This is a genomic window from Streptomyces sp. NBC_01288 (assembly GCF_035982055.1).
Classification (GTDB): domain Bacteria; phylum Actinomycetota; class Actinomycetes; order Streptomycetales; family Streptomycetaceae; genus Streptomyces.
In genome coordinates this window covers 7,257,477-7,312,861 of sequence record NZ_CP108427.1, presented here as the reverse complement: position 1 = coordinate 7,312,861, position 55,385 = coordinate 7,257,477, and the positions used below count along the sequence as shown (strand labels likewise).

The window sequence follows — 55,385 nt, the reverse complement described above, 5'->3', positions numbered from 1 at the left end:
ACTGAATACCAGTTCCGGTCGATGGAGTCCACGTATAGTGGCCGGAAGGCGGCGATTGGGGAGTCCATGACGTCCATGGGGCAGGTCCACGACCACGGCGGCGGCGTTCGCTCCATCGAAGTCCCCATCCCCGACAACCCGTTGGGGACCACCCTCGTCTACGTCGTCGACACCGACCGCGGACCGGTCCTGGTCGACACGGGCTGGGACGACCCGGCCTCGTGGGACACCCTGGTCGCGGGCCTGGCGGCCTGCGGGACGTCCGTCGACGAGGTCCACGGCGTGGTCATCACCCACCACCACCCCGACCACCACGGCCTGTCCGGGCAGGTGCGCGAGGCGTCCGGGGCGTGGCTCGCGATGCACGCGGCGGACACGGCGATCGTACGGCGGGCCCGTTCGACCCAACCGGGGCGCTGGCTGGCGTACATGACGGCGAAGCTCACGGCGGCCGGTGCCCCCGAGGAGCACCTCGCACCCCTGCGTGCCGCACGCCCGCGCAGTGTGCCGGGACTCGCGCCCGCCCTCCCCGACCGGGAGATCGTCCCCGGCGAACTCCTCGACCTGGCCGGGCGACGGCTGCGCGCGATCTGGACCCCGGGCCACACCCCAGGCCACGTCTGCCTGCACCTGGAGGAGGACCACCCGGCCCAACTCCCGGGCCACGGACGCCTGTTCTCCGGCGATCATCTGCTCCCGGAGATCACCCCGCACATCGGCCTGTACGAGGACCCGAACGACGACACACTCCCCGATCCGCTCGGCGACTACCTCGACTCGCTGGAGCGGATCGGCCGGCTGGCCCCGGCGGAGGTGCTTCCGGCCCACCAGCACACGTTCACCGACGCGGCCGGTCGCGTAAGGGAGTTGCTCGCCCACCACGAGGACCGCCTGGCCGACCTCCTCTCCCTCCTCTCCGAACCGCTCACGCCCTGGCAGGTCGCCGAGCGGATGGAGTGGAACCGGCCCTGGGCCCAAATCCCGTACCAGTCACGGAACATCGCGGTCTCGGAGGCCGAGGCGCACCTCCGCCGACTGGTCAAACTGGGCCAGGCGGAGGAGCGGACGGGGAGCGAACCGGTGACGTACGTGGCGGTGTAGTCCGGTCACGGACGCCATTCCGGCGCGGGCATAAATCGGTCGTGGGGCGAGGGGTGCGGCTGGTACCAACGACCGCATGGACCTTGACCCTTTGCAACGCCTTCTCGCCGAACGTGCCTGTGAGCGCGTCATCCTGGACTTCGTCCGCCGCCTCGATCTCGGTGACCCGGCCTCCGTCGCCGGGCTGTTCACGGAGGACGGCCGCTGGGAGTGGCCGGAGGGGGACAGAGCGGTCGAGGGGCGGGAGGCGCTGCGGAAGTACTTCGGCGCACGCCCCGCCGGTCGGCTGTCGCGCCGCCTGATGTCGAACGTCCTGGTCACCCTCACCTCCCCCGGCACGGCGATCTCGACCGCGTACTTCACGACGTACCGCGTCGACGGCCATCACGGCGGCATGGTCCCCGCCGGCCCCCCGGTCCAGGTCGGGCACTACGAGGACAACTTCCGCCAGGTGGACGGGACTTGGCTGATCGACACCCGGACCCTGTTCCTGCCGTTCGGCGGCCCCACCCCACGTCACTGACCAGCTGAACGACTGCTCGCGTACGCGATCCCCTCGTCGTACGACATCGCCAGGCCCTCCCGGTATCCCGTCCCGTAGGCGTCGTCGCCGAGGTGTTCGCGGACGCGGAGTTCGCAGGTGCGGCGGGTGGCGATGAGGTCCGGGGAGTCCATCTGGGCGCGGCCGGTCAGTTCCCAGAGCCGGGTGCCGATGCCGAGGAGGCGGGCGGCGCGGTGGGCGGCGCCGGTCGCGACGACGGCGGCGGCCAGGAGGTCGAGGGACATGGCCGCGCCGGCCGTGTTGTGCAGCAGGGCGTGGCCCGCGATCGAGGTGCGGGCGCCGTGCACCGCGGCCGGTATGTCACCGCGCCCCAGGTCCGCCTGGGCGATCAGGTAGTCGGCGTAGGCCCCGCACCAGTACTCGCCCTGCTTCCGGCTGGCCGTGCGCACCTCGTCGGCGACCTCGCGGCCCCGCCCGTACTCGCCGCGCAGGACGAGCGCGAGGGAGAGCGCGAGCCGGACCTGGAGCTGGGCGGCTCCGAACGCGTCGTCCTGGATCGGGAGTTGGGGTGCGGCGGCGAGGACGTCGATCGCCTCGGCGAGGCGGCTGGTGAGGGCCAGTTGACCGCCCCGCACGTACACGGCGGCGACCATCGCGACCCGGGAACCCTGTTCGCGGGCCGCGTCGGCGCAGCGGACCGCCCAGTTGGCCGCCGCCTCCTGGTCGCCCTGGAGGATGGCGACGGCGCCGCGCGACCACAGGGCGAGGGTGCGGCCGTGGCCGGGCGGCGGGTCGGCGGCGAGGGCCTGGTCCAGGCAGGCCTGGGCCTCGCGGAGGTAGCCGCAGTGTCGCCACAGGAACCCGACATGGCCCGCCATCTCCACGGCCGCCGTACGGTCCGGTTCGGCGAGCGCGCTCTCGACCGCCGCCCGGAAGTCGGCGTGTTCGCTCAGCACCCGCTCGCACCAGGCGACCTGCCGCCCGGTGTTCCACTCGGCGCAGCCCTGATGGGCGAGGCGGGCGTAGTGCTCGCGGTGGCGTCGCCGTACGGCACGTTCCTCACCCAGCGCGTACAGCCAGTCGGTGCCGTACTCGCGGACGGTGTCGAGCATCCGGTAGCGGGCCGAGATGACGGGGTCGGGCAGCACGATGGACTGCGCGACGAGCCGGGCGAGCAGCCCGGGAATCCGCTCCGGGGCCAACGGCCCGCCCGCGCACACCTGTTGGGCGGTCTCCGCGCAGAACCCGCCGGTGAAGACGGAGAGCCGGGCCCACAGCAGGCGTTCGAGCGGGGCGCAGAGTTCGTGGCTCCAGCCGATGGCGGTGCGCAACGTCTGGTGGCGGGGCGGGCGTTCACCGGGGGCGGAGGTCAACAGGTCCAGGGTCGACGGCAGATCGGAGGGCGAGGGCAGGCGTTCGCCGAGCCGGGCGTGGAGTTGGTCGAGGGTGAGGTCGGCGAGGCGGGCGGCGGCGAGTTCGAGGGCGAGGGGGATGCCGTCGAGGCGACGGCAGACGGCGGCGGCGATGGCACGGCCGGCCACGTCGTCCTCGCTCAACGGCCGCCCGGCGTCGGCGGCGCGCTCGGCGAACAGGGCCACGGCGTCACCGGCGGCGGCACTCTCGCCGGTACCGTCACCGATGCCGCCGTCCACGGGGAGCGGTTCGAGGTAGAGGACCTCCTCGCCGGGCAGGGCGAGCCGTTCGCGGCTGGTGACGAGGATGCGCAGCTCGGGCGCGCGGGCCAGCAGCGCGGCGGCGACCTTGGCGCAGTCGGCGAGGAGGTGCTCGCAGGAGTCGAGGACGAGCAACAGCCTTTTGCCGTGCGCCCATTCGGCGATGACGTCGATCACCGGACGGGTGGACTGGTCGGCGAGCCGGAGGGTCTCCATGACCGCGAGGTCGACGAGTCCGGGGGTGTGCAGGGGGGACAGCTCGGTCAGCCACACACCGTCGGGGTAGGCGTCCTTGACCCCCGCCGCCGCGCGCAGGGCGAGCCGGGTCTTGCCGACCCCGCCCACCCCGACCACACTCACCAACCGGCCCGCCTGCCCGGAGCCCGGGTCCAACAAGGCCTGAAGCAGGGCGAGTTCGTCGCGCCGCCCGACGAAACTATGGGTCTCGGGCGGCAGATTCCCGAGGTTCCCGGGGTTCGGGTGAGTCGTGTCCGGCACGAGGCCCAGTGTGTCCGTACGCCACCGACTCCACGCGCGTGTCCCGGAACGCGGTCCACGGCTGCCCGAAACAGGCGCAACACCGCCAAAACGGCCGTACTTTATGACCGCTTGCAGCCCCATTTGGACGCGAGGTGATCGAAGGCTGATCAACTCCCGGTTGGCGCAGCGCCCCCTCGTCCGGTTCAGCCCAACTTGAGAAGCAGCTCGGCGAGTTCGGTCGGCTTGGTGATCATGCAGTCGTGGCCGGTCTCCAGTTCCCACACCTGGGCCGGGGTGCCGTTGGGCTGGGTCGCGGGGACGGGTCGCCGCTCGAAGCCTTCCGGTTCGCTGCCCACGCAGTGGATGTGGGTGCGGGGGATCGCGTTCGCGGCGGGGTTGTCCAGCCGTACGGGTTGCTGGAGGCACAGCGCCGGCTGGTCCGAGATGATCGTGCGCAGCCAGGCCACGTCCGCCGGATCGGTGACCCCGAACAGGCCACCGGGCGGCGGGAGTTCGGGCAGCGGCGGAATCCGCCAGGGGGTGTCGGACTGCGCGGCCAGGTCGATCAGGACCTGGGTCACGGGCAGCAGGTCGGTCGCGCGCTCGCCGTCCACCGGGACCATCGCGTCGAGGTAGACGAGTTGGGCGATCCGGTCCGGGAGCGTGTTGGCCACGCCGGAGACGACCAGCCCGGCGTAGCTGTGCCCCACGAGGACCACGTCCGTGAGGTCCTCCTCGGTGATCAGCCCGACGACGTCGTCGACGTGGGTGTCGAGGCCGACCTCGGGGCCGAGCAGGTGCGCCTTGTCGCCGTACCCGGTGAGGGACGGGGCGAGCACCCGGTGTCCGGCAGCCGTCAGCAGCGGGACCACCCGGTCCCAGGCCTGCCCGCTGTGCCAGGCGCCGTGTACCAGCAGATAGGTAGACATGACTGTGCTCCTTGGTGAGGTGACGGGGGTTACCGAGCCGGGGCGGCCGGCGCGCCGATCGGCACGCACTCGGCCGACTGCGCACTGATCAGCACGCACCCGACCGGCCATCCAGCGGCCATTGGCGTGGCCACCGAGCGGCCACCGACCGGCCGACGCCAACGCTGCCGCCCACCCCACCCCCCAACCAGTGCCCCGCCGACCCTGGGGGTGACAGGACCAGGCACGCGTCCCGCCTGCCGCTTTACAGTGAGGAGATGGCCGACGAACCGAACCCGCTGGGCGAGTACGTCCGCGCCCGCCGCGAACTCGTCACCCCCGAACAGGCGGGCATCCCCGCCTTCGGGGTCCGCCGCGTGCCCGGCCTGCGCCGCGAAGAGGTCGCGATGCTCGCCGGCATCAGCGCCGACTACTACCTGCGCCTGGAACAGGGCCGCGACCGCAACCCCTCCGTACAGGTCCTGGAGTCCATAGCCCGCGTGCTGCGACTCGACGACGACGCGACAGCCCACCTCCTGCGCCTCGGCGCCGCCAAGCCCCGCCGACACCGCACCAGGCCCCGCCCCCGCAAGGAAACCGTCCCCCCGGGCATCACCAAGCTCATCGCCACGCTCCCCCTCCCCGCACTCGTGGAGGGCCGCTACTTCGACGTCCTGGCCGCCAACTCCCTCGCGACCGCGCTCTCCCCGCGCTTCGCCGCAGGGGCCAATCGGCTACGGTCGCTGTTCCTCGACCCCGCCGAGCAGGCCCTGTACCCGTACTGGGAGAGCGCCGCCGGAGGCATGGTCGCCGGTTTCCGCGAGTCCGTCGGTACTGACACCGACGACCCCCGTTTCATCGAGTTGGTCGGTGAACTCTCCCTGGCCAGCCCCCTGTTCAGCCATCTCTGGGCCCGCCACGACGTCCTGGCCTGCGAAGCCGCCCCCAAGCACCTCGCCCACCCCCAGGTCGGCGGCCTCCAACTCAACCGCGAACGCCTGAGCATCGACGGCGCCCCGGGCCAGACCCTCGTCGTCTACCACCCGGACCCCGGCACCGACGCGGCGGACAAGCTCGCCCTCCTGGCCTCCTCCATCGCTACGGCAGAAGCGCGACCGACCGCACCAACTCCTCCGCGACACCCAGCAGTTCGACCTCACGCGCAGTCATCGTCGGATTGACCGCCCGCCTCCTCCGCGCCTCGGCCAACCCCTCCCCCGTGAGCCCGGAGGGATCCGCGAGCAGCGAGACGAGCAACGCGCGCGCCGGTTCGGCGACCGGCTGGTCGTCGTCCACGGCGACCTGGGCGAGGATGATCGCGGAGAGCCCCCAGTCCAGCCCGGGGTCACCGTCCTCCGCCGTACCCCAGTCGATGACGCGGGGCCCGTCCGGGGTGAGGATCACGTTCTCCGGGTGCAGGTCGAGGTGCAGCACCCGGGTTCCGGGCCGCCGACCGGGGATCGCGTGCAACCGCCGCAGCAGGGAAGCGAGCACGGTCCCCGCCTCCACCGCGTCGATCGCGCCCGTGACGAGTGCCTCCACCATGGTGGGCCCGGTCAGCCGCTCCATCACGAGATCGGTACGCGAGGTGCGTGAGGCGCCCGAGCCCTCCGTGCGCACCCGGGGCACGGGATAGCCGTGGGCCCGCACGTGTTCCATCACCGCGCCCTCGGCCGCCACGTCCCCCCAGTCCTCCCGATTGCGGCGCAGCACCCACGCCTCGTCTATCTCGTACACGTCCGCGGTACGGCCGGAGCCGATCAGCTTCCCCGTCGCGTTCCCCCTGGCCGGCATGGCCAGAAATCTAACCCCTGCGTGAGGCGGCGCGCACCGGCCGTGACAGAGGTGGTGAAGCGGCCCACATGACCCATGTCACGAACTACTTGGATTAGTAGTGTTTAGGGGTGTCATGTACGCGTCCCAAACACCCTCTGACCTGGGGTTTGAGAGCCAGGTCACACAGTTCACCTTTCACCCACATGCGACCACAACTAGTAAAAGGGGTCTTTGCGGACACGGATCGAGAGTGTTTCTCTGGAGCAGTCGCACGGCGCCGACGAGTCCTCACGGGCCTCGGCGCCGACGCATTGCCCCCGCCGCGCACCGCGTGACACCGGCAGGCGTACGACGCCTCTGTCCCCGAAGAAACAGGTTCTCCGTGTCCGTCTCCCGCATCGTCGCTCGCATCGCCTCCCCGAAGAAGGCCCTGACCGCCGCCGCTCTGGCCGCCGCCACCACCGGTCTCGTGCTGACCTCGGCTCCCGCCCAGGCCGCGACGACCTCCGCCTCCTCCGCTCAGTCGGTCGCGCACAAGATGATCCCGAGCGCCGCGCAGTACAACGCGTTCAGCAAGATCGTCGAGCACGAGAGCGGCTGGAACGTCACCGCCACGAACTCCTCCTCCGGCGCCTACGGCCTGGTCCAGGCCCTCCCGGGCTCGAAGATGGCCTCGGCCGGCTCCGACTGGAAGACCAACGCCGCCACCCAGATCAAGTGGGGCCTGGACTACATGAACTCCCGCTACGGCAGCCCCACGGCCGCCTGGAGCTTCTGGCAGTCCAACGGCTGGTACTGATCACCGGCTCCACACACGCACCACACAGCGGCGGTCCCCGGCACACCGGGGGCCGCCGCTACATTGCGTTCATGGCCGAGAACACACCATCCAAGTCCTACGACCGTGAAGCGCGCGGAGTGCGGCTGGTGGCCGTGCTGCTGGGGCTGACCGTGGTCAGCGGGCTCATCGACGCCGTCAGCTATCTGGGCCTCGGGCATGTCTTCGTCGCGAACATGACCGGCAATGTGGTGGTCCTGGGCTTCGCCGCCGCCGGGGCGCCCGGGTTCTCGGTGCTCCACAACCTCACCTCCCTCGGCGCCTTCCTCGTGGGCGTGGTGGCCGGGGGCCGGATCTCGGTGCGGATGGACACCGGGTCGCGGCGCACCTGGGCCCGGGTGAGTCTCGGCGCGGAGGCGGTGCTGGTGGGTGTGGCGGCCGTCATCGCCTTCGCCGCGCCGGGGAACCATGCCACCACCTACCCCCTCATCGCCCTCACCGCCTTCGCGATGGGACTGCGCAACGCGGCGGTCCGCACGCTCAAGGTCGCCGACATCTCGACCACCACGGTCCTGACGTCGACCCTGACCGCGCTGGTCGCCGACTCGGTCGCGGGCAACGGCTGGGGCCCCGGTTCGCTCCGCCGCGGCCTGGCGGTCGTCGGCATGGTCGCGGGCGCGGTCCTCGGCGCCTGGCTCACGCTGCACCACGGCCTGCGCTACCCGCTCCTGCTCGCGGCCCTGGCCGCCGGGTTGTTCGCTATGACCGCATCCGGACGGGAGTAGCCCAAAGCCCGGTAAAGAAGGCAGAATTCGTGCGTCTGAGTCCCACGATCAAAAGGATCGATCACGCATGATCACGCTCACGAAGGAAGACGGTCCGGCGGATCTGGACGGAGTGACCCATCTGGAGATCGGGGCGTCCTGGGACCCGACCGTCGGCAGCAGCGGCGGCTTCATCGGGAAGCTGCGCCAGAAGGCAGGTACGGACCTCGATCTCATCGCCATCGCGATGCAGGGTCAGGACCCGGTGCGGCTCGCGGGGCTCGACTCCGTGGACCCGCTGGGCAACGGCTCGTTGGTGCACAGCGGCGACAACCAGACCGGCAAGGGCGAGGGCGACGACGAGACGGTGACCGTCGACCTCGCGCGGATACCCGGCAACATCACGTCGATCGTGTTCGTGGCCGCCGCCTACAAGAAGGGCAGTTCCTTCCAGAAGGCACGCAACATCGCCTTCAAGGTCTACGACGCCACGGGCGGCAGCACCCAGCAGGTCGCCGAGATCTGGCCCAACCTGCTCAGCGACCACAACAGCTGCGCGGTCGCCAAGGCGGTCCGGGAGGGCGGGAGTTGGAAGCTCCAGGTCATCAACGAGACCGGCAAGATCAAGCAGGGTGACGAGCGGGAGCTGATGAAGTTCGCCGTACGGAAGTAGGCGACAGCCTTGCGGACATGAGCAGGGGACGGGCCGGCGGCGCCGGGATGCCGCCGGCCCGAGCTGTGAGGTCGACCGGGGGTCACCTCAACCGGCGGTCACCTGAAGCTCTTTGACCCCGTTGATCCATGCCGAGCGCAGCCGGCGCGGGTCGCCCGTCAGCGTCAGGTCGGGCATCGCGTCCGCGATCGCGTTGAAGATCAGGTCGATCTCCAGGACCGCGAGGGACTTGCCGAGGCAGTAGTGCGGGCCCCCGCCGCCGAAGCCGAGGTGCGGGTTCGGGTCGCGCATGACGTCGAACTGGTCCGGGTTCTCGAAGACCTCGGGGTCGTGGTTGGCGGAGGCGTAGAAGATGCCGACGCGGTCGCCTTTTTTGATCAACTTGCCGCCGAGTTCGGTGTCTTGGGTCGCCGTGCGCTGGAAGGCGTTGACCGGGGTGGCCCAGCGGACGATCTCCTCGGCGGCGGTCGACGGGCGCTCCCGCTTGTACAGCTCCCACTGCTCGGGGTGGGTGAGGAACGCGTGCATGCCGTGGGTGATGGCGTTGCGGGTCGTCTCGTTCCCGGCGACCGAGAGCATCAGCACGAAGAAGCCGAACTCGTCGGAGTTCAGGTTGCCCTCGTCCTCGGCGGCGACCAGGGTGCTGACGATGTCGTGGGCCGGGCACCGCTTGCGCTCGGCGGCCATTCCCATGGCGTAGGCGATGAGTTCGGCGGCGGACTCGGCGCCGACCTCTTCCGTGATGGCGTACTCGGGATCGTCGTACGCGATCATCTTGTTGGACCACTCGAAGATCTTGACGCGGTCCTCCTGCGGGATGCCGATGAGTTCGGCGATGGCCTGGAGGGGCAGTTCGCAGGCGACCTCGGTGACGAAGTCGAAGGGGCCGGAGTGGGCGCGGGCGCCCGCCACGATCGAGTGGGCCCGGTCGCGCAGGCGTTCCTCCAGCGCGCGGATCGCCCTTGGTGTGAAGCCGCGTTGGACGATCTGGCGGACGCGGGTGTGCTCGGGCGGGTCCATGTTGAGCAGGATCAGCTGCTGGACGTCGAGCGCGTCGCGCGTCATGTGCTCGCCGAAGCGGATGATCGCCGTGTTGACGGTCGAGGAGTAGATCTCCGGGTGGGTGGAGACGTACCGGACGTCGGCGTGCCGGGTCACGGCCCAGTAGCCCTCGTCCTGGAACCCGGCGATGTTGAGGGGCTGCGGTATCCAGCGCACCGGCTCGGCCGCGCGCAGTTCGGCGAACTCCGGTAGCGGGACGCGGTGGTGGAGCAGGTCCGGGTCGGTGAAGTCGAACCCGTCGGGGAGAGCTGGACAGGGCATGAGTGACTCCGGCTGAGTACCGATGGCTTCTGACGGTCCATCAGGAACGTAGGACGCCCGTGAAGGTAATAACGGGTTCTACAAGTCGCAAGAGGCACGGCAAGTCGAATTCCCTGCACGACCCTTGCGGTTGTGGACGGCCTGTCAGCAGACTGCACACAGAACTAGAACGCGTACTAGTTTGCGTGGCGGGTGGCCGGGACGCCCGCGCCGCGCGGTGTACGAGGAGAGGACGTGTCCCATGGTCGCGGAACCCGTCATCGTGGAAGCCGTACGCACCCCCATCGGCAGGCGCGGCGGAGCGCTCGCCAACCTGCACCCCGCCTATCTCCTGGGCGAGACCTACCGTGAACTCCTCGGCCGCACCGGCATTCACGCCGACTGCGTCGAGCAGGTCGTCGGCGGCACGGTGACCCATGCCGGCGAACAGTCCATGAACCCCGCGCGCAACGCCTGGCTGGCCATGGGGCTGCCGTACGAGACGGCGGCCACGACGGTCGACTGTCAGTGCGGCTCCTCGCAGCAGGCCTCGCACATGACCGCCAACATGATCGCGGCGGGCGTCATCGACGTCGGGATCAGCTGTGGCGTCGAGGCGATGTCACGGGTGCCGCTGGGGTCGGGGTCGAAGCACGGACCCGGGAAGCCGTTCCCGGACGAGTGGAACGTGGACCTGCCCAACCAGTTCGAGGCCGCCGAACGCATCGCCCGCAACCGGCAGTTGACCCGCGAGAACGTCGACTCGCTCGGCCTGATCTCGCAGGAGCGGGCGGCCATCGCCTGGTCCGAGGAACGCTTCAAGAAGGAGACGTTCGCCGTCCAGGTGCCGACGACGGAGGACGAGCAGCGCGCCGGGCACGGCATGTGGCGGCTCGTCGACCGCGACGAGGGCCTGCGCGACACCTCGATGGAGGCGCTGGCGCGGCTGAAGCCGGTCATGCCAACTGCTGTGCACACGGCGGGCAATTCCTCGCAGATCAGCGACGGGGCGTCCGCGATCATGTGGGCGTCGAAGCGGATGGCGCGGGCGCTGAAGCTGCGGCCCCGGGCGCGGATAGTGGCTCAGGCGCTGGTTGGATCGGACCCGCACTACCACCTCGACGGGCCGATCGACGCGACGCGGGCCGTGCTCGGCAAGGCGGGCATGACGCTCAAGGACATCGACATCGTCGAGATCAACGAGGCGTTCGCGTCCGTGGTGTTGAGCTGGGCGCAGGTCTTCGGCCAGGACCTGGAGAAGGTCAACGTGAACGGCGGTGCGATCGCCCTCGGTCATCCGGTCGGGGCGACGGGCGCGCGGCTGATCACCACGGCTCTTCACGAACTGGAGCGCTCCGACAAGGAGTTCGCGCTGATCACGATGTGCGCGGGCGGGGCGCTGGCGACCGGAACGATCATTCAGCGGCTGTAGCAAGCCAGTTGTCGGGGTGCAGGTGCTCCTCGGCGCAGGCGCGGAAGGCCGCGAGGAGTGGGCGGCGCTCCTCGCCCGCACGGACGGCCAGCACGACCGGGACCGGGGCCACGCCGTCGATCGGGACCGTCGTCAGATCGAGCCGCAGGCCCTTTCTGACGGCGCCCGCCGGAACGATCGCCACCGCCTCGCCCGCCGCGATGACTTCGAGCTTGTCCTCCAGCTCCCGGACGAACGGCCCGTCCGGCGCGGGGCGGCCGTCCGGGCGGGGGTCGACGCGCCAGAACGCGTTGAACTCCTCGTCGGGGAACCGGGGTACGGGCTCGTCGGCGATGTCGTCGATGCTGACGCGCTCCTTGCCGGCCAGCCGGTGGCCGACCGGCATCAGCAGCATCCGGGGCTCCTCGCAGAGGACGCTGACGCTCAACCCCTCGGTGGCGAACGGGAGTCGGCCCACCACCACGTCGACCCGGTGCTCCAGCAGGGCGGACGGCAACTCGCCCCAGCCGAGGAAGCGGCTGTGCACGTCGGCCTCCGGGTGCCCGGCGCGCAGGGCACGCACCGCCGGGGTGATGATCAGCCCGGTCATGAACCCGACGACGCCCCGGCTGGGCTGCCCGACCTCCCGCACCACGGCCACCGCCTCCGCCGCCGACCGCAACAGCGCCTGGGCCCGGGGCAGGAACGCCCGCCCCGCTTCGGTGAGTTGAGTGCCCTGCGCGGTCCGGTCGAAGAGCCGCACGCCCAACTCGCTCTCCAGGCGCCGGACATGACGACTGAGGGACGGCTGCGCGAGGTGGAGCACGGCCGCCGCCCGCCCGAAGTGCAGTTCCTCGGCGACGACGGTGAAGCAGCGCACGAGGCGCAGATCCAGGTCACTCATACCTCGACTGTACGACGCCGCAACCGCGCGAGCTGCGCTGATACCGGAAATGAATCACGTCTTCCGGAGTCGGTCTTGGACGGGCGGGGTGCGGCGGGCGCAGGCTGAAGGCACACCGAATGTTCCGACCCGACTGTGATCAGGGTGATTTCGTCATGCGTGTTTTCGTCACCGGAGCGACCGGATTCGTGGGCAGCGCGGTCGTCCGCGAACTGCTCGACAACGGCCACCAAGTGCTGGGCCTGGCGCGTTCCGACGCGTCGGCCGAACGTCTCGCGGCGACCGGGGCGGAGGTGCACCGGGGTTCGCTGGAGGACCTCGACGCCCTGCGCGCGGGCGCGTCGGCGTCCGACGGTGTGATCCACACCGGTTTCATCCACGACTTCTCGAACTACGCCGCCTGCGTCGCGATCGACCTGAGCGCGGTGCGGGCGCTCACGGAGACCCTCGCGGGTTCGGACCGCCCCCTCGTCGTCAGCTCCGTGATGAGCCACGGCCGGACCGAGGACGACGTACCCGACCCCGCCGCCCGCCCCGACCTGGTCCGCCTCCCCGCCGAGGTCACGGCCCTGACGGCGGCGGCACGAGGCGTCCGTTCGTCGGTGATACGGCTGCCGCAGGTGCACGGCGAGGGGGATCACGCCTTCGTCCCCGGCGTGATCGAGATCGCCCGCGCCAAGGGCGTCTCCGCGTACCCCGGAGACGGCACGAACAGCTGGGCCGCCGTCCATCGCGACGACGCCGCGGTGCTGTTCCGGCTGGCCCTGGAGAACGCCTCGGCGGGCACGGTCCTGCACGCGGTCGACGACGAGGGCGTCCCCGTACGGGAGATCGCCGAGGTCATCGGCAAGCGGCTGGACCTACCGGTGAAGAGCGTGCCGGTCGAGGAGGCCGGGGCCCACTTCGGCTGGCTGGGCCACTTCTACGCGTCCGACCTGGTGGGCACGAGCACGGTCACCCGGGAACGGTTCGGCTGGACCCCGACCCGGATCGGCCTGCTTGCCGACCTCGACCACGACTACTACTTCGAGGTCAACCAGCCGTCGTAGCCGACCAGTTGACGAAGCTCGTGAACGCGGCGGGGCCGAGGGTGAGGATCGGTCCCGCCGGGGTCTTGGAGTCGCGGATGGCGAGAGTGGTGGGGGTGGTGGTGTTCAGGGTGGTGATGCAGGGGGTTTCGGCGATCTCTATGCAGTTGCCGCCCTCGTCACCGCTGTAGCTGGACTTCCGCCACTGAGTCCCCGTCGGCATCGCGTTGTTCCCCATAACGTTCCTCCATTACGCGCCGCATCAGCTTCGCCGAGTCTTTGATGGAGAGAGCGGCAGCCTGGAGATGATCGTAACGGAGCGAGCACTTCTTGACGGTGGCTGGGTTGGCGGTTGGATACCCGCTGCCGCCATAGCCCTCCGTGTAGACGATCGGCGGGTCGCTCTCGAACCGATAGAGGTCGAAGGAACCTTGCAGCCCCGCGTGAGCTCCCACCGCGAACGGCAGGATCTGGATGTTGACTCGGGGGTTGTCCTCATATGCCAACAGGCGCGCGAGTTGCCCCCTCATCGCCTCGGGTCCACCGATCTGTTGGTACAGAGCGGACTCGCTGAGGATCGCCCAGAAGATGGGCGGCTCCTCCTTCTCGAAGATGTTCTGCCGAGCCAGCCGCACTGCGGTGCGGTCGTCGAGGTTGCCCTGGTCCAGCGCACCGAGCACGGCACGCGCGTACGCCTCGGTCTGGAGGAGACCGTGGATCATGTGCGTCTCGAAGCTGAGGATCTCGACAGCCCGCGCCTGCAACTCGGCCACCTGCCGGAACCAGGAAGGGAGTTGACTGCGCAGCACCAGATCGAGCAACCGGGTCAGCAGCCCACCGGTGTTGAGTGCGGCGTCGATCTGCCTGCTGAACTCCAGCGTGGGGAGCTTCTTGGCCGTCTCGATCTGGCCGATCAATGACCCGGTGTAGTTGATGATGACGCCGAGCTGGCGTTGGGTGAGACCGGCCGCTTCCCGATAGCGGCGCAACTCGTAGCCGTAGTAGTCCAGCGGCGACGCCCCTGGATCAAGCGTAGCGATGTGCACGCGAAGCCCCCTGTCTCCGTCTCCCGACAATGCGCACCCGTAAACGGGTTGTATTCATGCCATTGCCGAGGGTAGCGACGGGGCGCCAGTCTCGTAGTGTGAACGAACCAATTCCCCCCGCCATGCTGGCCGTTCCCCACCGCCGGCAGTACGTCATGCACCTCACCGTGGGTGAACACTCGGCCCGGCACATCCGCCGTATCGTCCGCTCGTTCCTCCTGGAGTGGGGCATGCCGGAGCTGTCCGACACCGTCGAACTCGCCATGACGGAGCTGGTCGCCAATGTCGTACGGCATGTTCCGGACCGGCGCTGCGGACTGCTGTTGCTGTGCCAGACGGCCGGCGTACGCGTCGAGGTGAGCGACAGCTCCTCCCAACTCCCGGACCTGCACACCGACTTCGACGCCGAGTCGGAGAACGGGCGCGGGCTCGTGATCCTGGACGCGGTGACGGACAAGTGGGGGGTGACCCGGGCGGCCGGAGGCGGGAAGACGGTGTGGTTCGAGTGCTCCTGAACTCGGGCCGTCAGCCGGAGAGTTCGGCGGTGTCCGTGGTGTCCTCGGCGGGCGGGGTCTTGACGCTCACGGACGGATTGAGGTCGAGGAAGGTGACAGTCAGGTCGAGTGTCCCGCCGTCGGTGTCGTACCGCGCGGGGATGGTCCTGCCCCGCACCCGGAAGCGCTTGGCGTGGTCGTCGCCGTCGACCCACAGGTCCATGGTGAGGGCGCCGTCGACACCCTGATTCACGAACTGGTCGACCCGCTCCATGCGGAGGTCCCGGGTCGCCTTGTCCTTGGCGGCGCTCTGGGCCGCGCGCAGGTCGCGGCTGGTGACCGTGCCCCGGTAGTGCATGGCCTTGGTGCCGTCGACGGTCTCGGTACCGATCCTCCGCACGTCCTTGGAACCGGCCAGGAACGTGGACTGCACGACCGGGCTCACCTCCATCGAACGGGGCAGCACGCGATAGGAGTTGTTGTTCGACGCGCCACGCCCCCACACGGCCGGCTCGGCCCTGACCCAGTTCTTGCCGCCCGACATCGCCGGGTCGAGGTCGCTGCCGCCGAGGTAGATCGCCTTGTCGACGAACCGGATGTCCAGCCCGCCCTTCGCACGCGCGCCGGTCACGGTCATCTTCATGGTCATGGCCGTCGCTTTCGTCTTCTCCGTCTTCATGGACGCCTCGGCCGTCAGGCGCCCCCGCTCGGGCACGGTCCCGGTGACCCGGTAGCGGAGCGAGGTGATGTCCTCGGAGTTCTCCGCGACCTTCGCCACGGCCGCTGCAGGCGCCAACTTGGCGGAGTCCTCCTCCGCGGAGTCATCTCCGCAGCCGACCGCTCCCCCGCCGAGCAGTACGGCGGCGAACGCCACGCCCGTAGCTCTGCGCGGCACGGAGTCACGCATCAGAATCCCCACAAGTCCCCCCGGAATCAGGTGTGTTCACCTCGGTCAAGGCCGTGATCTTACGCAGGGACGTCACGTCGACGCCAAGCTGATTACCAGTGGCACGGGCGAGACCTTTGTCTACCGGCAGGCGTGCGGAGTCACTCGTCCCGGTGACTCCGGCCGCCCCCGATGAACGTTTCCCAGGTGTTTCGCGTCTCCGTTCACATGCTCCCCGCCGAACACCACAACCTGGTCCGGCCGGTGAACACGGCCCCGCAGCGGAACCAACTCCTCCGTAACTTCCGTGCCCGCCACCGCTTACCCCTCCTCGCCACGCTCCCCACGCTCCCCCTGTATGCCGTGTGGTGGGCGTTCCTCGCCACCGGCGGGGGCGATCTCGCCGCGCAGGACGCGTGGGCCGACTTCGCTTCGCAGCACGGGAGATCGGCGTACAACCTGTTCTGGTACGGCGGGATGCACACCGCCAACTACAGCCTGATCTCCCCGTACTTGATGGCCGCGGTGGGTGTGCGGACGGTGACCGTCCTCTCGGGGCTCGCCGCCTCCTGGCTGGCGGCGGTCCTCGTCACCCGTACCGGTATCCGCCGGCCGCTCGGTCCCGCTCTCCTCTGCTCACTCGCCCTGTGGTGCAACGTCGCCTCCGGCCGCACGACCTTCGCGCTCGGTATCGCCCTCGCGCTCGCCGCGTGCGTGCAGCTCACGCGGGAGCGGCGGCTTGTCCTCACGGCGATTTACGCCGCCCTTGCCACCATGGCCAGCCCTGTCGCGGGGCTGTTCCTGGCCGTCGTAGGGGCCGCGTTTCTTGTTGTGCGGGACTGGCGGCGGGCGGGCGGGTTGATGGTGCCGCCCGCGCTTGTCGTCGGCGTGACGACCGTCTTCTTTCCGTTCACCGGTGAGCAGTTGATGCCGCCTGGTCGGATCTGGCCGCCGGTGGTGTTAGGGCTTGCGGTGGCCGCGCTGGCTCCGCGGGCTTGGCGGGTGGCTCGGTGGAGCGGTGCGGTGTACGCGGCGGGGACTGTTGTGACGTATCTCGTGCCGTCGCCGGTCGGTACGAATGTGGAACGGTTCGCGGAGTTGTTCGCGCCGGCCGTGTTGCTGGCGGTGCTTTTGGGTGCACCGCGTATGCGTTCCGCGAGAGAGGTGGTTTCTTCGGCGCGGGCCGGTGGGGGCTGGGCGCGCAGTTCCCCGCGCCCCTTTGGGGCGCTCTCCTGCTCGGGGCGCAATCTGGTGATCCTCGCCCTCGTCTTCTCCGTCTCCTGGGTGGGGAAGAAGACCGTCGACGATCTCCAGGTCTCGACCGTCGTGCCGGCCTGGGCCAGTGACACGCAGCCCGTCGTGCACGAACTGGAAGGGCTCGGGTCCGGTCGTACGCGGGTCGAGGCCGTGCCGGCCCGTGACCATCGCGAGGCCTCCGAACTCGCGCCGCACATCAATCTCGCCCGGGGCTGGAACCGGCAGCTCGACATGGAACGCGCCCGGCTCTTCTACGACGGGACCTTCTCCGCGGCCACCTACCGGGCCTGGCTGGACCACTGGGCCGTCGGGTTCGTCGTCCTGCCCGAGGCGACCCCGGACGGCTATGCGAAGGACGAGGCGGCTCTGGTCCGTTACCGGCGCCCCGCCTGGCTGGAGCCGGTGTGGCACGACGCCCACTGGCGGGTCTACCGGGTGCGGGACGCCGTACCCCTGGTGTCGGAGCCGGGGACGGTCGTGCGGACGACCAGTGCCGATCTCGTCGTCCGCGTCTCCCGGCCGGGGCCGGTCACCGTCCGCGTCGCGTACTCGCCGTGGCTGCGTGCCGACGGCGCCTGCCTCACCAAGGCCGGCGACTTCACCCGGCTGACGGTGCCCGCGGCGGGCGAGTACCGCATCAGCTCCGAATACGGTCGCCCGTCTCCGGCTCCGACTCGGTGTTGATCAGCGGACCGGTTCTCAGCCGATGGATTTCAGCTCGCGCGAGAGGAAATCATTCTCGATGAGATCGAAATGGCCGAGTCCGGTAATAGCGAGCTCGACATTGGCCAAATTCAGACCATGGCGCCGCACCGCGTTCCGCATACCGTCCAGATGTTCTTCGTAGTCGGCCGAGAGTACGACTTTGACCACGTCCGCGACTTCAGCCACCCTGGTGACGCGAGCGCCGAACTGATCGTATCCCGCGGGGTCCCAGTAATGGATCATGTCCGTGGCAAGTTGATGCACCTGACCGAAATCTTTCGACGTAATCTTGAGCGCATAACTGCACAGCGACCGGAACACCGCCTGATCATTCGCCAGGCCCACGAGTTCTTTCAGCGCGGAGGTGGGATCACGGCGGTCGGCGGATGCGAAGAGCCGCGAGATCGTCATGGTCGACTGGTTCACATTGGGGTCGAGCAGGAGAACACCGGCGACCGGGGGGCACCTGCGAACGGGGGCGGCCGTCCAGTGTTCCGCGAGCTGTAGTACCAGGTCAGCGCCCAGGGAGAACCCGATCAAGATGATCCGCTTGTGCGGATTCTCGCGGCCGATCCACTCGACGAAGTCCGCGACCATCTCGACATGCCTACTGGCCGGCACCGGAGGAAGAGGGTCCGCATGCCCCGGCGCATAACCGGCCAGGCTGACGGCGATCCCATGGGTGTCGTGTGTCTCCAGATACTCCTGATAGTCAGTGGCATCAAGCCCCAGACCGTGAAAAAACATACTGATCGCAGGAGAATCGGCCACACGTTCCAAATAGGTCAGCTGCCCGAATTTTTCATGAGCCAGACGGTCGGGAAGCGGAACGGTCGTCATGAAATCGGTCACTCTCTCGAAGGTCTGGATGATGAATCCACTGCCAGAGACCCCAGACCCTAGCCCAATACCCGACCCACACGTGCGGGAATCGGGATTTTTAGGCCAGGCTGTGTCGGCATGCTTCAGGCACCCCTGGACGTGGGTAAAGAGCACCCGCACCCAATACATTCCTGTGACTTACCTGAATGATCCAACGGTCCGGGGGGAGCGTGCTTCATTGGAAAGTGCGTTGAGTGAGTTGGACGCCAGAAGGCTGATCTTCAATCACTCGCTGTCGCGAGAGCGCGTGGGTCGTATAGGCGTGGAGCTGGAATGGTTCGTCCTGCCGGTGGACGATCCTGGACGGCGGGCGAGCGCGGCGGAACTCACCGGTATCGCCCGGCTGGCCGGGAAACCGCTCCCGGAAGGGAGCCGGATCTCCTGGGAGCCCGGTGGACAGCTGGAGTTGAGCGGCCCGCCCCGCAATTCGCTGCAGAGCTGTATCGACGCCGTAGCCGCTGATCTGGCCGTACTCCGGAGCCGGGCCCAGTTGTCGGGGATGCGGCTCCTGGGCGCCGGCCTCGACCGCCGTCCCCCTCGGTTCACCGTCGCGCTGCCCCGCTATCGGGCGCTGAAGGACTATTACGCGCAGCGCGGCGGCGTCGGCGACGCCCTGCTGTGCAACACCGCGTCCGTGCAGGTCAACGTGGACGCCGGGGACGGCTCGGACGGATGGCGGGGACGCTCACGACGCTGGTTGATCGCCAACGCCCTGGGGCCCGTGCTGATGGCGGTCTTCGCCAACTCCCCCGTCCTGGAGGTGTGCGGCCCACGGGAGACCTCCGCCGTCTCCGGGCGGCAGTTGCTGCGGTTCCGGGCCGACCGCTTCCGCAGCGGACCGCTGCCTCCGGGCAGTGATCCGCGCAGCGTGTGGACCCGGTACGCGTTCGACGCACAAGTGGTGTCCATACGCCGGCCGGGCCCCGCTCACGTGCTGTCCTCCCCTTACGGGGCACAGGAGTTGGACGACTACGCGGCGACCTGGGAGTCCGCGCCCGCCGGGCTGTCCCTCGGGCACTGGCTGCGCGGCATGGGCCCGCGCGCGGTACGCGCCGAGGACGTCTTCCACCATCTCAAGTCGCTGGTGCCGCCCGTCCGCGCCTGCGGGCACCTGGAGTTGCGCATGATCGACGCTCAGGCGGCCGACGACTGGGTGGTGCCCGTAGCCGTGGTGGCGGCGCTCATGGACGACAGGACCAACTCCGACGCGCTCTCCTCGCTCATCCGGGCCGCGTCCCTGGTTCCCTCGCGTCACGACTGGATCAACGCCGCGCGGAACGGCCTGGCCGACCCCGAACTGCGTACGCTCGCCCGGACGCTGATCCCCATGGCCCTGGCCGGGGTACGGCGGCTGGGGGTGTCACCGGAGGTGTCCGACGCGGTGGAGCGTTTCGCGGAGAACTACACGCTGAGGGGGCGTTCTCCCGCTCAGTCGCGGCTGCCGAACCGCATGGCGGTCGCGTGAGCCGCGCCTCTCGTCTCTGAAGGAGTGACAGGACCGTGCTCTCCACACGCAAGGAGTCACTGCTCAAGACCCTGACCGACATGGGGCGGCACCAACAGGGGAACCACGGCTGGTCCCTGTTCCACGAGTGTCTGAGCGAGGTGGCCGCGTCCGAACGGACCGGCGGGCTCGACGAGTTGCTGGCCGCGCTCTGGTCGCGGCGGCCCGACATCAGCGACACCCACGCCATCACCCTGATCGGCATCGCCGTACGTCAACTCGCCCTCCAGGACACGGCGTTCGCGGATGTGTTCCGCGCGGAGCTGTCCCCGCCACGGCGTACTCCCGTCCTCGCACGCGCTCTTGCGGAACGGGCGGACGACATCACCCGCCTGATGGAAAGCCGCTCCAACTCGTACACCGGAGCACGCAGGTTCCTGGTGCCGCAGCTCGTCGTCGGAGCCTTCGCCGAGTTCCGGCGCCTTCGCCGGGTCCGGCTCCTCGACCTCGGCACCAGCATCGGGCTGCTGCCGCGCCAGCTGAACAACCGACGGATATTCGACCGCTTCGCCAAAGACCTGCGCTGGCAGCCCGCGGCGCCCGAATTCCGAAGGATTCCGCTGGCCTTCGTCGCCGGCGTCGACCGGCCGCCGCTGCCCACGCTCGACTGGGTCCGGGCCTGTCACGGCCCCTCCGACTACTACGAGCAGCGGTTCGAGGAGGTTCGCTGGTCACTGGAACAGGCCGAACCGGCGGACACCGAGCGGGTGTTGGAGCCACTCGACATCCTCGACCTGCCCGCGCTGGCCGGTTTCCTGGAAGCCCATCGCATCAACGTGGTGACCTGCAACTTCGTGTTCTACCAGTACACCGAGGACGTCACAAGGCGGATCATCGAGACCGTGGTGGGCGCGATGGAGAACCCGAGCCTGCTGTTGAGCATGGAACCCAGCCACGCGCTGACCCGGATGGGATGCGTCGTGCACGCCTATCCGGACGGGAGCCCGAAGCCACTGCATGTCGCGGATGTCTCCGACGGACATTTCGTGGGCACCGTGACGGTGCGCGACGGGTTCACCGAGCTCGCGGGACAGGGCTGGAGGCGATGATCCAGCACTGGCCGCTGGTCGAGCGCGCGGTCGCCTTCGCCGCCCGGCGCAAAGCGGCCGTCACCCTGGTCGGAGGCGCCCTGGGGGCTGCCATCGGGATCTACAGCGACGAGGCGCGTGCCGTGATCGGATGGACTTGGAGCCACGTGATCGCCGGCGGCACGCTGGTGATCCTGGCCGTCACCGGCATCGCCTCCCTCGCCTGGTGGGCGCGCGGCCTCGCCGAGCGCCGGCGCGAAATGCGACGCGAGGTCGTGAAGCGCTTCTTCGACATCCACGCGGACGACTTCGAGGAGGATCTCCCGTCGGACAACGCGGTCATAGGGCGACAGCTCTGGTATCTGGAGCGCCGTACCGAGTCGTCCGATCTCGTCGTCCTCTTGCACGGACTCGGCCTCGACGCGGACGACTTCCGGCCGTTCATGAATGTCGCCCGGCAGCACACGGCCGCCATCACGCTGTTCGGGCACAACGCGGAAGAAGCAAGAGACGGCCGATATCGCCCCATCGGGATAGTCGCCCACACCGATCTCATCAGCGGAGCCATCAACAACCTGCACCGGCAGTATCCGTACAAGCGCATCACCCTGGTGGGATTCTCCGTTGGCTGCGACATGCTCTTCCGCCTGGCCGAGTTGTGGCGGGACCATCCGGAGCGGCAGCCGAAGATCAAGTCGGTCCTGCTGCTCGACCCGAACATCAACCATTCCACGATGGTCATTTCGGGAAAGGTGGCCCACCTCAATCCGGATCAGCCGCTGGCCGAACTGAAGCGAATAGCGCAGATCCCGGAAGAACTCGTGGAGTTCCAGAACTTCTGCGAGTACCTCCACAAGATCAGCGGCAAGGACCTGGGGCAGGTGCAGCGCCATGCGGCGGACCTGTGGGACTACTGGGAGCCGGACGGCCAGTACGAGCTCTTCTTCCAGCGCGTCGAACGCATCAGGTCCATCAGCGACAGGACCAAGGTGTTCTTCTCGATCCATTTCGAGCATCGGTTCAACAACGTCGTCGCGCTGGCCCGGCAGCGTGGCATCAGGCAGGTCTTCGATCTGCGCCGCGTGGATCATTTCGAGTTCTGCCAGGACACACTCCTCAAGCGGGAGGTGGGAGCCCTGATCCGGGGCGGCTGACCGGAGCAACCGCCCCGTACCGCATCAGCTCCGAATACGGTCGCCCGTCTCCGGCTCCGACTCGGTGTTGATCTCAAGCGATTTGGGCCGTAGCGAGCGTGCCCTCGGGCCCTGGAAGACGTACGCCAGGCCGAAGCCCGCGGCGACTACCGCCGCGCCGCCGGCCGCGTCCAGGATCCAGTGGTTGCCGGTCGCGACGATCGCGGAGACGGTGAAGAAGGGGTGCAGGAGGCCCAGGGCCTTCATCCACCACTTGGGGGCGAGGGCGAAGATGACGACGCCGCACCACAGGGACCAGCCGAAGTGCAGCGAGGGCATCGCCGCGTACTGGTTGGTGAGGGCGGTGAGGGTGCCGTAGTCCGGCTTGGAGAAGTCCTGGACGCCGTGGACCGTGTCGATGATGCCGAGGCCGGGGAGCAGGCGGGGCGGGGCCAGCGGGTAGAGCCAGAAACCGACCAGGGCGAGGAGGGTGGCGAAGCCCAGGGCCGAGCGGGCCCAGCGGTAGTCGACCGGGCGGCGCCAGTACAGGACGGCCATGACCGTCAGGGGGACCACGAAGTGGAAGGACTCGTAGTAGAAGTTGAAGAAGTCCTTGAGGAAGTCGACCTTCACGACCCAGTGGTTGACCGCGTGCTCGATGTCGATGTGCAGGAAGCGCTCGATCGAGAGGATCTCGTGGCCGTGGTGTTCCGCCGTGGCCCGGCCGCCCGAGTTGGTGCCGCCGGTCGCCGCGAGGCGGACCTGCTGGTAGGCGGCGTAGGTGACGCGGATCAGGAGGAGTTCGAGGAGGAGGTTCGGGCGGGTCAGGACGCGGCGCAGGAACGGGAGCAGCGGGACGTGCTTCCAGCGCGTGGGGACCGGCTCGGCGTACTCCGTGGGGATCGGGCGGCGGTAGTACTCGGAGGTGCGGGACAGGAACGGGACCATGGTCGCGGCGGCGAGCGCCATGAGCAGGACGACGTTGTCACGCAGCGGGTAGAGGGCCGCCATGTTCGGCAGCATCATCTTCGCGGGCAGGGTGACCACGAGGATCACCGCGATCGGCCACACGAAGCGGTCCGAGGCCCGCTTGCCGACCCGGCCGACCACCGCGAGCAGCACCCACAGCAGCTGGTGCTGCCAGGTCGTCGGCGACACCGCGATCGCCGCGCAGCCCGTGATCGCGACCGCGAGCAGCAGCTGTCCGTCACGCGCGTACCGCACGGCCCGGCGCAGGCCCAGGTAGGTGACGGCCGCGCCGAGGGCCAGGAACAGGCCGATCTCCAGCGGGCCGGTGAGGCCGAGGCGCAGCAGCGCGCCGTGCAGCGACTGGTTGCCCAGGCCGTCGGCCGCGCCGCCGAGGCCGGCACCGGCCATGTGGTGCACCCAGTAGGTGTACGAGTCGTGCGGCATCGCGGCCCACGCGATCGCCACGCTCGCGGCGAACGTCAGCATGGAGGTGACGGCGGCCCGGCGCCGGCCGGTGAACCACAGCAGCGGCGCGAACAGCAGCACGGTCGGCTGGAGCGCGGCGGCGAGGCCGATCAGCACCCCGCTGGACCGCTCGCCGCGCACGGTGAAGCAGCCGAGCAGGACGAGCAGGACCGGGATGATGCTGGTCTGGCCGAGCCAGAGGGTGTTGCGCACCGGCAGCGACAGCATGAGCAGGCTGATCGCGACGGGCGCGGCGAGCAGCGAGGCACGGCGGGTGACGGGCTTGGGCAGGGCGCGGGAGACGACCAGGCCGAGCGCGACGACCAGCAGCAGCGTGCCGAAGGTCCAGCCCCAGCCGAGGGCCTGTTCCGCGGCCCGGGTGAGCGGTTTGAGGACGAGCCCGCCGAAGGGGGTGCCGGTGAACTGCGTCGAGTCGTACAGCGAGCCCTTCACATGAAGGACGCCGTTCGGTCCGACCCAGGTCTCCAGGTCGGTCAGCCGGTCCCCCTGCGGGGTGCTGAGGACCACGGCCACCTGCCGTACGGCGAGGACCGCGGCGACCAGCCACAGACCCAGGCGCGCCACACGCAGCCGTGCCCTGGCCGTCTGGGCGGCACTCGACCCGAATGCTCCCGCGGCTCCCGCCGGTCCCCCGCTGTGCTCCACGTTCGCCACGCCTCGTAGGCCTCCGCCCCGCTCGTCCCACGCGATCACGCGCGTGGTTGTTCCCTCTGGGAACCCTATGAGGTTCGCACCCCCTGCGGGAGAGACGCAGGCAACCCCCCCTTCACCTGACGTCCGCCCTCCTTTTGTCCGGATGACGATAGTCGGCCCCCGGTTGCCTGGACACGGCAAATAACTACGCGCTTCCGACCGGCCCGACGGCCCGATAGCTTGTGGACATGATCGGTTTACTGATCGTTTCGCCGCGGGGGTCACTACTGAAGTCCTTGCGGAGGCAGGGGCGGGGGCGGGCACGCGCGCGCGTGACGGCCGTCGTCCTGGCGCTGTTCGCCCTGCAACTCGGATCGCTGGTGTCCCCGGCCTGGGCATGCGGCTGCGGCGCCCTGGTGCCGGGCGGTTCGCAACAGGTGGCGGTGGGACGCGAGGCGTCCGTGGTGCGCTGGGACGGGCGCCAGGAGCAGATCGTGATGCGGCTCACTGTCTCCGGGGACGCGCGCCAGGCAGCGTGGATCATGCCGGTGCCGCACCGGGCGACGGCCACGCTCGCCGACCCCAAGCTCTTCGACGCGCTGAACACGCTCACCGCGCCCGTGCACCGCGCCCGCTCGCACTTCTGGCCCCAGGACGGCGACTGGCCGCTCGTCTCCGGCGGCGCCGGCGGCGGCCCCCCGCCCGGCGCCGTGACGGCTCCCGGAGTGGGCGTGGTCGGCCGTGAGCGGCTCGGCCCCTTCGACGTGGCCCGGCTGACGGCCACCGACCCGGACGCGCTCGGCGACTGGTTGCACACGAACGGGTTCGTTCTGCCGTCCCGCCTTGACCAGGCCCTTCAGCCGTACGTCGACCAGCGCTGGGAGTACGTGGCCATCCGCCTCGCCCCCGCGACCGCCGGCACGGCCCTGAACGGCGCCCTCGACCCCCTGCACCTCACCTTCGCCGCCGAGTCCCCCGTCTACCCGATGCGCCTGTCCCGCCTGGCCGGCACCCCGCAGTCGCTCGGCCTGTACATCTTCGCCGCGCACCGCATGAAACTCAGCAGCACGATCGGCGGCTCGCAGCCGCAGGTCGCCTACGCCGGCCGCGTCACCACCACCTCCGGCCCACTGGCCGCCCTCGCCAAGGGCACCCCGTTCCTGACCGCCGTGAACCAGGAGTTCCCCGACCCGTCCCGCATCACCGGCGACCACCTGCTGCGCCGCACGGCGACGGACGCGACGTTCCAGCAGGTGATCTACGAGGACCACCTGAGCAAGGTCGCGGGCGTCCCGGCATGGCTGCTGACGATCGGCGGGGGCCTGGCGGTCCTCACGACGACCGGCGTCCTGCTGGCCGTACGGCGATCCCGGCGGACGCGTCGGCCGGAGATCCCACCGCCCCCGGCGTTTCCACCTCCGCCGACGCGCGCGCCGGGTAGTTGACTCGGGGAGCCGGCACGGGTGGTCGGCCCCTGTCACTGAACACACTGCTGGACACACTGCTGGACATGACGAAAGGCACGAGCACATGAGCGAGTCACAGGTGTGGGACGACGTCGACGACTACTTCATCAGCCAACTCGCCCCGGACGACGAGGTGTTGGAGGCGACCCTGCGCGACAGCGAGGCCGGCGGCCTCCCTCAGATCGCGGTGTCCGCCGCCGAGGGCAAGCTGCTGCACCTCCTGGCCCAGATCCAGGGCGCCTCGCGCATCCTGGAGATCGGCACGCTCGGCGGCTACAGCACGATCTGGCTGGCCCGCGCGCTGCCCGCCGACGGCCGGCTGATCTCCCTGGAGTACAGCCCGAAGCACGCGGAGGTCGCCACCCGCAACCTCGCCCGCGCGGGCCTGGACAAGATCGTCGAGGTACGGGTGGGCCCGGCCCTGGAGTCCCTGGCCCAACTCGCCGACGAGACCGCCGAGAACCCAGCCCCCTTCGACCTGGTCTTCATCGACGCCGACAAGGTCAACAACCCGCACTACGTGGAGTGGGCCCTCAAACTCACCCGCCCCGGCAGCCTGATCATCATCGACAACGTGGTCCGCGGCGGCCGGGTGGCCGACCCGGACAACACGTCACCGGACGTCCAAGGCACGCGCACCGCGATCGAGTTGATCGGCTCGCACGCGCGCCTGTCGGGGACGGCGATCCAGACGGTGGGCAAGAAGGGCTACGACGGTTTCGCGCTGGCGCGCGTGCTGGCCTAGCACCCTTCCGGCCCTCCCGGCTCTCCGGGCCCTCCCGGGGTCTCAACCCTCGTGATAGAAGCCGACGTTGACGCTGCGCGGCCCGGTGCGGTCCTGGATGACGATCTCGCCGCTCCCGCCGCGCGGCAACGGCACGCTGCCGCCGTAGCCGACGGTCTGGGCGTACTCGCCGACGATCAGGCGTACTTCGGAGGACGGGTCGGGTTGGGAGCCTCTCAGCCAGCTCACCTGCCAGATGCCCTCGGGTCCGCACAGGAACTCCAGATGGACCCGCGAGATGAACAGCCAGTCGTCCGGTGTCACCAGCCGGCACACCGTCTCGTCGCGGCCCACCCGCAGCACCGCGCCCGGGTCACTGGGCGCGTCGGCCATCAGCATGCCGGCCGTGGCGCCCTCGTCCGTCCCGGAGACCGAGGCCATGGTGAGTTCGAGCACGTGCGCTCCCCTATGAAGTGTCCTTACAGCAGCGGGCGCATGATAAATCGCCCGGCGCCACCGCGTCCGGCACAATTGAAGTCATGACCGAGCGAAAGCCACCGGGTGTGTCCTTCGAGTCCTGGGTCGACAGGCAGATCCGGGAAGCCGAGCGGGCCGGAGAGTTCGCCCGACTACCGGGTGCGGGCAAGCCGTTGCCGTCCGGCGCCGACACGACGTACGACGAACTGTGGTGGATCAAGCAGAAGATGGCCCGCGAGGGCATCTCCGTGCTGCCGCCGACGCTGGCCCTGCGCAAAGAGGCCGAGGACGCCCTCGCTGCGGCGTACTCGGCCCCTTCGGAGCGGATCGCACGGCAGATCATCACCGAAGTCAACGTGAAGATCCGCGACATGATGTTCAAGCCGCCGCCCGGCCCCCCGCTGGGAATGAAGCCCTACGACGTCGAAGAGGTCGCGCGGGAGTGGCGGGAGCGCCGGGCGGTTGACGGAACAGGTGGATCTGACGGGTCAGATGTGTAGCAGCCGCTCGGTCAGCTCGCGGTAGTCCCGCAGGGCCAGGCGGAGTTGCTCGGTGTCGTCCGAGCCGTCGGTGCCCTTGGACTCCCAGGAGCCGTGCAGGGTGGCGCGGCGCTTGGTGACGGCCTCCGTGAAGCGGGCGGCGACCTCTTCCAGTACGTGGTCGGCCTCCTCCACGGCGGACCGGGGCTCGTCGACGAACCCGGTGACCGCGTGCTGGAGCCGCAGGCTGAACTTGTCGCTCTCGTCGTGCGCCAGCAGGCTGCCGTTCTCGGCGTCCTGCGGGACACGCCGTCCGTTGCCGGAGGCGGCACCGCTGGCGACGGCCGGGGCGGGCTCGGGGGCGTGCACGGGGCGGGCCGACGGCTCGGAGCGGTCGGTACGGTCCGAGCGCTCGGTGCCGGTCGTGTCGCCGGTGCGCGGGCTCGGGATCGCCCGGTCGGTCTCACGCGACGAGGTCGTCGATGTCGTCGTCGGGGTCGATGCGGTCGGCGTCCTCTCGGACGAGCCGAGCGGCGTCACCTTCTCGGAGCCTCGCGGTGCCGACTTGTCGTCGGTGGTCCTGCTGTCGCCGGTCCTGCCGTCGGTGGACTTGTCGTCGCCGGTCCTGCTGCCGAACGGCTTGGTGCCGGACCCGGTCGCGGTACCGGACTCACGCGACGCCTTCTCGGCATCCCGCTGCTCGGCGGTCTTGTCCATGGTCCTGTCGGCTTCCTTGCGGTCGGCGCGCTCCGCGTTCGTGCTCCTGCTCGCGTCCGTGTTGTCGCCGGTCGGCCGTATCGCGTCGGACATATAGCTCAACTCCCCTTCAGTGCCTGCTTGTTGGATGCGCCGATCGAGTGGCGGCCGCCGCGCCCGTGCGCGTTGCCGTTACGGCTGTCGTCGCTCACCAGGTCGTCGAAGAGGGCGCGGGCTTCGAGCATGGCCTCGCGCATCTCCTCGGTGCCGGCCTGGCTCTCCGGTGTGCCGTTCGTCCGCGCGGTGACGACGCGGTGCACGCGCCGGTAGCCGTGGACGTGGTGGGCGTGGTGCACGGACAGCGCGTCGAACTGCTTCTCGTACTCGTCTACGTCGGGGAAGCCGCGGGCCCCGGCCACCTCACCGAGCAGCTGGTCGACGTCGGACATGGCCTGGCGGGGCGAGTCAACGAACAGCTCCTGGGCGGAGGCCCAACGGGCCTGGTACTGCTCACGGGCCGCGGGCTCCAGCGGCTGCTCCTCCAGCGAACCGTGCTCCTGGACTCGGGCGCCGAGCTCCTGCTCGGCGGCCTTCGTGTCGCCGTCGTGCCGGGCCACGGTCCGCTCGTACTCCGGCCCGAAGCGGCGCTTCAGGCCCGAGCCGCCGGTCGCGCCTCGGGCACGCAGCGCCAGGGCGGCCGCGGCAGCGACCACGCCGACCACGATCACGATCAAAACGATGATCACGCCTGTGGACATGAGTGCCTTCCGGGTTCTTGGTCAACCGGCTCTCGTAGTCGGTCGGTTCATCTACCGGGTTGCCTCAAAGGCCCTCTTCAAACGACGGCCACACCTCGGCGGAATTCGTGGTGCGGGTGTGTCGATTCCGCCTCACCCCGTTCGACGCACGGGTAAGAACCGATCGAGGAGGTAGTCATGGGTGAGGTCGTCGCACGGCTGGCCGTGTCGCTGGACGGGTACATCGCGGGGCGGGAGTCGGGGCCGGAGCATCCGCTGGGCATCGGCGGGGAGCGGCTGCACGCGTGGGTGTTCGGGCTGCGGAGCTTTCGCCGGATGCAGGGATGGGAGGGCGGGGCGGGCGGCCCGGACGACGAGCTGCTCGCCGAGTGGATCGAGCGGCTGGGGCCGGTGGTCATGGGGCACGGGATGTTCGTCAGCGGGGAGACCCCGTGGGGTGACGAACCGCCGTTCCACGCACCGGTGTTCGTCGTCACGCACCAGCCGCGGGAGTCGGTGGTGAAGAAGGGCGGCACGACCTACCACTTCGTCACCGAAGGCCCCGGCCGCGCGCTGGAGCTGGCCCGCGAGGCAGCCGGCGACAAGGACGTCTCCCTCGCGGGCGGCGCCGATCTGGTCCAACAGTTCATCCGCGCCGGGTGGTTGGACGAACTGCTCCTGCACGTCGTGCCGGTCCTCGCGTGCGGCGGGCGCCGGCTGTTCGACAACGTGGGCGACGCGCACATCGAGTGGACGAAGACCCAGGTCCTGGACACCTCCCCCGAGGTGACCCATATCCGGTTGCGCCGCGCCCCCACCGGCTCCTGACAATGGCGGCATGACCTGGACGATCGCCCCGGAACCCTACGACTCCCCCGTCGCCGCCGCGCTCTGGCGGGCGTACTACACCGAGGTCAGCGACCGCTGGTACCTGCTGCACGAGAACCGTCGGACGGACCCCGCCGAACTGGAGCGGGAGATCGCCGCCCGCACCGGCGCCGAACTCGCCCCGCCCGGCGGCCAGTTGCTGGTGGGGTGGTACGAGGGTGCGCCGGCCGGGTCGGCGGGCGTACGACTCCTCGACGCGACGACCGCCGAACTCACGAGGGTCTTCGTCCACGAGGGGACGCGCGGTCGGGGCGGCGCTCCGAGGCTCGTCACGGCCGCCGAGGACGCCGCCCGCGAACTGGGCGCCAAGGCGATGGTCCTCGACACCCGGAACGACCTGGTGGAGGCCCGCGCCCTGTACGCACGGCTCGGCTACGAGGAGACCGGGCGGCACAACGACGACCCGTACGCGGAGCACTGGTTCCGTAAGAACCTCAACTGAGCTTCGCGGCCGTCCCGTTGTGCGGCTGCTCGCTGTCCGACCCGCACAGCTCGCCGTTGAGTTCCTTCACCAGCTGGATCAGATCGGTGGGCCGGTCCGGTCCCCACCAGTCCCCCAGGGTCTCCGCGAGGGACTCCTCACGGGCCTGGGACAGCTTCTCGGCCACTTCCCGTCCCTGGTCGGTCAGTCGGAGGTCGAGACCCTCGCGTACGGCCAGCCCGCGCCCCTCGATCTGACGGACGGCGGCAAGGATGACGGTCAGCGGCACGGAGCTGCGCTCGGCCAGCACTCCCGGTTCCGCCCAGCCGTCCCGCTTGATGCGCAGCAGCAGCCAACTGGCCGCGGGCTGAAGGTCGTAGCCCGCTCTCTCAGTGATCGTCCTGTAAATCTCGCGGCGCCCTTCCCTCGTGCCGAGCACGGACAGCGCGCGGCACACCTCGTCGTAGGAGGACCGTTGGACGGGGTTGCTGGCGAGGGTCTCGGTGACGTCGGGCGCCGTGACCGAGCCGCGCAGCTTGTCCTCCTTGAGGAACCACGCCAGGACGAAGCCGACGAGGGCGACGGGGGCGGCGTAGAGGAAGACGTCGGTGATGGACGAGGCGTAGGCGTGGAGGGCCTCGGGGCGTACGGCGGGCGGGAGTTGGGAGATTCCGCGCGGGTCGGACTCCAGACCGTCCGGGGTGACGCCCGGCGGCAGCGAGGTGCCCCGGAGAGCATCCGTGAGCTTGTCGCCCAGGCGGCTCGCGAAGACCGTGCCGAAGATGGCGACGCCGAACGAGGCCCCGATGGACCGGAAGAAGGTCGCGCCGGAGGTGGCGACGCCGAGATCCTCGTACGAGACGGCGTTCTGCACGATCAGCACCAACACCTGCATGACCAGGCCGAGTCCGAGCCCGAAGACGAAGAAGTACGCGCTCATCTCGGCGGTGGAACTGCCCTCGTCGAGGCGGTGGAGCAGGAGCAGGCCGAGGGCGGTGATGCCGGTGCCCGCGATGGGGAACACCTTCCAGCGGCCGGTGCGGCTGACGATCTGGCCGGAGGCGGTGGACGAGATCAGCATGCCGAACACCATCGGCAGCATGTGGACGCCGGACATGGTCGGCGTGATGCCCTGCACGACCTGGAGGAAGGTCGGCAGATAGGTCATCGCGCCGAACATCGCGAAGCCGACGATGAAACTGATGACGGCGGCGAGCGTGAAGGTGCGGACGCGGAAGAGCTTGAGCGGGAGGACGGGTTCGGCGGCCCGGCGCTCCACGGCGACGAACGCCCCGATCAGCACCACACCCAGCACCGCGAGCCCGATGATCTGCGGCGAACCCCAGCCCCAGGTGGTGCCGCCGAGCGAGGCGACGAGAACCAGGCAGGTCGCGACCGCGGCGATCAGGAAGGTGCCGAGGTAGTCGATGACGTGCCGGGTCGACTTGCGCGGGATGTGCAGGGCGGTCGCGATGACGGCGAGGGCGACGACGCCGACGGGGAGGTTGATGTAGAAGACCCAGCGCCAGCTCAGATGCTCGGTGAACAGCCCACCGAGGAGCGGCCCGAGGACACTCGTCGCGCCGAAGACGGCACCGAACAGCCCCTGGTAGCGCCCGCGTTCGCGCGGGGAGACCACGTCACCGACGATCGCCATCGACAGCACGATCAGCCCGCCGCCGCCGAGTCCCTGCAACGCCCGGAAGCCGATCAGCTGGGGCATGTTCTGCGCCGCGCCACAGAGCGCGGACCCGATGAGAAAGATCACGATCGCGATCTGGAACAGCCTTTTTCGGCCGTACTGGTCGCCGAGCTTGCCCCAGAGCGGGGTCGCGGCGGTCGAGGCGAGCAGATACGCGGTGACCACCCACGACAGATGCTCCAGCCCGCCGAGATCGCTGACGATCGTCGGCAGCGCGGTCGACACGATGGTCTGGTCGAGGGCGGCGAGCAGCAGCCCCAGGAGCAGCGCCCCGATCGAGACGAGGACGTTGCCCGACACGTGTTCCTGAGCGGAACTGCCCCGCTGCGGGGGCCTCTCCGGTGGCTGCGCGTCGTGCACATTCCCCGTCATACCGTGCGCATCGCCGGCCATGAAGACCTCCTGCGGCTCTCGTTACACATCCATCGTGATCGGTATGGCGGGTTACGGCCTGTTGAGTCCGTTTGGAAGCTGTCATTCCGGGGGTCGGAGGAGACGGCGTGAAGGAGATCCGCATAACCTCTGGAGTCCGACGGGGAGGGACGAACACGTGAACGAGGCGAAGGGCCACATATGCCCGCAGTGCGGGGCACCCCGGGCATCCGACGGCTCCCCGTCCTGCGCCTGCACCCAACGGGCGTCCGACGCGCTGCGCGACGCGCGCACGGCGGAGGCGGCAGCGGCGGAGGACTTCGACCCGCTGCGGATCAGGCCGTATGTGGAACTGGACGGCAACCCGCAGGAGCAGCCGCCCGCACCGGTGCCGCCGCCGGCACCCGAGGGTGAGACCCAGCGGCTGCCGGCGGTCGAGGAGACGATGCTGCTGCGAGCGGTGTCCCCCTCAACGGCCGCACCGGCTCCTCAGGGGGACACGTCGATCCTCCCGACCCCGACGGACCTGAGCCTGTTCGCGGACGGCAGTAGCGCCGAGGGCACCCCGGACCACCCCACGGACGACGAGGACCCCCCGCGCCGCCGCAACCGCCGCACCGTCCTCCTAGCCGTCACGGGAGCCGTCGTAGCGGTGGCCGCGGTGGCGGGTTTCGCGAGCGGCATGTTCTCGTACGAGCCCCCGTCGCGGGACGAGGCGGCCCCCCAGGGCGTACGGGCAAGCGTCCCGACGGCATCGAAGAGCGGGTCACCGGCAACACCGTCCACAACCGGCTCCACGTCCGCACAGCCGACGTCGGCGTCCCCGACCCCCTCCCTCAGCGAGCCCCCGTCACCGACGGCGTCATCGACCCCGTCCGCCACGGCGTCGACATCGGCGTCCCCCAGCCACACCCCGACGCCCACCGCCACCACCTCGACACCCTCCGCCACCGACCGCCAGGGCAACAGCACCCCCACCACGATCCTCCAACGCGGCGACGAAGGCCCCGAGGTAACCGAACTCCAGCTCCGCCTGACCCAGTTGAGGCTCTACACCGGCCCCGACAACGGCATCTTCGACAAACAGGTCCAGACGTCCGTACGCACCTACCAGGTGGCCCGAGGCATCACATCCGACACGCTGGGGGTGTACGGGGCGGCTACGCGGGCGCGACTGGAGTCGGAGACGACCGAGCCGTGACGCTGCGCCGACCCGAGGGCCAGCGCCCCAAAGGGGCGCGGGGAACTGCGCGACCAGCCCCCACGGCGCGGCACCCGCAAACACAACCCCAGGAGGCACAACCGACGCGCCACCCCCAACCCGCCCCTACCCCACGTGCAGCCGAATCCCCCCGCCCCCCAAATCCTCAACCCGCACCTCACGCAGATCCCGCACCACCACATCCGCCCGATGGAACCCGGCCTGCGGCCCAACCCCCACCACCCGCATCCCGGCCGCCCGCCCGGCTGCGATACCCGCCCCGGAGTCCTCGAAGACAATGCAGTCCGCGGGCGCGATGCCCAGTTCGGCGGCACCCTTCAGAAAGCCCTCCGGATCAGGCTTGCTCGCGCCGACGGACTCGGCGGTGATCCGAACCTCCGGCAGCTCCAACCCCGCCGCCCCCATCCGCGCCGTGGACAGCGCGACATCCGCCGACGTGACAAGCGCGTGCGGCAGCCCCCGCAAGGACGCCAGAAACTCCCGCGCACCCGGGATCGGCACCACGCCGTCGACGTCCGCGGTCTCCTCGGCCAGCATGCGGGCATTCTCCGCGTAGTTCTGCTCCATGGGCCGGCCAGGCAACAGCAGCGCCATCGACGCGTACCCCTGCCGCCCGTGCACGACCTTCATGACCTCGTCCGCGTTCAGCCCGTGCCGATCGGACCAGTTCCGCCAGATCCGCTCGACGACCGCGTGCGAGTCGACGAGGGTGCCGTCCATGTCCAGCAGGAGGGCGCGGGCGGTGAGCACGGTGGTGGCCGTCATCGGCAGGCTCCAAGGAACGGGAGAGAGAAACGCGGGTCAACCCCCGGAGGGACAAGGTGGCCCCGCCCGCCGGTCAGGGAGAACGGACGGGAACCACTTTGTTTCCCTACGGTACAAAACCGAACCGGCATCGCGCCACCGCCCCCCGGAACAGTTCACCCACCGTTCAGCTCACCCCGCCGAGCCAAAGCCCCCATCGGCCCCCGTCACCCGGCGACGGCCTCCCACAGACTCCACGCCCCCAGCCCCAGCATCAGCACCGCCGCGACCTGCGTGATCAACTTCAACGGCACCCGCTTCATCAGCGCCTTTCCGCCCACGATGCCCAGCCCGGCCACCGCCCACAACGCCAGCACCGCACCGAGCCCGACGGAGAACGGATCGTCGTAACGGGCCGCGAGGTTGGCCGTCATGATCTGGGTCAGATCACCGAACTCGGCGACCAGAATGAGCATGAAACCGGCGCCGGAGACCCGCCAGAAGGACTGGTCCTTCGGCTTGCGGACCTCCTCCTCGTCGTCACCCTTCTTGAAGAGGAGCACCGCGGCCCCGCCCAGGAAGAGCACACCGGTCACCGCGGCCACCAACTGCTGCGGCAGCAGCGTCAGTACACTGCCCGCCGCCACCGCGAGCACGACATGGAGAAGGAACGCGGCGGCGACGCCGGCGAAGACGTACGAGGCGCGGTAACGGGTGCCGAGGACGAGTCCGGCGAGCGCGGTCTTGTCGGGGAGTTCGGCGAGAAAGACGACGCCGAAAACGAGCGCCGTCACGCTGATGCTGATCAAGATTCCTCAATCGGTCGGGGCTGCCCCACCGAGAGTGTGTTTGCTGTCCGCGGACACCTCGGCACGGCAGCGCACACGAAAAACGACTAGTGCACTGCTTTACCGAAGGTCTCGCTGGCCGACCCATCCCACCTGCGAGATGAACCTGCCTCCGGGCGCCGGCTCAGACGAGCTGAGCAGTATGTCGACGGTCCGGCGAAGAGCTACTCCCCTTCTGCGCCATCCACTGTACGCGAGGACCGGCCCTGCCCACCCGTGAGGAAAGTCTCGCCGCGCCCCTTGTTGTGTCATGCGCACGTCACTAGCTTCTTACCGGACGCACACCTCCCCGCAACACGGCACCGCGAGCATTTCCCCGCTCGCACTCCAACACCCCCACACCACAAGGGAGTTCGCATGCCGAAGTTCTACGCGCGTCGACGACGGCTCAGCATACTCGCGGCACTCACCGGACTCATAGCCTTCGCCGGACTCTTCAACGGCCCGACCGCCTCCGCCGCCCTCCCCACCCCGGTCAGCGCCGCCACCGCCCGCACCTACCTCGCCTCCCTCACCGTGGCGACCGAGGTCAGGACCGGCTACGAGCGCGACCTGTTCCCGACCTGGGACACCATCAGCGGCACCTGCAACACCCGTGAGTGGATCCTCAAGCGCGACGGTACGAACGTCGTCACCACCTCCGCCTGCGTCGCCACCAGCGGCAGCTGGTACTCCCCCTACGACGGTGCCACCTGGACCGCCGCCTCCGACGTCGACATCGACCACCTCGTCCCGCTGGCCGAGGCCTGGGACTCCGGCGCCCGCAACTGGACCACCGCCCAGCGCGAGTCCTTCGCCAACGACGTCACCCGCCCGCAGCTCCTCGCGGTCACCGACAACGTCAACCAGTCCAAGGGCGACAAGGACCCGGCCGAGTGGATGCCCTCGCTCACCTCGTACGCCTGCACCTACGTGCGTGCCTGGGTCCAGGTGAAGTACTACTACGACCTCTCGGTCGACACCGCCGAGAAGGCCAAGCTCACCTCGGTCCTCAGCGGCTGCTGATCCTTTTCGACAGCCCCGGAACCTGGTCACTGACCTCCGTCGTTCCGTACCGTACGGGGCGACGGAGGAGGGCGAGCCGTAGGGGCGCGCCGGTGTCGAGAGTGCGAGCGCGCGGAGGCGCGAAGCGCTGAGCACGGTCGTGCTCTCGACACCGGCTTGGGCGCCCCGGAGGCGAGCCCGACCAGACAAGGGGCGGGTGATCAACCGTGGCCGGATTGCGCCTTGGACCACTGCTTCGCTACGCCGACGGCTCGTCCGCGACCGTGTGGGTCGAGGCGAGCCGTCCGTGCACCGCCGAGGTGCGCTGCGCGGACGGCGCGGGCGGCACCGCCCGGACCTTCCAAGTGGCGGGCCACCACTACGCGTTGGTGCCGGTGGAAGGCCTCACGCCCGGGACGTCGACGCCGTACGACGTGTTCCTGGACGGCGCGCGCGTCTGGCCGCTGCCGGACTCGCCCTTCCCGCCGTCCGTGATCCACACCCCGGACGCCGACGGTACGGTCCGCGTCGCGTTCGGCTCCTGCCGCTGGGCCGCGCCGGCCGCCGACGCCCACGACCCCGTGGGCCCGGACGCCCTGGACACCCTGGCCTCGCGCATCGCCCGCGACCCGGAGTCCGAACGGCCGGACGTACTCCTCCTGTTGGGCGACCAGGTCTACGCCGACGAGGTCTCCGACGCGACTCGCCGCTGGCTCTCCGCCCGCCGCGACCTGCGCGAGCCGCCGGGCAGCGAGGTCGCGGACTACGAGGAGTACACGCGCCTCTACTACGAGTCCTGGCTGGACCCGGAGATCCGCTGGCTGCTCTCCACCGTGCCGTCGTGCATGATCTTCGACGACCACGACGTCATCGACGACTGGAACACCAGCGCCGCCTGGCTGGCCGACATGCGGGCCACCCCGTGGTGGCGCGAGCGACTGCTGAGCGGCCTGATGTCGTACTGGGTGCATCAGCACCTGGGGAACCTCTCCCCCACCGAACTCGCCGCCGATCCCCTCTACTTGGCGGTCCGCGACACCCCCGACGGCACCGACGAACTCCGCGCCTTCGCCTGCCGCGCCGACGCCGACCCGGCCACCGTCCGCTGGAGCTACCGGCGCGACTTCGGCCGCGTCCGCCTGCTGATGGTGGACAGCAGGGCGGCCCGCGTCCTCGACGAGCAGCACCGCGCGATGCTCGACCCCGGCGAGGCCGACTGGCTGCGCACCGAGGCACTGAAGGACCCCGGTTCCTACGACCACCTCCTCATCGGCACCTCCCTGCCCTGGCTGCTGCCGCACCTCGTCCACGACGCCGAGTCCTGGGACGCGGCCCTGTGCCGGGGCGAACGGGGCGCCCGCTGGGCCGACTTCGGCGAGAAGCTGCGCCGCGCGGCCGACCTGGAACACTGGGCGGCCTTCCCGGAGTCCTTCGAGGAGCTGGCGGACCTGATCGCCGAGGTGGGCTCGGGAGACGGGGCGCCGGCGTCGGTGCTCGTGCTGTCCGGGGACGTACATCACGCGTATGTGGCGGAGCCCAAGTGGCGGACGAGGCCGGGTGGTTCGGGACCGACCGAGCCCGTGGACTCCCGCGTCCTCCAGCTCACCTGCTCCCCCGTCCACAACTCCATCCCCCCTTACATACGCGTCGGCTTCCGCTTCGGCTGGAGTGCGGTCGCGCGCGGCCTGGGCCGCCGCCTGGCCCGGCACGGCCGTTGTCCGCGCCCCTCGGTCAAGTGGCGCAAGACGGGCGGCCCTTGGTTCGGCAACCAGCTCATGACCCTTACCCTGCACGGCCGTTCGGCCCGACTGCGGCTGGAGCAGGCGCGGGCGGACGGGACGCTGAAGACCGTGGACGAGTCCCCACTGACACCCCCGTGACCTCGCTCGGGGCATGATGAGGCGGGCCGTCCGCTTTCCCAGTGGGCGGTCTGCTCCATTGCGCCCCCACCCGCCCGGGAGTCACCCCTTTGTCTTCAGTGAACGCGTCCGACGGCGAACCGGCCCGCGTCCCGGCCTCCGTCTCGGTCGCCGTGGTCGGCGCCGGTCCGCGCGGCACCAGCGTCCTGGAACGCCTCTGCGCCTCCGCGCCGGACCTCCTCCCGCCCGGCACCCGGCTCACCGTCCACGTCGTCGACCCGGCGCCCCCGGGCCCCGGCCGCGTCTGGCGCTCCGCGCAGTCCCCCGAGCTGCTGATGAACACCGTGGCCTCCCAGGTGACCCTCTTCACCGACGCCAGCGTCGACTGCTCGGGCCCGGTCCGCCCCGGCCCGAGCCTGCACGAGTGGGCGCCCGCCGAACTGGGCCCGGACGACTACCCCACCCGCGCCCACTACGGCCGCTACCTGGAGTGGGTGTTCGCCCGCACCGTCCGCGAGGCCCCCGAGTCCGTTCACGTGGAACCGCACACCGCCCGCGCCGTACGCCTCGACGACACTCCCGACGGCCACCAGTGCCTCACCCTCGACAACGGCCGTACCCTGTCCGCCCTTTCGGCCGTGGTCCTGGCCCAGGGCCACCTCCCGACGGCCCCGGACACCACCCACCGCCGCCTCACCTCCTACGCCGACCGCCACGGCCTGCGCCACATCCCGCCCGCCAACCCGGCCGACGTGGACCTGACCGTCGTACGCCCCGGCGAACCGGTCCTGTTGCGCGGCCTGGGCCTCAACTTCTTCGACCACACAGCCCTGTTGACGACAGGCAGGGGCGGCCGTTTCGTCCGCACGGAGAACGGCGGCCTGCGCTACCTCCCCTCCGGCAACGAGCCCCGCCTGTACGCCGGTTCACGCCGAGGCATCCCGTACCAGGCCCGCGGCGACAACGCGAAGGGCCCCTACGGCCGACACACCCCCCTCCTCCTCACCCCCGAGGCGATATCCGCCTTCCGTAAACGCGCCGACTCCGCCGAGCCGCCCGAATTCCTCACGGAGATATGGCCGTTGGTGGCGAAGGAGGTGGAGACGACCTACTACACCGCGCTGCTACGGCCCTCCCGGCGCCCGGAGTTGACGGAATTCACCGAGCGCTTCCTCGCCGTCCCGCACCGGGACCCCCAAGAGGCCCTGATCCTGGACGAGTTCGGGGTCGTAACCGCCGACCGCTGGTGCTGGGAACGGCTGGCGCGGCCGTATACGGAACGCGATCTCGCGGAACCTGCGGCCTGGCGGGACTGGCTGCTGTCGTATCTGCGCGAGGACGCCGAGCACGCGGCGCTCGGCAATGTGGACGGCCCGCTCAAGGCGGCCCTGGACGTGCTGCGCGATCTGCGCAACGAACTCCGGCTGGTCGTCGACCACGGCGGTCTGGCGGGCACCTCCCGCCGTGACCACCTGGACCGTTGGTACACGCCGCTCAACGCGTTCCTGTCGATCGGCCCGCCCCGGCGCCGTATCGAGGAGTTGGCGGCGCTGGTGGCGGCGGGCGTGGTGGAGGTGCTCGGGCCGCGGCTTGAGGTGCGGGAGGCGGACGGCGCCTGGGTCGCGCGCTCCCCGGAGGTGCCGGGCTCGGCGGTGCGTGTGACAACCCTCATAGAGGCGCGGCTCCCCGAACCGGACCTGCGCCGTACCGCCGACGAACTGCTCGGCCGGCTGCTGAGGACGGGCCGGTGCCGACCGCACACGGTGGACGGTTACGAAACGGGCGGACTCGACGTAACACCACGTCCGTACCGTCTGATCGACCGTCAAGGAGGCGTCCACGCACGGCGGTTCGCGTTCGGGGTGCCCACGGAGGGCGTGCACTGGGTGACCGCGGCGGGTGCTCGTCCAGGGGTGGATTCGGTCACGCTTTCGGACGCCGACGCGGTGGCGAGAGCGGTTCTACGTGCGGCGACGGCCGAACCGGAACCGCAAACGGAAGCTGAACAGTGGCCGAATGTTGAACTTGCAAGCATTGATTAGGTTCACCTAACGTTGATCGCTCACTCGGCTCGTCCCCAGACCGGTCCGCGACCCGGACCGGCCCGACCGAAGGAGCACCCCCCACGTGACCCCTCACATCAACGGCCGCCTCAACAGGGCCCAGCCGTACGCCGTCGGCCTGTTCCGGATCGTCGTCGGCCTGCTCTTCGCCTGCCACGGAGCGGCCTCGATCTTCGGCATCCTCGGCGGCGCGGCCGGCACCGACGGCGGCACCCTCGCCGCGGGCACCTGGCCGGGCTGGTACGCGGCCGTGATCCAGCTCGTCGGCGGCACGTTCGTCCTGCTCGGCCTCGGCACCCGCGTGGCCGCGCTGATCACCTCGGGCTCGATGGCGTACGCGTACTTCGACGTCCACCAGCAGGCGGCCCTGTGGCCGATCCAGAACGGCGGCGAGGCCTCGGCGATGTTCTGCTGGGCGTTCCTGCTGCTGGTGTTCACCGGGTCCGGCGCGCTGGGCGTGGACCGGCTGTTCGCGAAGCGGTCCGCCACGGCGGCCGGTGAGCGGACGTCGGCGGACCACACGCCGGTAGCCGCCTGACCCGCTGAGCGACTGGCCGGTGCCCCCTCCCAGAGGCACCGGCCAGTCCAGTCAGGGAGCCCAGCCGAACGGCACCGTGAAGCAGGCGGCGCGGGTGCGGCTGCCGGGCATGTCATGGATGACCACGGAGGACGCCTCGCCCTGCCGGAACCCCCAGTCGTGCCGGGCGCTCGCCTCGGCGGCGCCGTGCTCGTCGGCGGTGAAGTCGAGCCAGACCTCGTTGTCGGCGTTGGTGGCGGCCGGGTCGGTAGACGGCTTGTGCTGGAAGTGCCCGCCAGCGGCGGCCGGGTCGGCGCCGCACGGCTTCTGGTGCACATGGACGCCGTACGCGTGCCCCGGCACCATCCCGTCGACCTTCAGCCGCACGGTCGTAGCACCACTAACTGCGGTGTGCTGACTGACCTGGATCCAAGCGGCGGCCGGAACCAACTTGCTGTCGTACGTCACCGCCGCCGAGGGCACGAGGGCGCCGACCGGAGCGAACCGGGCGTCCGTCCGCATCCAGTACCCGTCAGGAGCACCACTGCCTCCTCCGCCGCCGCTCGCCAGGAGTGCCGCGACGACGGCGCCCGCACATATGCCTGCCACCATGATGTGTACCGTTCCTCACGTTCAGATGCATTTAGATGCGTTGGATACGTTTGGATCCCCTTTACGTTGCTACGGGATACGGGCCCGCCCCGCCCCTCGGGACAGGGCAGCCGGGTGAACACGCTGTGCGGATCACACGCGCCCCCCGTGAATCTCCTGTACCCACCCAGGCGTACGCTGTATGGCTGTCACTGGCCGCCTTTGCCGCGGCCCACGGGGGAGTTCACGGGGAGAAGCGTTGTTCGAGAGTGTGGGGTCGCTGACCGGCAGCCCATGGATCTACGCCATGGTCGCCCTGTCCGTACTCCTTGATGTGTTCCTGCCGGTTCTGCCGAGCGGTGTCCTGGTCATCGCGGCCGCGACGGCGGCGGCAGCGGGCACCGGCGCGGCGGCGGACGCCGTTCCCGTCCCGCACGAGGTCCCCAGCATCCTGGCGCTCATCGCGTGCGCCGCGACCGCGTCCCTGCTGGGCGACCTGGTCGCGTACCGGCTGGCCTGGCGCGGCGGCGCCCGCCTGGACCGCGCGATCTCCCGCTCCCGCCGCCTCACCACCGCGCAGGAACGTCTCGGCCTCGCCCTGGCCCGAGGCGGCGGCGCCCTGGTCATCCTGGCCCGCTTCGCCCCCGCCGGCCGCTCGGTGGTCTCCCTGGGCGCAGGCGCCGCCCACCGCCGAGCCCGAGACTTCCTCCCCTGGTCAGCCCTCGCGGGCCTGTCCTGGGCGGCCTACAGCGTGGCTCTGGGGTACTACGGGGCGCAGTGGCTGGGGGCGACCTGGCTGGCGACGGGGGTTTCGCTGCTGGCGCTGTTCGGGGCGGGGGCTGGGGCGGCGTTCGTGATGCGGAGGCAGCCGGGGGTGGCGGCGGAGGTCAGCGCCCCTTAGGGGTGCGCGGCTTCGCTACGGATCGGGGGCGCGGCTTCGTTCGGATCGGGGGCGCGGCTTCGCTAGGGATCAGGGGCGCGCGTCCGTCTTTTAGGGGCGCGGGGAACTGCGCGACCAGCCCCCACCGGCCGGCACCTTCGCTACGGACCGCACGTGCGTTTTCAGGAGCCCCGCTTCGCTACGGACAAGGGGCGCGCGTCCGTCTTTTAGGGGCGCGGGGAACTGCGCGACCAGCCCCCACCGGCCGGCACCTTCACTACGGACCGCCCGTTCGTTTTTCAAGAGCCCCCCTTCGCTACGGACAAGGGGCGCGCATCCGCTTTTCAGGGGCGCGGGGCTGTATCAATGTGCGGCTCCGCCGCGTGGGCGCGACCAGCCCCCACCGGACCCGCGCTTTGATCACTACGCTCCCCGCGGAGCGCCCGCCCCCCTCACCTCAAGCCCCGCAAGCAACTCGGCCGTAGCCTCGGCAATCACATCAACCGCGTGGTCGAAGACCTCACGGTTGTGCGCGGCCGGCGCCCGGAACCCCGAGACCTTGCGCACGAACTGCAACGCGGCGGCACGAACCTCCTCCTCCGTGGCCTCGTCGGGCAGGACAGGCGGTCGAAGCGTCTTGATACTGCGGCACATACCCCCAGTCTCGCGCGTCCACAGCGATACCGCCGCCCCTCTCCCGAACACACCTGCGATGATCCCTCCGAGGCGGCCACCGTCACCACGCACGGGGCCGACCGACGAGAGGACACGACAACATGGCGAACAACGAACTCACCGTGGCGGTACTGGGCCCCGGCGGCGTAGGCGGCCTGCTCGCGGCACTGCTCTCCCGCGCCGGCCACCGCGTGATCTGCCTGGCCGGGGAAGAAACGGCCCACACCCTCCGCACGAACGGAATCCAGGTCCACAGCACCCGCTACGGCGACTTCACCGCCCCGGTGGAGGCGGACACGGAACTGCGCGAACCGGTGGACGCCTGCCTGATCACGGTCAAGGCGACAAGCCTGGACGCGGCCCTCACCCGCGTCCCGGCGAAGACCCTGGGAGACGGACTCCTCGTCCCGTTCCTGAACGGCGTAGAACACCCGGCACACCTACGCGCCCGCTACACCCCCACCCAGGTCGCCCCCGCGATCATCCGCGTCGAGTCAACTCGCTTGGCCCCAGGGGTGATTGAACACGGCAGCCCGTTCGCGGAGATCGACCTGACAGGCGACCAGGTCCCCCGCGACCGCCTCGACACACTGGCAGCAGCACTGAACGCGGCCGGCCCCGCCACCCAGGTCCTGCCCGACGAAACAGCCGCACTCTGGGCCAAGATGACCTTCCTGGCCCCCCTCGCCCTCCTCACCACCCGCTACGGCCTCCCCCTCGGCGACGTACGCACGCGCCACCGCGAGGAGTTGACGGCCCTGCTGGAGGAGACCGCGGCGGTGAGCCGCTCGTACGGCGGCCCCTCGGACGCGGCTGGCGCACTGGCCCGCTACGACACGTTCCCTCCGGGGACCAAGTCGTCGATGCAACGTGACGCGGAGGCGGGCCGCCCGCTCGAACTGGACGCGATCGGCGGGGCGTTGCTACGGGCGGCGGAGCGACAGGGAATCGCGGTACCGGTAACGGCAAGGCTGGTAAGGGAGTTGGGGACACCGAGCCCCAACTGACAGACAGATCACCCTCGGACGGCCGGCGGTGTCACCCTTGGAGGTCGACCCGCCAGTCGTTGGAGGTGATCCAGTGCCCTTTGGGGTACTCGAACTCCACCTCACCGAGCAGAGCGAACCCGGCTTTCCGGCACACCGAGTTGGACGCGGGATGGCCGACGCTCGGAAAGGCATGCAGATACCGGTGCCGCCCATCGGCCCGCGCCACATCGACAACGGCACGGGCCGCCCTGGCAGCGAGCCCGCGCCCCTGGAACTCGGGCAGGACCCCCCACCCGGTCTCCCACACGAACTCCCCCCGCCACTCCCGCTCCCAGAACCCGATCGACCCGACGGTCTCCCCACTCCCCGCCGACTCGACCCGGTACATGCACCCGCGCCCCAGCCCGAGATACCGCCGATGCCGAGCCTCAAGCTGCGCCCCGCTCTCAGGACCCCCCAAGTGAGCGGTCATCTCAAGGCCGTTGTTCCGCTCCAGCAACCAGAAGTCACCCTCACTCCAGGGCTGAAGCCGTACGAGTTCCACGTCCATGCCGAGCACACTAGGCGGACCCACTGACACCCTCGGCCCTCAGCTCTCGCCCGTGCTGCCCAGGGCGTCGCGGAGGGCCGCTCTGGAGGTGATGCCCAGTTTCGGGAAGACCTGGTAGAGGTGGGCGGCGAGAGGAAGAGGCGCGCGGCGATCTCCTTAGGCGGTGCGCGGTGTCCACGTCGCCGTCGCCGTGCAGGAGCCGATAGGCGGTCGCGACGGTGGCGACGAGGGGTTCGTCGGGGCCGGGGTGGGCGGAGCGGGCCCGCTCGATCAGGCCCGGGGCGTCCCGCAGATCGCCGGTGACGAGGGACCCGAGGTAGGCGGCCTCGGCGAGCCGGCCGCCGCGGACGCGGCCGGGCGGGCTGAGCTGGGCCGCGGGGGCGACGCCGAGCCGGCGGAGACCCCGGTAGGCGGTCTCCACGGCGATCGGGAGGGCGGCGGCCTGCGCGTGGGTGAGCCGGTCCGGCTTGGCGACCAGGTCGTCGGCCGGGGCGAGCGCGTGGGTGGCGACGGCGTCCCGGGTCACCGAGCGCCCGAACACGGGCTGCCCGACGCGCCAGGCGTCCACCCCGTCTCCTACGGCGTCGACGACACCGGACAGTTCCATGCCCAGCCCGGCCGGGTGCGCCAACGGCTCGGACGCGAACCGCCCGCCGCGCAGCTTGGCGTCCCTCGGATTGACGCCGGCCGCCCGTACGGCGACCCGCACCTGCCCCGGTCCGGGCTCGACCAACGGCACGTCGACGAGCCGCAACACCTCGGGACCGCCGTACTCCGCGTACTGAAGCGCCTGCATGATCTCTCCCTGGCCGATGTCGGAGTGGATGTTCACTCCGTCCACCGTGCCCGGAACGGCGCGCGCTGGAATGTGTCAAATGACTGAGGTTCCGCGAGGCGCGGGGCGGCCGGAGGAACACGGTCCGATCTGCGCGGCAGCCCGCCCGTGCGGCTGGGTGCGACCCCGTGCGCCTGCGCGCGACAGAGCCCACGTCGACCGGCTCTCACCCTTCGGCGGCCCCCACCCGTTCGTATGAAGTCTCTGAAGGAACTCGCGACCCAAATTCGAACAGGCGTAGCATTACCGCGTGGCTACGACCTATGACTTCCCGAGTGACCTCCTCGCCGGTCAGGAGGAGCTGCATCAGGTCCGGAGCGAGCTGTCGGCCCTGCTGAAGCGGCTGCCCTGGTCGGTCGAGCCCCTGGACGGGTTCAGCGACGTGGGCGGCTGGCGCAAGGTGGAGCGCCCCGCGTCCCCGGGCTGGACGCCCGACGAACAGGCCGAGGTGGAGAAGCTCCGGCAGCGCGAGCACGAACTCGCGGTCTTCGTCAGCGGCCACCGTTTCTGGACGGAGGTGGCGGCGACGGACCGCGTGGAGGGCCGGATGCGGCTGAAGCACGCCCACGAGGCGCCTCCGGCGGAGGAGAAGGGCGACTGAGGGGACAGGGCGCCTGGGGCGACCGGGACGACGCGAGCTGACGTACGTCTTGGTCAGTTGACGTGAGCCTTGGTCAGTTGACGTGAGCCTTGGTCAGTTGACGTGAGCCTTGGTCAGTTGATGTGAGCCCTGGATCGTCGAAGCGACCGCGGGACGGGACGGCGATCACAGGTGCGGGCAGCCCTGCCGCCCGTAACTACGGCTTCCGCAGGGCCCGTTGAGCCACCAGCAGGACGGTCACAGCCCCCACGGCCCCCACAGCACCGACACCGACGGCCCGGAAGCCGCGCGTGGACCGCCACGACAGCACCGACCACCGCGACTGCGCGGACAGCACGGAGCCCGTACTCAGCCACGACCCGGCCGAGACCAACGACAGGGCCGAGCCGATCGACCCGACCGACAGCGCGCTCCCGATCGACCCCACGGACAGGCTCGACCCGACGGACCCGATGGACAGCACCGACCCCACCGAGCCGATCGACAACACCGAGTCCTTCGACCAGAGGGACAACACGGAGCCCGAGGCGGTCGTGCCGGGTTCGCTCATGCGCCCATCCTGCCCATCACCCCCGGAATTCGCGACACCTCCGGACGAGTTCGGCCGTGGCCTTCCACAGCGCTCCCTGAACGGCTTCGCCTCGCCCCGCCTCAGGGCACCGCAGAGCCTTCGCACCCTTGGCGGCGAAGTAGCCACCGGCACTCTCGGCGAACGCGGGATCGGGATCGGTCGCGAGCTTCACGATGATGTCGGCACCGTGCTGGGGATCGCCGATGTTCAGCGAGGTGAGAACCTTCTCCAAGGCTCCGGCGAGGGGCAGTTCGCGTCCCAGGCCGGTGGTGTTGAACCCGGGGCAGCAACAGGTGACCGCCACCCCCGAGCCCTTCAACTGACGCCCGAGTTCCTGCGTGAACATGATGTCCATCAACTTGGAGCGGCCGTAGAGCAGGCTCGAACCGCGACGCGTGAACTCCGCCGTGTCGGTCAGGTCGGCCGGCAGGTCGAGGACGCCGGCCCGCGACGAGGCCCGGGAGGCGACCGTGACGATCCGGGCGGGCGCGGACGCCGTGAGCCGGTCGCGCAGGGCGTCGGTGAGGACCCAGGGCGCGAGGTAGTTCACGGCTGTCATCTCGGCGTAGCCCTCGGAGGTGGCCCGCTGGGAGAAGGCGTGCAGGCCCGCGTTGTTGATCAGTGCATCGATCCGCGGATACCGGGCGGCGATCTCCCCACCCGCCCGCCGCACCTCGGCGAGCAAGGACAGATCCGCCAGGAAGACATCCACGGAGCCACCCGGCACCAGCCGCCCGATCTCCTCCCGCAACGCCTCCGCCTTCGCCCGACTCCGGGCGACGACACCGAGCCGGACACCACGCCGAGCCAGCTCGAACGCGGCGAGCCGGCCCATACCGTTCGTCGCACCGGTCATGACGATCACGGGCGGCTGGTCAGCCATACGATTCGCCTCCTGGCCGTATTATTGAGGTACCTCATCAAGTCCACGAACAACGTAACACTCGATGAGGTACCTCACCAATGAAGCCTGAAGGCCCCGAGGCCCCGAGGCCCCGAGGCCCCGAGGCCCCGAGGCCCCGAGGCCCCGAAGGAAACGACGGAAACGAGAACCGAGGAACAATGACGGCGAGCGACCGCACCCCGACCCCCGCCTCCACCTCCACCTCCACCTCCACCTCCACCGAGGTCGGACTGCGCTACCTCTCCCTCGGGCACCACCTGCGCAGGACGGTCGACGACACGATGGCGGCCGCCGGCCTCTCCCTCGCCCGCACGAAGGTCCTCCAGGTGCTCGAACTCCGGGGCGCCGTACGGCAGTCGATCCTGGCGGAGGAGTTGGGCCAGGCCCCCCGTTCGGTCACCCAGTCCATCGAGGCGCTGGAGCGCGAGGGGCTGATCGAACGGACGCCGGACCCCGACGACGGCCGGTCGAAGCTGGTCCACCTCACACCGAAGGGCGCCAAAGCGCTGAAGGCGGGGACGGCAGCCGGAGAAGAGACTCTACGGAAGGTCTTCGGCCCGCTGGGCCACGAGCAACTGGCAGTACTGGACCGCCTCCTGGACACGATCCAGGCGGGCCTGCCCACTCCGCCACGGGCATCAACTCCCCACCCCGCAAGGGAATGTCAGGGCTAGCCTGACGGCACGACCGATGCCTACGACGCGTCCTCCGGACCGGCCTCGCCCGAGCTGCATCGGCTGTCGCCGCGCGACGAGTCCCGCGTGGCCCTGACCCTGACGCTCCGTCAATTGGCCGACGCGATACTGGATGCCGTACCGGTCGAGCGGGACCCCGCGCCGCGCGACCTGCCCCGAACCGCCCTGAGGCTTCAGCGTCGTATGGACGACGTCGTACGGGAGGCGGTGGTCGCCGAGCGCGAACGCGGCACCACGTGGAACCAGATCGGTGACGCCGCCGGCATCACCCGGCAGTCCGCCCACGAGAAGGGGGACAGCGACGTCCACGGCTGGGCCGCCATCGGGCGCAGCGCCCTGCCGCCGGAGCTGAAGACCCTGGAGGTGGCGGCCGAGGCGGACGCCCGCTACGCCAGGCTGCGCCCCGACCGACCGCACGCGGTCACCCGGGCCTCGACACGATCCGCTTCCCCGGCTCCCACGCCTACGAGGCCAGCCTGCGCGCCCGCGGCTCCGCCCTCCACCTCCGCCGCACGGACCTGGACGCCGGGGCCACCCAACTCAACGACGAATACGGCGACTTGCACGCCCGACGCCCGACCTTCGCCCCGTTGGAGACGACCCGCTCCTGATCGAGACGCACCGCGGCCACGCGAACGCGGTACGCGCCAACAGGCTCGCGTTCGCCGCGATCCACGACGAGACATCCACCGTCTACGACGAACTCACCACCGCGGAACCCTCCTTGGCGGACGAACACCACACCCGGTCCATCCGGCACCACAACGCCGCGGAACAGGCCCGCAGTTACGCCGACCTCCTCGGCGGCAGGAAGAGTTAGGCGTCCACCCCGCGCGGCGCGCTCCGTAGGATGCCGTACGTGACCAAGAGCGTCGTGCTGTGGGACTTCGACGGGACCTTGGCGTTCCGGGGCGGTAGGTGGCGTGGGTGTCTGGTGGAGGCGTTGGACGAGGTCGCGCCCGGGCACGGTGTGGTCGCTGCCGATGTGGCGCCGGGGCTGCGTGACGGTTTTCCCTGGCATCGGTCCGAGAGCGGGCATCCCGAGCTGAGCAGCCCTGACGCGTGGTGGGGCGATCTTCAGCCGCTCTTTGTGAAGGCGTATGTCGGGGCGGGCGTCGAGGCCGGGCCGGCTGCCCTTGCCGCGAGCAGGGTGCGGGCTCACTACATCGATGCGAGTCGTTGGGCCGTCTTCCCCGACAGCCTCGCCGCGCTGGAGGAACTCGCCGCCGCCGGTTGGCTTCACGTCGTCGTCAGTAATCATGTGCCGGAGTTGGATGGTCTGCTTCGGGATCTCGGGCTCGGTCGGCACTTCGCGGCCGTCGTCAATTCCTCGCTCGTCGGGTGGGAGAAGCCGCACCGTCGGATCTTCGAGGTGGCGTTGGAACGGGCCGGGTCTCCCGAGCGGGTCTGGATGGTCGGTGACAATCCGGTGGCCGATGTCGTCGGCGCCCAGGCCCTCGGGATCCCCGCGATCCTCGTCAGTCCGGCGGAGAGTGGGTTGCAACCCGCTGTGCGGCGCATTCTCAACGGCGATGTGGATGGGGATGTGGATGTGGATTCCCCGTAGACCCCGGCCACGGAAAAAGGCCTCCCGGAGATCGCTCCGGAAGGCCTCTGACCTGCTGCTTATCCTGGTGGGCGCGGACGGTTTCGAACCGCCGACATTCGCCTTGTAAGGGCGACGCTCTACCCCTGAGCTACGCGCCCAGGACGAGTCGACAGCCTACATTGCCGGGGGGCCTGTCCTGCAAACCCGTATCGCCATGGAAGAAGGCCCGGGGGATGTCAGGAGGGAAGTCAGGGGGGAGGTCAGGGCACTCTCGGGGGTTTACCCCACCCCCGGTCCGGGAGTGCGCCGGATGCCCCCGCGGAGCGCCGCTCCCTACGGTCGAGGGGAGCCGTAGGAGTCACCGGGACTCCTCGTCCGTCCCAGGGGGAAATCACCGTGACCCGCACCGGCGCCCACAGCCACACTCATGGCCGCACCCGCACCACCCGCGCCCTCACCGCCACCAGCACCCTCGCCCTGCTGCTCCTCACCGCCACCGCCTGCGGTACCGCATCCGCCGGGGACGACAAGCACCCCGATCACCGCGCCTTCGCCCTGGCCGGTCGTACGCTCACCATCGACTCCGACGACTCCGCGCTGGAAGTCGTCGCCGCGGACTCGAATCCGGCCGGGAAGATCGAGGTCACCCGGTGGTGGCAGGGGAGCGTGGCGATCGGGTCGGATCCCAAGGTGACCTGGGCGATGAAGGGCGACCGGCTGGTGCTGCGGACGAAGTGTTCCGGGGTGATCGCCGACTGTTCGGCCAAGCACCGGATCGAGGTGCCGCGCGGGGTCGCCGTGAAGGTGGAGGACGGGGACGGGAGTGTGCGGGCGCAGGGGTTCGCGGACGCCCTCGACATTCGTACGCACGACGGGTCCATCCATGTGACCGACTCCACCGCACCGCTGACCCTGCACAGCGGGGACGGTTCCGTGCACGCCGAGGTGTCGTCCCGGCAGGTGCGGACGACCACCGGTGACGGATCGGTGCACCTCGAACTCGGCGCCGTACCCGACCTGGTGGAGTCCAGCAGCGGCGACGGGTCCGTGACGATCGCGTTGCCCACGGGCGCCGCGAAGTACCGCGTGACCACCAAGACCGGCGATGGATCGGTGGATGTGTCCGTGCCCCGGGACTCGTCGAGTTCTCATGTGGTGACCGCCCACACCGGCGACGGGAAAGTCACGGTGCGGAACGCGAACTGACCGGCCCGTGTGTTCGTCCTCTACCGGTGGGAGAATGACAACGGTCAGGACGGACAACACGGGAGAGGGATGTGACGGCGACACCAGCGCAGCCGTATTCGCCGCTCACAGGGCCCCGGCGCGGTCCCTCCGCCGCTCGTGCCCCGCACCTCGAACCCCCCGCCCGTATCTCTCGCGCCGCCCTCGACACCCTCACCCTGATCAGCCTCCCCCTGCTCGCCGCCCTCGCGCTCACCCTCCCCGCCACGTTCGCCGGCGGCGGCACCCGGCGCTGGTTCGGCGGGCGGGCCGAGAGCCAGCGGGCCGAGGCGCAGGCGGCGAAGGATGCCGCGGCGGCCGCGTTCTACGAGCTGGACACCGCCCAGCGGGATCTGCGGATCTCGATAGACACCATCACCGCGGTCGACGACACGCCGGCCGCCCGCCGGGCGGTCACCGACTTCGAGGCGCTGGGCCGCCGCATCGACGAGGCCAGCGGCCGGTACATCAACGCCGTCGACGCGCACGACCTCGACCGCGACGACCTGGAGGCCGCCGCCGCGAACCGTGCCCGCACCGAACTGACCGCCGCCAAGGACCAGTTGGGGCAGGTCAAGCAGGAACTGGACCGGTTCGAGAGCGGGCTCGGGCCGTTGCTCGGCAAGGCCGAGACCCAGCTCGCCCGGCTGGCGCCCGCCGTCGAGCGCGCCCGGCAGGCACTGCTCGCCGCCTCCAACGCCCTGGACGCCGTACGGGCATCCGGGCTGCGCGCCGACGCTCTCGCCGCCCGGCTCGCCGCGCTCGGGCCGGAGCTGACCAAGCTGAACCAGGGCGCCGGGCAGCACGGCGTACCGCAGACGCTGGAGCGGGCCACCCAGGTCGCCCGGGAGGCGGAGGCCATCCGGGCCGAGGCCGACGGGCTGCCCGAGCGGGCCGCCGAGATCGACCACCGGCTCGTCTCCCTGCGCACCCGCGCCCAGGCGCTCACCACCCGCGCCGGTCAGGTCGATCCGGTGCTCAGCGAGCTGCGGCGGCGCTTCTCCGCCGCCTGCTGGCAGGACCTCCAGCAGGTGCCGCAGCAGGCCGGCGAGAACGTACGGCAGGCCGAGCTGAAGCTGAAGGAGGCACAGGCCGCCCGGGACGCGCAGCGCTGGCCGGACGCCACGTCCCTGCTGTCGACCGTACGGGCACTGCTGAACACCACCGACGAGGCCGTGTCGGCAGCCGGTGACCGGCTGCGCCGGCTGAACGCCGTGCAGAAGGACCCCCAGCAGGAGATCGACCGCACCCGCTTCGCGATCCGCGACGCCCAGCGCCTGGCGATGTCCGGCCGCACCACCCCCGAACCCCGCCACGCCCGCCCGCTCGACGACGCCGTAGCCCGCCTCGACCGCGCGATCGCCACGCTGGAGGGCCGCCACCCCGACTACTGGCACTTCCTGACGGAGACGGAGGCGGTACGCCAGTCCGTGACAAGGGTCGTCAGCCAGATCCGCGAGGAACGAGGAACCCCCGGCCACTGACACCGGCCAAACGAGCGCCCCGTAGGGGCGCGGGGAACTGCGCGACCAGCCCCCACCGGGCCCGCCGATCCAAAACAACCGAGCCGCTCAAGCCAGCGCAGCTTCAAGCACATTCCGCAACGACATCGGCGCCCTCCCGATCAACTCCCCCAGCGCCGGCCCCACCTCCGCGAACTCCCCCTCCCTGCTTGCCCGGAAGAGGCCCACGAGCATGTCGGCCTGCTCCTCCGGTACGCCATGGGATACCAGGTCCGCCCGGTACTCCTCGTCCGACACCGTCACCCGCTTGATCGCGCGGCCCGTGATCGACGAGGCCAGAGCCGCCACCTCCGCCAGGTCGAGCGCCTCCGTACCAGTGAGCGGCGGCGTCACCCCGTCGAACCGCCCCTCCTCCGCCAGCACCACCGCCGCCGCCTCCGCCAGATCCGCGTGCGCCGTCCAGGACACCGGTCCGTCCTCCGGCGCGGACAGCTCACCCGTCTTGAGCGCGGCGCCGAGCAGCATCACGGTCGTAGCGGCATAGAAGCCGTTGCGCAACGACGTGAACGGCACGCCCGAGTCCCTCAACTCGCCCTCCGTCTCGGCATGGTCGGGCATCGGCGCGAAGGGCGAGGCCGGGTTCGCGCCCATGTGGCTGGTGTAGAGGATGCGGCGGGCACCGGACTCGCGGGCCGCCGCTATCGCCGTACGGTGCTGCCGTAGCGCCGTGTCGCCCGTGCTCGCGGCGGAGACGAGGAGGATCTGCTCGGCGCCCTCGAAGGCGTCGGCCAGGCTCGCGGGGTCGGCGAAGTCGCCCCGGCGAACCCGGACGCCCCGCTTCCCCAGCTCCTCGGCCCGCTCCGGGTCGCGGACGCTCACGGCGATCCGCTCGGCGGGGACCCGGACGAGCAGCCGGTCCACCACTCCCCTGCCCAGTTGCCCATTGGCTCCGGTGACGACGATCACGACGACTACCTCCATGAAGAACAGCGCACATCAATCGCTAACGCCAACAACGGTAGCATCGCTATCAGACAAGCGCTAACGAGATTCTGTTAGCGTTCTACTCATGTCTGCCGACGACGACCACCGCGCCCCCCGCGACCGCATCCTCGCCGCCACCGCCCAACTCCTCACCGAGGGCGGTCGCGAGGCCGTGTCGACGCGGGCCGTCGGGAGCGCGGCCGGGGTCCAGGCGCCGACCATCTACCGGCTCTTCGGCGACAAACAGGGGCTGCTCGACGCGGTCGCCACGGAAGGCTTCGCGGCCTACCTCGACAGCAAGACCGACCTCGCCCCCACCACCGACCCGGTCGCCGACCTGCGCGCCGGCTGGGACCTGCACATCGGCTTCGGGCTCGCCAACCCGGCGCTGTACCTGCTCATGTACGCCGAGCCCCGCCACGGCGCGACCCCGCCGAAAGCCGCCGTCGCGGGCGCCGAGATCCTCGCCGGGCACATCCACCGCATCGCCGAGGCGGGCCGACTCCGGGTCGGCGAGGAGCGGGCCGCCCAGCTCGTGCACGCGGCCGGCAGCGGTACGGCGATCAGCCTCATCGGCCTGCCCGAGGACCGGCGTGACCTCGAACTGTCCACGCTGGCAAGGGAGTCGGTGATCGCCGCGATCACCACCGAGGCCCCGGTGAGCGACTCCCCCGGCCCGGTCCCCGCCGCCGTGGCCCTGCGCGCCGTGCTCCAGCGGACCGACGTCCTCACCGACGGCGAGCTGAGCCTGCTGCGGGAGTGGCTCGACCGGATCGCCCGCAGCACGCCGTGAACACAGATCGGCCCCCCGTCGCGTACCGAGGCGACGGGGGGCCGATGAAGCCGTGCGGGACTACGGACCTCAGGTGCGGTAGGCGTAGTAGTACGCGTTCGGGTACGACGCGATGAGGCTCGCCACCGACCTGCGCAGGGTGTTGTTCGAGTGGTATGTGACGTACGGGACGCCGTTGCTCTTGGCCGTCACGATCATCGTGTGGTCCTTGGCGCCGTCGCGGTCGAAGTCCATCTGGAGGACGTCGCCGACCTCCAGCTGGTAGACGTTCGCGAGCGGGGTGGTGCGCTTGGAGTTCTGCGCGAACCAGGACCACTCGTTGACGCCGACGAAGGAGTCCGACTGGATGTCGGCGGTGCCGAACCACTTCGTGTAGTCGTACACGTAGCCCGGGACGTGCTTCCAGCCGCCGGCCTTCAGGGACTGGCTGACGAAGTTGGTGCAGTCGCCGCCGTCCGCGTGGCCGTTGAAGTCCGGGTAGGCGGTGTTGTAGACGTTCCAGTACTTCTCGGCGTACGTCGCCATCGCCTTGTAGTCGTACGTCGTGCTCGTCTTCGGGACCGCCACCGGGTTGCGGGTGGTGGCCGCGCGCGGCGCGTCCGGCGTGGTGTTGCCGTCGTCGGCCGGGGCGGGCGACGCCTTGACCGCGGGCTTGGCCACCGTGTTGACGGCGAGGCCGCCGGTGTCCGTGTCCTGGATGTTCGACAGCTGCCAGGTGCCCTGCTGGTCGGCCTTGAAGGTCAGCTCGTGGTGGGCCTGGAAGCCGGTGGTCTTCGGCTCGTTCCCCGTGGCCTTCGCGTACGTCAGCGTCGTCGTCTCGGTGACGTCGGCCTTCGCGGTACGGCCGGTCACCCGGGTCGCGTCCAGCGTGACCTTGGTGGCGCCCGTGCGGTACGTCTCGCCGAGCTTCGCGATGCTGCTCTGGCGGCCGCGCAGCTGGCTCAGCGCCGACTTCTCGTCGCGCGACTGGGTGCTGGAGAGACGGACGTCGCCGGAGAAGCGCGAGGTGCTCTGCTTCGTCGTGGCCCCGTGGACGAGCGCCTGGGTGCGGTCGGTGAAGACCGCGTCGGCCAGCTTCTGGAAGGTCGCCTTGGTCGCGGCGTTCACGGTCGGGTCGTCGACGACGGCAGCGCCCGCGCTCCAGTTGGGCACGAGGGCGACGCCGGCGACGACCGAGGCGGCGGCCGCCGAGATTATGGCCGTACGGCTCCGCTTACGGCTCAGTTTTCTGGATTTCAATGGTGTTCCCCTCTACGCCGGTACGCCTACCGGGCGAGGGCATCTTCGCACGCCATGTGTGGCTCCTGTGAAGGGGGTTGCACTTGGTCAGTTCACCAGTCCCGAGAGGTCACTTGACCACCGTCGACCAGTCGGGCGACTGAGCGGGGTCCAAGCTGCGCAACTGCTGCAAAGTCTGGGGCGACTGAACGTCCATCCAGTCCGAAAGCTCCCTGAAGGAGACGCACTTGACGCCCTTCTTCGTGCAGATCCTCGGGATGATCTGGTCGATGGCCTTCATGTAGATGCTGTCGTTCCAGTTCTCGAAGTGGTTCCCGATG

Annotated in this window: 55 protein-coding genes, 1 tRNA gene and 1 pseudogene (1 of these 57 only partly in view); 31 read left to right on the top strand and 26 right to left on the bottom strand. The window is 70.1% G+C overall.

Annotated features, from left to right (window positions below; genetic code table 11):
* The first annotated feature begins 75 nt into the window (after window positions 1–75).
* A complete protein-coding gene (locus OG194_RS33115) occupies window positions 76–1,101 on the top strand; it encodes an MBL fold metallo-hydrolase (RefSeq protein ID WP_327407301.1) in 1,026 nt (341 codons plus the stop codon).
* Window positions 1,102–1,177: 76 nt separating this feature from the next.
* The gene (locus tag OG194_RS33110; RefSeq protein ID WP_327404430.1) at window positions 1,178–1,624 is read left to right on the top strand and encodes a nuclear transport factor 2 family protein; all 447 of its coding nucleotides are present in this window, start codon (window positions 1,178–1,180) and stop codon (window positions 1,622–1,624) included.
* Here OG194_RS33110 and OG194_RS33105 read toward each other — a convergent pair.
* Window positions 1,618–3,774: an ATP-binding protein gene (locus OG194_RS33105; protein ID WP_327404429.1), complete on the bottom strand. Its 2,157-nt coding sequence runs from the start codon at window positions 3,772–3,774 to the stop codon at window positions 1,618–1,620. The genes OG194_RS33110 and OG194_RS33105 overlap by 7 nt on opposite strands.
* 185 nt (window positions 3,775–3,959) lie before the next feature.
* Complete coding sequence (locus OG194_RS33100; RefSeq protein WP_327404428.1) at window positions 3,960–4,685, bottom strand: alpha/beta hydrolase; 726 nt, start codon at window positions 4,683–4,685, stop codon at window positions 3,960–3,962.
* Window positions 4,686–4,942: 257 nt separating this feature from the next.
* Between OG194_RS33100 and OG194_RS33095 the strand changes: the two genes are divergently transcribed.
* On the top strand, window positions 4,943–5,845 hold the full coding sequence (locus OG194_RS33095; RefSeq protein ID WP_327404427.1) for a helix-turn-helix domain-containing protein: 903 nt from the start codon (window positions 4,943–4,945) through the stop codon (window positions 5,843–5,845).
* On the opposite strand, the gene OG194_RS33090 is transcribed toward OG194_RS33095, so the two are convergent.
* The gene (locus OG194_RS33090; protein ID WP_327404426.1) at window positions 5,763–6,458 is read right to left on the bottom strand and encodes a phosphotransferase; all 696 of its coding nucleotides are present in this window, start codon (window positions 6,456–6,458) and stop codon (window positions 5,763–5,765) included. The two genes, OG194_RS33095 and OG194_RS33090, sit on opposite strands and share 83 nt — an antisense overlap.
* 364 nt (window positions 6,459–6,822) lie before the next feature.
* Here OG194_RS33090 and OG194_RS33085 point away from each other — a divergent pair, with 364 nt between their 5' ends.
* From OG194_RS33085 to OG194_RS33075, 3 genes are all read left to right on the top strand, one after another.
* Window positions 6,823–7,239 carry a transglycosylase SLT domain-containing protein gene (locus OG194_RS33085; protein WP_327404425.1) on the top strand — a complete coding sequence of 139 codons (417 nt, stop codon included), beginning with the start codon at window positions 6,823–6,825 and terminating at the stop codon, window positions 7,237–7,239.
* A 71-nt stretch (window positions 7,240–7,310) separates the two neighbouring features.
* Window positions 7,311–8,003, top strand: coding sequence for a YoaK family protein (locus OG194_RS33080; protein ID WP_327404424.1), 693 nt, complete (start codon window positions 7,311–7,313; stop codon window positions 8,001–8,003).
* A 67-nt stretch (window positions 8,004–8,070) separates the two neighbouring features.
* The gene (locus OG194_RS33075) at window positions 8,071–8,655 is read left to right on the top strand and encodes a TerD family protein (protein WP_327404423.1); all 585 of its coding nucleotides are present in this window, start codon (window positions 8,071–8,073) and stop codon (window positions 8,653–8,655) included.
* An 87-nt stretch (window positions 8,656–8,742) separates the two neighbouring features.
* Here OG194_RS33075 and OG194_RS33070 read toward each other — a convergent pair whose 3' ends face one another.
* Window positions 8,743–9,978: a cytochrome P450 gene (locus tag OG194_RS33070; RefSeq protein WP_327404422.1), complete on the bottom strand. Its 1,236-nt coding sequence runs from the start codon at window positions 9,976–9,978 to the stop codon at window positions 8,743–8,745.
* A gap of 241 nt (window positions 9,979–10,219) precedes the next feature.
* Between OG194_RS33070 and OG194_RS33065 the strand changes: the two genes are divergently transcribed.
* On the top strand, window positions 10,220–11,389 hold the full coding sequence (locus tag OG194_RS33065) for a steroid 3-ketoacyl-CoA thiolase (protein WP_327404421.1): 1,170 nt from the start codon (window positions 10,220–10,222) through the stop codon (window positions 11,387–11,389).
* Here the strand turns inward: OG194_RS33065 and OG194_RS33060 are convergent.
* Complete coding sequence (locus tag OG194_RS33060; RefSeq protein ID WP_327404420.1) at window positions 11,373–12,272, bottom strand: LysR family transcriptional regulator; 900 nt, start codon at window positions 12,270–12,272, stop codon at window positions 11,373–11,375. The two genes, OG194_RS33065 and OG194_RS33060, sit on opposite strands and share 17 nt — an antisense overlap.
* Window positions 12,273–12,427: 155 nt before the next feature.
* On the opposite strand from OG194_RS33060, the gene OG194_RS33055 reads away from it, so the two are divergent.
* Window positions 12,428–13,321: an SDR family oxidoreductase gene (locus OG194_RS33055; RefSeq protein ID WP_327404419.1), complete on the top strand. Its 894-nt coding sequence runs from the start codon at window positions 12,428–12,430 to the stop codon at window positions 13,319–13,321.
* On the opposite strand, the gene OG194_RS33050 is transcribed toward OG194_RS33055, so the two are convergent.
* Both OG194_RS33050 and OG194_RS33045 read right to left on the bottom strand, forming a co-directional pair.
* On the bottom strand, window positions 13,305–13,523 hold the full coding sequence (locus OG194_RS33050) for a DUF397 domain-containing protein (protein ID WP_327404418.1): 219 nt from the start codon (window positions 13,521–13,523) through the stop codon (window positions 13,305–13,307). The genes OG194_RS33055 and OG194_RS33050 overlap by 17 nt on opposite strands.
* A complete protein-coding gene (locus tag OG194_RS33045; protein ID WP_327404417.1) occupies window positions 13,480–14,346 on the bottom strand; it encodes a helix-turn-helix domain-containing protein in 867 nt (288 codons plus the stop codon). The genes OG194_RS33050 and OG194_RS33045 overlap by 44 nt, the downstream gene beginning before the upstream one ends.
* A gap of 122 nt (window positions 14,347–14,468) precedes the next feature.
* On the opposite strand from OG194_RS33045, the gene OG194_RS33040 reads away from it, so the two are divergent.
* Window positions 14,469–14,861 (top strand): ATP-binding protein, encoded by a 393-nt coding sequence (locus OG194_RS33040; protein WP_327404416.1) that lies wholly within the window; start codon window positions 14,469–14,471, stop codon window positions 14,859–14,861.
* A gap of 10 nt (window positions 14,862–14,871) precedes the next feature.
* Here the strand turns inward: OG194_RS33040 and OG194_RS33035 are convergent, their stop codons facing one another.
* Complete coding sequence (locus OG194_RS33035) at window positions 14,872–15,747, bottom strand: hypothetical protein (protein ID WP_327404415.1); 876 nt, start codon at window positions 15,745–15,747, stop codon at window positions 14,872–14,874.
* Between the two features lie 171 nt (window positions 15,748–15,918).
* Here OG194_RS33035 and OG194_RS33030 point away from each other — a divergent pair, with 171 nt between their 5' ends.
* Window positions 15,919–17,667 carry a hypothetical protein gene (locus tag OG194_RS33030; RefSeq protein ID WP_327404414.1) on the top strand — a complete coding sequence of 583 codons (1,749 nt, stop codon included), beginning with the start codon at window positions 15,919–15,921 and terminating at the stop codon, window positions 17,665–17,667.
* 15 nt (window positions 17,668–17,682) lie between these two features.
* Here OG194_RS33030 and OG194_RS33025 read toward each other — a convergent pair whose 3' ends face one another.
* Window positions 17,683–18,540 carry an alpha/beta fold hydrolase gene (locus tag OG194_RS33025; RefSeq protein ID WP_327404413.1) on the bottom strand — a complete coding sequence of 286 codons (858 nt, stop codon included), beginning with the start codon at window positions 18,538–18,540 and terminating at the stop codon, window positions 17,683–17,685.
* A 292-nt stretch (window positions 18,541–18,832) separates the two neighbouring features.
* Between OG194_RS33025 and OG194_RS33020 the strand changes: the two genes are divergently transcribed.
* Genes OG194_RS33020 through OG194_RS33010 form a run of 3 tightly spaced genes read left to right on the top strand, consistent with a single transcriptional unit; the run spans window position 18,833 to window position 22,256 of the window.
* Complete coding sequence (locus OG194_RS33020; RefSeq protein WP_327404412.1) at window positions 18,833–20,035, top strand: glutamate-cysteine ligase family protein; 1,203 nt, start codon at window positions 18,833–18,835, stop codon at window positions 20,033–20,035.
* 35 nt (window positions 20,036–20,070) lie between these two features.
* Window positions 20,071–21,123 carry a hypothetical protein gene (locus OG194_RS33015; RefSeq protein WP_327404411.1) on the top strand — a complete coding sequence of 351 codons (1,053 nt, stop codon included), beginning with the start codon at window positions 20,071–20,073 and terminating at the stop codon, window positions 21,121–21,123.
* A complete protein-coding gene (locus OG194_RS33010; RefSeq protein WP_327404410.1) occupies window positions 21,120–22,256 on the top strand; it encodes a hypothetical protein in 1,137 nt (378 codons plus the stop codon). Before OG194_RS33015 ends, OG194_RS33010 begins: the two co-directional genes overlap by 4 nt.
* A gap of 24 nt (window positions 22,257–22,280) precedes the next feature.
* Here OG194_RS33010 and OG194_RS33005 read toward each other — a convergent pair whose 3' ends face one another.
* The gene (locus OG194_RS33005) at window positions 22,281–24,344 is read right to left on the bottom strand and encodes a bifunctional glycosyltransferase 87/phosphatase PAP2 family protein (protein WP_327407300.1); all 2,064 of its coding nucleotides are present in this window, start codon (window positions 24,342–24,344) and stop codon (window positions 22,281–22,283) included.
* A gap of 311 nt (window positions 24,345–24,655) precedes the next feature.
* Between OG194_RS33005 and OG194_RS33000 the strand changes: the two genes are divergently transcribed.
* Window positions 24,656–25,768, top strand: coding sequence for a DUF2330 domain-containing protein (locus tag OG194_RS33000; RefSeq protein WP_327404409.1), 1,113 nt, complete (start codon window positions 24,656–24,658; stop codon window positions 25,766–25,768).
* A gap of 85 nt (window positions 25,769–25,853) precedes the next feature.
* Complete coding sequence (locus tag OG194_RS32995) at window positions 25,854–26,534, top strand: O-methyltransferase (RefSeq protein ID WP_327404408.1); 681 nt, start codon at window positions 25,854–25,856, stop codon at window positions 26,532–26,534.
* Window positions 26,535–26,576: 42 nt separating this feature from the next.
* On the opposite strand, the gene OG194_RS32990 is transcribed toward OG194_RS32995, so the two are convergent.
* Window positions 26,577–26,969, bottom strand: coding sequence for a hypothetical protein (locus tag OG194_RS32990; protein ID WP_327404407.1), 393 nt, complete (start codon window positions 26,967–26,969; stop codon window positions 26,577–26,579).
* A gap of 83 nt (window positions 26,970–27,052) precedes the next feature.
* Here OG194_RS32990 and OG194_RS32985 point away from each other — a divergent pair, with 83 nt between their 5' ends.
* On the top strand, window positions 27,053–27,490 hold the full coding sequence (locus tag OG194_RS32985) for a J-domain-containing protein (protein ID WP_327404406.1): 438 nt from the start codon (window positions 27,053–27,055) through the stop codon (window positions 27,488–27,490).
* Here OG194_RS32985 and OG194_RS32980 read toward each other — a convergent pair.
* Window positions 27,479–28,279: a hypothetical protein gene (locus tag OG194_RS32980; RefSeq protein ID WP_442811666.1), complete on the bottom strand. Its 801-nt coding sequence runs from the start codon at window positions 28,277–28,279 to the stop codon at window positions 27,479–27,481. The genes OG194_RS32985 and OG194_RS32980 overlap by 12 nt on opposite strands.
* A gap of 5 nt (window positions 28,280–28,284) precedes the next feature.
* A complete protein-coding gene (locus OG194_RS32975) occupies window positions 28,285–28,923 on the bottom strand; it encodes a hypothetical protein (RefSeq protein WP_327404405.1) in 639 nt (212 codons plus the stop codon).
* A 177-nt stretch (window positions 28,924–29,100) separates the two neighbouring features.
* Between OG194_RS32975 and OG194_RS32970 the strand changes: the two genes are divergently transcribed.
* Window positions 29,101–29,730 (top strand): dihydrofolate reductase family protein, encoded by a 630-nt coding sequence (locus OG194_RS32970; protein ID WP_327404404.1) that lies wholly within the window; start codon window positions 29,101–29,103, stop codon window positions 29,728–29,730.
* A 10-nt stretch (window positions 29,731–29,740) separates the two neighbouring features.
* Complete coding sequence (locus OG194_RS32965) at window positions 29,741–30,232, top strand: GNAT family N-acetyltransferase (RefSeq protein WP_327404403.1); 492 nt, start codon at window positions 29,741–29,743, stop codon at window positions 30,230–30,232.
* Here the strand turns inward: OG194_RS32965 and OG194_RS32960 are convergent.
* Window positions 30,225–32,306, bottom strand: coding sequence for an MDR family MFS transporter (locus tag OG194_RS32960; RefSeq protein WP_327404402.1), 2,082 nt, complete (start codon window positions 32,304–32,306; stop codon window positions 30,225–30,227). The genes OG194_RS32965 and OG194_RS32960 overlap by 8 nt on opposite strands.
* A gap of 157 nt (window positions 32,307–32,463) precedes the next feature.
* On the opposite strand from OG194_RS32960, the gene OG194_RS32955 reads away from it, so the two are divergent.
* The gene (locus OG194_RS32955) at window positions 32,464–33,486 is read left to right on the top strand and encodes a peptidoglycan-binding domain-containing protein (protein WP_327404401.1); all 1,023 of its coding nucleotides are present in this window, start codon (window positions 32,464–32,466) and stop codon (window positions 33,484–33,486) included.
* 126 nt (window positions 33,487–33,612) lie between these two features.
* Here OG194_RS32955 and OG194_RS32950 read toward each other — a convergent pair whose 3' ends face one another.
* Entirely contained in the window at window positions 33,613–34,272 is a 660-nt protein-coding gene (locus OG194_RS32950; protein ID WP_327404400.1) for an HAD-IA family hydrolase, read from the bottom strand.
* A gap of 206 nt (window positions 34,273–34,478) precedes the next feature.
* Complete coding sequence (locus OG194_RS32945) at window positions 34,479–35,060, bottom strand: TMEM165/GDT1 family protein (protein WP_327404399.1); 582 nt, start codon at window positions 35,058–35,060, stop codon at window positions 34,479–34,481.
* A gap of 396 nt (window positions 35,061–35,456) precedes the next feature.
* Between OG194_RS32945 and OG194_RS32940 the strand changes: the two genes are divergently transcribed.
* The 4 genes from OG194_RS32940 (at window position 35,457) to OG194_RS32925 (ending at window position 40,543) form a co-directional block, all read left to right on the top strand.
* Window positions 35,457–36,104 carry an HNH endonuclease family protein gene (locus OG194_RS32940; protein ID WP_327404398.1) on the top strand — a complete coding sequence of 216 codons (648 nt, stop codon included), beginning with the start codon at window positions 35,457–35,459 and terminating at the stop codon, window positions 36,102–36,104.
* Between the two features lie 206 nt (window positions 36,105–36,310).
* Window positions 36,311–37,963, top strand: a complete 1,653-nt coding sequence (locus tag OG194_RS32935) for an alkaline phosphatase D family protein (RefSeq protein ID WP_327404397.1) — start codon at window positions 36,311–36,313, stop codon at window positions 37,961–37,963.
* A gap of 89 nt (window positions 37,964–38,052) precedes the next feature.
* On the top strand, window positions 38,053–39,984 hold the full coding sequence (locus OG194_RS32930) for an FAD/NAD(P)-binding protein (protein ID WP_442811665.1): 1,932 nt from the start codon (window positions 38,053–38,055) through the stop codon (window positions 39,982–39,984).
* A 97-nt stretch (window positions 39,985–40,081) separates the two neighbouring features.
* Window positions 40,082–40,543 carry a DoxX family protein gene (locus OG194_RS32925; RefSeq protein ID WP_327407297.1) on the top strand — a complete coding sequence of 154 codons (462 nt, stop codon included), beginning with the start codon at window positions 40,082–40,084 and terminating at the stop codon, window positions 40,541–40,543.
* A 51-nt stretch (window positions 40,544–40,594) separates the two neighbouring features.
* Here OG194_RS32925 and OG194_RS32920 read toward each other — a convergent pair whose 3' ends face one another.
* A complete protein-coding gene (locus OG194_RS32920) occupies window positions 40,595–41,134 on the bottom strand; it encodes a superoxide dismutase family protein (RefSeq protein ID WP_327404396.1) in 540 nt (179 codons plus the stop codon).
* Between the two features lie 238 nt (window positions 41,135–41,372).
* On the opposite strand from OG194_RS32920, the gene OG194_RS32915 reads away from it, so the two are divergent.
* The gene (locus tag OG194_RS32915; RefSeq protein WP_327404395.1) at window positions 41,373–42,014 is read left to right on the top strand and encodes a DedA family protein; all 642 of its coding nucleotides are present in this window, start codon (window positions 41,373–41,375) and stop codon (window positions 42,012–42,014) included.
* 402 nt (window positions 42,015–42,416) lie between these two features.
* On the opposite strand, the gene OG194_RS32910 is transcribed toward OG194_RS32915, so the two are convergent.
* Complete coding sequence (locus tag OG194_RS32910; RefSeq protein WP_327404394.1) at window positions 42,417–42,647, bottom strand: DUF2277 domain-containing protein; 231 nt, start codon at window positions 42,645–42,647, stop codon at window positions 42,417–42,419.
* Between the two features lie 122 nt (window positions 42,648–42,769).
* Between OG194_RS32910 and OG194_RS32905 the strand changes: the two genes are divergently transcribed.
* Window positions 42,770–43,675, top strand: coding sequence for a ketopantoate reductase family protein (locus OG194_RS32905; protein ID WP_327404393.1), 906 nt, complete (start codon window positions 42,770–42,772; stop codon window positions 43,673–43,675).
* Between the two features lie 31 nt (window positions 43,676–43,706).
* Here the strand turns inward: OG194_RS32905 and OG194_RS32900 are convergent, their stop codons facing one another.
* Entirely contained in the window at window positions 43,707–44,207 is a 501-nt protein-coding gene (locus tag OG194_RS32900; protein ID WP_327404392.1) for a GNAT family N-acetyltransferase, read from the bottom strand.
* A 547-nt stretch (window positions 44,208–44,754) separates the two neighbouring features.
* Window positions 44,755–45,003: pseudogene (locus OG194_RS47710) on the bottom strand (alcohol dehydrogenase catalytic domain-containing protein); the annotation flags it as partial.
* A 289-nt stretch (window positions 45,004–45,292) separates the two neighbouring features.
* On the opposite strand from OG194_RS47710, the gene OG194_RS32890 reads away from it, so the two are divergent.
* Window positions 45,293–45,643, top strand: a complete 351-nt coding sequence (locus tag OG194_RS32890) for a hypothetical protein (RefSeq protein ID WP_327404390.1) — start codon at window positions 45,293–45,295, stop codon at window positions 45,641–45,643.
* A 196-nt stretch (window positions 45,644–45,839) separates the two neighbouring features.
* Here the strand turns inward: OG194_RS32890 and OG194_RS32885 are convergent, their stop codons facing one another.
* Window positions 45,840–46,193 (bottom strand): hypothetical protein, encoded by a 354-nt coding sequence (locus tag OG194_RS32885; protein ID WP_327404389.1) that lies wholly within the window; start codon window positions 46,191–46,193, stop codon window positions 45,840–45,842.
* Between the two features lie 16 nt (window positions 46,194–46,209).
* On the bottom strand, window positions 46,210–47,097 hold the full coding sequence (locus tag OG194_RS32880; RefSeq protein ID WP_327404388.1) for an SDR family NAD(P)-dependent oxidoreductase: 888 nt from the start codon (window positions 47,095–47,097) through the stop codon (window positions 46,210–46,212).
* Between the two features lie 179 nt (window positions 47,098–47,276).
* Between OG194_RS32880 and OG194_RS32875 the strand changes: the two genes are divergently transcribed.
* Both OG194_RS32875 and OG194_RS32870 read left to right on the top strand, forming a co-directional pair.
* Entirely contained in the window at window positions 47,277–47,792 is a 516-nt protein-coding gene (locus OG194_RS32875; protein WP_327404387.1) for a MarR family winged helix-turn-helix transcriptional regulator, read from the top strand.
* A gap of 880 nt (window positions 47,793–48,672) precedes the next feature.
* Window positions 48,673–49,380, top strand: coding sequence for an HAD family hydrolase (locus OG194_RS32870; RefSeq protein WP_327404386.1), 708 nt, complete (start codon window positions 48,673–48,675; stop codon window positions 49,378–49,380).
* Window positions 49,381–49,445: 65 nt separating this feature from the next.
* On the opposite strand, the gene OG194_RS32865 is transcribed toward OG194_RS32870, so the two are convergent.
* Window positions 49,446–49,520: transfer RNA gene (locus OG194_RS32865), tRNA-Val, on the bottom strand.
* A 238-nt stretch (window positions 49,521–49,758) separates the two neighbouring features.
* Here OG194_RS32865 and OG194_RS32860 point away from each other — a divergent pair.
* Window positions 49,759–50,568 (top strand): DUF4097 family beta strand repeat-containing protein, encoded by an 810-nt coding sequence (locus tag OG194_RS32860; protein WP_442811664.1) that lies wholly within the window; start codon window positions 49,759–49,761, stop codon window positions 50,566–50,568.
* A 71-nt stretch (window positions 50,569–50,639) separates the two neighbouring features.
* Window positions 50,640–52,070 (top strand): hypothetical protein, encoded by a 1,431-nt coding sequence (locus OG194_RS32855; RefSeq protein WP_327404385.1) that lies wholly within the window; start codon window positions 50,640–50,642, stop codon window positions 52,068–52,070.
* 87 nt (window positions 52,071–52,157) lie between these two features.
* On the opposite strand, the gene OG194_RS32850 is transcribed toward OG194_RS32855, so the two are convergent.
* Window positions 52,158–53,015, bottom strand: a complete 858-nt coding sequence (locus tag OG194_RS32850) for an NmrA family NAD(P)-binding protein (RefSeq protein ID WP_327407295.1) — start codon at window positions 53,013–53,015, stop codon at window positions 52,158–52,160.
* A 103-nt stretch (window positions 53,016–53,118) separates the two neighbouring features.
* On the opposite strand from OG194_RS32850, the gene OG194_RS32845 reads away from it, so the two are divergent.
* Complete coding sequence (locus OG194_RS32845; protein ID WP_327404384.1) at window positions 53,119–53,826, top strand: TetR/AcrR family transcriptional regulator; 708 nt, start codon at window positions 53,119–53,121, stop codon at window positions 53,824–53,826.
* 69 nt (window positions 53,827–53,895) lie between these two features.
* Here the strand turns inward: OG194_RS32845 and OG194_RS32840 are convergent, their stop codons facing one another.
* Both OG194_RS32840 and OG194_RS32835 read right to left on the bottom strand, forming a co-directional pair.
* Window positions 53,896–55,065 carry an amidase domain-containing protein gene (locus OG194_RS32840; RefSeq protein WP_327404383.1) on the bottom strand — a complete coding sequence of 390 codons (1,170 nt, stop codon included), beginning with the start codon at window positions 55,063–55,065 and terminating at the stop codon, window positions 53,896–53,898.
* Window positions 55,066–55,174: 109 nt separating this feature from the next.
* Window positions 55,175–55,385 carry the end of a hypothetical protein gene (locus OG194_RS32835; protein WP_327404382.1) on the bottom strand. The gene runs 1,070 nt beyond the window's last position, so 211 of the gene's 1,281 nt are visible here — the last part of the coding sequence; the start codon falls outside the window, past its right edge; the stop codon is at window positions 55,175–55,177.

Excerpts from the sequence above, each read along its gene's own strand:
- OG194_RS33115 (WP_327407301.1), top strand. The coding sequence starts at position 76 with ATGGGGCAGGTCCACGACCACGGCGGCGGCGTTCGCTCCATCGAAGTC.
- OG194_RS33110 (WP_327404430.1), top strand. The coding sequence starts at position 1,178 with ATGGACCTTGACCCTTTGCAACGCCTTCTCGCCGAACGTGCCTGTGAG.
- OG194_RS33100 (WP_327404428.1), bottom strand. The coding sequence starts at position 4,685 with ATGTCTACCTATCTGCTGGTACACGGCGCCTGGCACAGCGGGCAGGCC.
- OG194_RS33095 (WP_327404427.1), top strand. The coding sequence starts at position 4,943 with ATGGCCGACGAACCGAACCCGCTGGGCGAGTACGTCCGCGCCCGCCGC.
- OG194_RS33090 (WP_327404426.1), bottom strand. The coding sequence starts at position 6,458 with ATGCCGGCCAGGGGGAACGCGACGGGGAAGCTGATCGGCTCCGGCCGT.
- OG194_RS33080 (WP_327404424.1), top strand. The coding sequence starts at position 7,311 with ATGGCCGAGAACACACCATCCAAGTCCTACGACCGTGAAGCGCGCGGA.
- OG194_RS33075 (WP_327404423.1), top strand. The coding sequence starts at position 8,071 with ATGATCACGCTCACGAAGGAAGACGGTCCGGCGGATCTGGACGGAGTG.
- OG194_RS33070 (WP_327404422.1), bottom strand. The coding sequence starts at position 9,978 with ATGCCCTGTCCAGCTCTCCCCGACGGGTTCGACTTCACCGACCCGGAC.
- OG194_RS33065 (WP_327404421.1), top strand. The coding sequence starts at position 10,220 with ATGGTCGCGGAACCCGTCATCGTGGAAGCCGTACGCACCCCCATCGGC.
- OG194_RS33060 (WP_327404420.1), bottom strand. The coding sequence starts at position 12,272 with ATGAGTGACCTGGATCTGCGCCTCGTGCGCTGCTTCACCGTCGTCGCC.
- OG194_RS33055 (WP_327404419.1), top strand. The coding sequence starts at position 12,428 with ATGCGTGTTTTCGTCACCGGAGCGACCGGATTCGTGGGCAGCGCGGTC.
- OG194_RS33050 (WP_327404418.1), bottom strand. The coding sequence starts at position 13,523 with ATGCCGACGGGGACTCAGTGGCGGAAGTCCAGCTACAGCGGTGACGAG.
- OG194_RS33040 (WP_327404416.1), top strand. The coding sequence starts at position 14,469 with ATGCTGGCCGTTCCCCACCGCCGGCAGTACGTCATGCACCTCACCGTG.
- OG194_RS33035 (WP_327404415.1), bottom strand. The coding sequence starts at position 15,747 with ATGCGTGACTCCGTGCCGCGCAGAGCTACGGGCGTGGCGTTCGCCGCC.
- OG194_RS33030 (WP_327404414.1), top strand. The coding sequence starts at position 15,919 with ATGAACGTTTCCCAGGTGTTTCGCGTCTCCGTTCACATGCTCCCCGCC.
- OG194_RS33010 (WP_327404410.1), top strand. The coding sequence starts at position 21,120 with ATGATCCAGCACTGGCCGCTGGTCGAGCGCGCGGTCGCCTTCGCCGCC.
- OG194_RS32995 (WP_327404408.1), top strand. The coding sequence starts at position 25,854 with ATGAGCGAGTCACAGGTGTGGGACGACGTCGACGACTACTTCATCAGC.
- OG194_RS32985 (WP_327404406.1), top strand. The coding sequence starts at position 27,053 with ATGACCGAGCGAAAGCCACCGGGTGTGTCCTTCGAGTCCTGGGTCGAC.
- OG194_RS32980 (WP_442811666.1), bottom strand. The coding sequence starts at position 28,279 with ATGTCCGACGCGATACGGCCGACCGGCGACAACACGGACGCGAGCAGG.
- OG194_RS32975 (WP_327404405.1), bottom strand. The coding sequence starts at position 28,923 with ATGTCCACAGGCGTGATCATCGTTTTGATCGTGATCGTGGTCGGCGTG.
- OG194_RS32970 (WP_327404404.1), top strand. The coding sequence starts at position 29,101 with ATGGGTGAGGTCGTCGCACGGCTGGCCGTGTCGCTGGACGGGTACATC.
- OG194_RS32965 (WP_327404403.1), top strand. The coding sequence starts at position 29,741 with ATGACCTGGACGATCGCCCCGGAACCCTACGACTCCCCCGTCGCCGCC.
- OG194_RS32960 (WP_327404402.1), bottom strand. The coding sequence starts at position 32,306 with ATGGCCGGCGATGCGCACGGTATGACGGGGAATGTGCACGACGCGCAG.
- OG194_RS32950 (WP_327404400.1), bottom strand. The coding sequence starts at position 34,272 with ATGACGGCCACCACCGTGCTCACCGCCCGCGCCCTCCTGCTGGACATG.
- OG194_RS32940 (WP_327404398.1), top strand. The coding sequence starts at position 35,457 with ATGCCGAAGTTCTACGCGCGTCGACGACGGCTCAGCATACTCGCGGCA.
- OG194_RS32920 (WP_327404396.1), bottom strand. The coding sequence starts at position 41,134 with ATGGTGGCAGGCATATGTGCGGGCGCCGTCGTCGCGGCACTCCTGGCG.
- OG194_RS32910 (WP_327404394.1), bottom strand. The coding sequence starts at position 42,647 with ATGTGCCGCAGTATCAAGACGCTTCGACCGCCTGTCCTGCCCGACGAG.
- OG194_RS32905 (WP_327404393.1), top strand. The coding sequence starts at position 42,770 with ATGGCGAACAACGAACTCACCGTGGCGGTACTGGGCCCCGGCGGCGTA.
- OG194_RS32900 (WP_327404392.1), bottom strand. The coding sequence starts at position 44,207 with ATGGACGTGGAACTCGTACGGCTTCAGCCCTGGAGTGAGGGTGACTTC.
- OG194_RS32885 (WP_327404389.1), bottom strand. The coding sequence starts at position 46,193 with ATGAGCGAACCCGGCACGACCGCCTCGGGCTCCGTGTTGTCCCTCTGG.
- OG194_RS32880 (WP_327404388.1), bottom strand. The coding sequence starts at position 47,097 with ATGGCTGACCAGCCGCCCGTGATCGTCATGACCGGTGCGACGAACGGT.
- OG194_RS32875 (WP_327404387.1), top strand. The coding sequence starts at position 47,277 with ATGACGGCGAGCGACCGCACCCCGACCCCCGCCTCCACCTCCACCTCC.
- OG194_RS32845 (WP_327404384.1), top strand. The coding sequence starts at position 53,119 with ATGTCTGCCGACGACGACCACCGCGCCCCCCGCGACCGCATCCTCGCC.